The sequence below is a fragment of the Shinella sedimenti genome (assembly GCF_022601905.1).
In the GTDB taxonomy this organism is placed as follows: Bacteria; Pseudomonadota; Alphaproteobacteria; order Rhizobiales; family Rhizobiaceae; genus Shinella; species Shinella sedimenti.
Window position 1 is genome coordinate 1 of the sequence record NZ_JAKVIN010000011.1, and the last position, 55,556, is coordinate 55,556.

General features: G+C 56.7%; 58 protein-coding genes and 4 pseudogenes. 26 read left to right on the plus strand and 36 right to left on the minus strand.

Annotated elements, in window-relative coordinates; all coding sequences use genetic code 11:
* The coding region (locus MKI86_RS21660; RefSeq protein WP_241605015.1) for a transposase domain-containing protein at positions 1–141 on the plus strand (141 nt) is incomplete at its 5' end.
* Between the two features lie 115 nt (positions 142–256).
* On the opposite strand, the gene MKI86_RS21665 is transcribed toward MKI86_RS21660, so the two are convergent.
* Positions 257–721 carry a hypothetical protein gene (locus MKI86_RS21665; RefSeq protein WP_241605237.1) on the minus strand — a complete coding sequence of 155 codons (465 nt, stop codon included), beginning with the start codon at positions 719–721 and terminating at the stop codon, positions 257–259.
* A 149-nt stretch (positions 722–870) separates the two neighbouring features.
* Positions 871–1,668, minus strand: coding sequence for a hypothetical protein (locus MKI86_RS21670; protein WP_241605239.1), 798 nt, complete (start codon positions 1,666–1,668; stop codon positions 871–873).
* A gap of 455 nt (positions 1,669–2,123) precedes the next feature.
* On the opposite strand from MKI86_RS21670, the gene MKI86_RS21675 reads away from it, so the two are divergent.
* Both MKI86_RS21675 and MKI86_RS21680 read left to right on the plus strand, forming a co-directional pair.
* On the plus strand, positions 2,124–2,504 hold the full coding sequence (locus tag MKI86_RS21675) for a hypothetical protein (RefSeq protein WP_241605241.1): 381 nt from the start codon (positions 2,124–2,126) through the stop codon (positions 2,502–2,504).
* Entirely contained in the window at positions 2,426–3,337 is a 912-nt protein-coding gene (locus tag MKI86_RS21680; RefSeq protein ID WP_241605243.1) for a hypothetical protein, read from the plus strand. The genes MKI86_RS21675 and MKI86_RS21680 overlap by 79 nt, the downstream gene beginning before the upstream one ends.
* 120 nt (positions 3,338–3,457) lie before the next feature.
* Here the strand turns inward: MKI86_RS21680 and MKI86_RS21685 are convergent, their stop codons facing one another.
* Complete coding sequence (locus MKI86_RS21685; protein ID WP_241605244.1) at positions 3,458–4,054, minus strand: DUF1176 domain-containing protein; 597 nt, start codon at positions 4,052–4,054, stop codon at positions 3,458–3,460.
* 280 nt (positions 4,055–4,334) lie between these two features.
* Between MKI86_RS21685 and MKI86_RS21690 the strand changes: the two genes are divergently transcribed.
* Positions 4,335–4,796: an HI_0983 family protein gene (locus MKI86_RS21690; RefSeq protein WP_241605246.1), complete on the plus strand. Its 462-nt coding sequence runs from the start codon at positions 4,335–4,337 to the stop codon at positions 4,794–4,796.
* Positions 4,797–4,921: 125 nt separating this feature from the next.
* On the plus strand, positions 4,922–5,656 hold the full coding sequence (locus MKI86_RS21695) for a DUF4431 domain-containing protein (RefSeq protein ID WP_241605248.1): 735 nt from the start codon (positions 4,922–4,924) through the stop codon (positions 5,654–5,656).
* Positions 5,657–5,727: 71 nt separating this feature from the next.
* Here MKI86_RS21695 and MKI86_RS21700 read toward each other — a convergent pair whose 3' ends face one another.
* Complete coding sequence (locus tag MKI86_RS21700) at positions 5,728–6,603, minus strand: hypothetical protein (protein ID WP_241605250.1); 876 nt, start codon at positions 6,601–6,603, stop codon at positions 5,728–5,730.
* On the minus strand, positions 6,600–7,583 hold the full coding sequence (locus tag MKI86_RS21705; RefSeq protein ID WP_241605252.1) for a WD40 repeat domain-containing protein: 984 nt from the start codon (positions 7,581–7,583) through the stop codon (positions 6,600–6,602). Before MKI86_RS21705 ends, MKI86_RS21700 begins: the two co-directional genes overlap by 4 nt.
* A 665-nt stretch (positions 7,584–8,248) precedes the next feature.
* Here MKI86_RS21705 and MKI86_RS21710 point away from each other — a divergent pair.
* From MKI86_RS21710 to MKI86_RS21725, 4 genes are all read left to right on the plus strand, one after another.
* Positions 8,249–9,859, plus strand: coding sequence for a hypothetical protein (locus tag MKI86_RS21710; protein ID WP_241605254.1), 1,611 nt, complete (start codon positions 8,249–8,251; stop codon positions 9,857–9,859).
* Between the two features lie 49 nt (positions 9,860–9,908).
* Positions 9,909–10,496 carry an RNA polymerase sigma factor gene (locus MKI86_RS21715; RefSeq protein ID WP_241605256.1) on the plus strand — a complete coding sequence of 196 codons (588 nt, stop codon included), beginning with the start codon at positions 9,909–9,911 and terminating at the stop codon, positions 10,494–10,496.
* Entirely contained in the window at positions 10,493–11,206 is a 714-nt protein-coding gene (locus MKI86_RS21720) for a hypothetical protein (protein ID WP_241605258.1), read from the plus strand. Before MKI86_RS21715 ends, MKI86_RS21720 begins: the two co-directional genes overlap by 4 nt.
* Before the next feature lie 62 nt (positions 11,207–11,268).
* Positions 11,269–11,757 carry a hypothetical protein gene (locus tag MKI86_RS21725; RefSeq protein ID WP_241605260.1) on the plus strand — a complete coding sequence of 163 codons (489 nt, stop codon included), beginning with the start codon at positions 11,269–11,271 and terminating at the stop codon, positions 11,755–11,757.
* 2 nt (positions 11,758–11,759) lie between these two features.
* On the opposite strand, the gene MKI86_RS21730 is transcribed toward MKI86_RS21725, so the two are convergent.
* A complete protein-coding gene (locus MKI86_RS21730; protein ID WP_241605262.1) occupies positions 11,760–12,281 on the minus strand; it encodes a hypothetical protein in 522 nt (173 codons plus the stop codon).
* Between the two features lie 127 nt (positions 12,282–12,408).
* Between MKI86_RS21730 and MKI86_RS21735 the strand changes: the two genes are divergently transcribed.
* The 5 genes from MKI86_RS21735 (at position 12,409) to MKI86_RS21755 (ending at position 17,297) form a co-directional block, all read left to right on the plus strand.
* Positions 12,409–13,539 (plus strand): hypothetical protein, encoded by a 1,131-nt coding sequence (locus tag MKI86_RS21735; protein ID WP_241605264.1) that lies wholly within the window; start codon positions 12,409–12,411, stop codon positions 13,537–13,539.
* Between the two features lie 5 nt (positions 13,540–13,544).
* The gene (locus MKI86_RS21740) at positions 13,545–14,267 is read left to right on the plus strand and encodes an ankyrin repeat domain-containing protein (RefSeq protein WP_241605265.1); all 723 of its coding nucleotides are present in this window, start codon (positions 13,545–13,547) and stop codon (positions 14,265–14,267) included.
* A gap of 237 nt (positions 14,268–14,504) precedes the next feature.
* Complete coding sequence (locus tag MKI86_RS21745; RefSeq protein ID WP_241605267.1) at positions 14,505–14,918, plus strand: hypothetical protein; 414 nt, start codon at positions 14,505–14,507, stop codon at positions 14,916–14,918.
* 408 nt (positions 14,919–15,326) lie between these two features.
* A complete protein-coding gene (locus MKI86_RS21750) occupies positions 15,327–15,698 on the plus strand; it encodes a hypothetical protein (RefSeq protein WP_241605269.1) in 372 nt (123 codons plus the stop codon).
* Between the two features lie 672 nt (positions 15,699–16,370).
* Complete coding sequence (locus MKI86_RS21755; protein ID WP_241605271.1) at positions 16,371–17,297, plus strand: hypothetical protein; 927 nt, start codon at positions 16,371–16,373, stop codon at positions 17,295–17,297.
* A 472-nt stretch (positions 17,298–17,769) separates the two neighbouring features.
* Here the strand turns inward: MKI86_RS21755 and MKI86_RS21760 are convergent, their stop codons facing one another.
* Positions 17,770–19,287, minus strand: a complete 1,518-nt coding sequence (locus MKI86_RS21760; RefSeq protein WP_241605273.1) for a putative bifunctional diguanylate cyclase/phosphodiesterase — start codon at positions 19,285–19,287, stop codon at positions 17,770–17,772.
* A gap of 170 nt (positions 19,288–19,457) precedes the next feature.
* Between MKI86_RS21760 and MKI86_RS21765 the strand changes: the two genes are divergently transcribed.
* Both MKI86_RS21765 and MKI86_RS21770 read left to right on the plus strand, forming a co-directional pair.
* Complete coding sequence (locus tag MKI86_RS21765) at positions 19,458–21,248, plus strand: sensor domain-containing phosphodiesterase (protein WP_241605275.1); 1,791 nt, start codon at positions 19,458–19,460, stop codon at positions 21,246–21,248.
* A gap of 21 nt (positions 21,249–21,269) precedes the next feature.
* Positions 21,270–21,476 (plus strand): annotated as a pseudogene (locus tag MKI86_RS21770) (IS3 family transposase); the annotation flags it as partial.
* A 390-nt stretch (positions 21,477–21,866) separates the two neighbouring features.
* On the opposite strand, the gene MKI86_RS21775 reads toward MKI86_RS21770, so the two are convergent.
* On the minus strand, positions 21,867–24,026 hold the full coding sequence (locus MKI86_RS21775; RefSeq protein ID WP_241605277.1) for a sensor domain-containing phosphodiesterase: 2,160 nt from the start codon (positions 24,024–24,026) through the stop codon (positions 21,867–21,869).
* A gap of 290 nt (positions 24,027–24,316) precedes the next feature.
* On the opposite strand from MKI86_RS21775, the gene MKI86_RS21780 reads away from it, so the two are divergent.
* On the plus strand, positions 24,317–25,951 hold the full coding sequence (locus MKI86_RS21780) for a GGDEF and EAL domain-containing protein (RefSeq protein WP_241605279.1): 1,635 nt from the start codon (positions 24,317–24,319) through the stop codon (positions 25,949–25,951).
* A gap of 63 nt (positions 25,952–26,014) precedes the next feature.
* Here MKI86_RS21780 and MKI86_RS21785 read toward each other — a convergent pair.
* The 3 genes and pseudogenes from MKI86_RS21785 to MKI86_RS21795 form a co-directional block, all read right to left on the minus strand.
* A pseudogene (locus tag MKI86_RS21785) lies at positions 26,015–26,768 on the minus strand (IS5 family transposase).
* A 176-nt stretch (positions 26,769–26,944) separates the two neighbouring features.
* The gene (locus MKI86_RS21790; RefSeq protein WP_241605281.1) at positions 26,945–27,466 is read right to left on the minus strand and encodes a hypothetical protein; all 522 of its coding nucleotides are present in this window, start codon (positions 27,464–27,466) and stop codon (positions 26,945–26,947) included.
* A gap of 475 nt (positions 27,467–27,941) precedes the next feature.
* Positions 27,942–28,289, minus strand: coding sequence for a LysR family transcriptional regulator (locus MKI86_RS21795; protein WP_241605283.1), 348 nt, complete (start codon positions 28,287–28,289; stop codon positions 27,942–27,944).
* Between the two features lie 258 nt (positions 28,290–28,547).
* Between MKI86_RS21795 and MKI86_RS21800 the strand changes: the two genes are divergently transcribed.
* The 3 genes and pseudogenes from MKI86_RS21800 (at position 28,548) to MKI86_RS21810 (ending at position 30,159) form a co-directional block, all read left to right on the plus strand.
* The gene (locus MKI86_RS21800; RefSeq protein ID WP_241605285.1) at positions 28,548–29,177 is read left to right on the plus strand and encodes an NAD(P)-dependent oxidoreductase; all 630 of its coding nucleotides are present in this window, start codon (positions 28,548–28,550) and stop codon (positions 29,175–29,177) included.
* 66 nt (positions 29,178–29,243) lie between these two features.
* Positions 29,244–29,594: pseudogene (locus MKI86_RS21805) on the plus strand (transposase); the annotation flags it as partial.
* Positions 29,595–29,877: 283 nt separating this feature from the next.
* Positions 29,878–30,159: a hypothetical protein gene (locus tag MKI86_RS21810; protein WP_241605287.1), complete on the plus strand. Its 282-nt coding sequence runs from the start codon at positions 29,878–29,880 to the stop codon at positions 30,157–30,159.
* A gap of 209 nt (positions 30,160–30,368) precedes the next feature.
* On the opposite strand, the gene MKI86_RS21815 is transcribed toward MKI86_RS21810, so the two are convergent.
* The gene (locus MKI86_RS21815) at positions 30,369–30,521 is read right to left on the minus strand and encodes a hypothetical protein (protein ID WP_241605288.1); all 153 of its coding nucleotides are present in this window, start codon (positions 30,519–30,521) and stop codon (positions 30,369–30,371) included.
* Positions 30,522–31,027: 506 nt separating this feature from the next.
* Here MKI86_RS21815 and MKI86_RS21820 point away from each other — a divergent pair.
* Entirely contained in the window at positions 31,028–31,564 is a 537-nt protein-coding gene (locus MKI86_RS21820; RefSeq protein WP_241605291.1) for an acyloxyacyl hydrolase, read from the plus strand.
* Between the two features lie 12 nt (positions 31,565–31,576).
* Here the strand turns inward: MKI86_RS21820 and MKI86_RS21825 are convergent, their stop codons facing one another.
* From MKI86_RS21825 to MKI86_RS21835, 3 genes are all read right to left on the minus strand, one after another.
* Positions 31,577–31,780, minus strand: a complete 204-nt coding sequence (locus MKI86_RS21825) for a hypothetical protein (protein WP_241605293.1) — start codon at positions 31,778–31,780, stop codon at positions 31,577–31,579.
* Positions 31,781–31,809: 29 nt separating this feature from the next.
* Positions 31,810–32,034 (minus strand): hypothetical protein, encoded by a 225-nt coding sequence (locus tag MKI86_RS21830; RefSeq protein ID WP_241605295.1) that lies wholly within the window; start codon positions 32,032–32,034, stop codon positions 31,810–31,812.
* Positions 32,035–33,665: 1,631 nt separating this feature from the next.
* On the minus strand, positions 33,666–33,971 hold the full coding sequence (locus tag MKI86_RS21835; RefSeq protein ID WP_241605296.1) for a hypothetical protein: 306 nt from the start codon (positions 33,969–33,971) through the stop codon (positions 33,666–33,668).
* 144 nt (positions 33,972–34,115) lie between these two features.
* Here MKI86_RS21835 and MKI86_RS21840 point away from each other — a divergent pair, with 144 nt between their 5' ends.
* The gene (locus tag MKI86_RS21840) at positions 34,116–34,667 is read left to right on the plus strand and encodes a putative metallopeptidase (protein ID WP_241605299.1); all 552 of its coding nucleotides are present in this window, start codon (positions 34,116–34,118) and stop codon (positions 34,665–34,667) included.
* Here the strand turns inward: MKI86_RS21840 and MKI86_RS21845 are convergent.
* Positions 34,660–34,905, minus strand: coding sequence for a hypothetical protein (locus tag MKI86_RS21845; protein ID WP_241605300.1), 246 nt, complete (start codon positions 34,903–34,905; stop codon positions 34,660–34,662). The genes MKI86_RS21840 and MKI86_RS21845 overlap by 8 nt on opposite strands.
* A gap of 35 nt (positions 34,906–34,940) precedes the next feature.
* Between MKI86_RS21845 and MKI86_RS21850 the strand changes: the two are divergent.
* Positions 34,941–35,105, plus strand: a pseudogene (locus MKI86_RS21850) (DUF2280 domain-containing protein); the annotation flags it as partial.
* A 75-nt stretch (positions 35,106–35,180) separates the two neighbouring features.
* Here the strand turns inward: MKI86_RS21850 and MKI86_RS23825 are convergent.
* The 3 genes from MKI86_RS23825 to MKI86_RS21860 all read right to left on the minus strand — a co-directional run bounded on the left by MKI86_RS23825 (position 35,181) and on the right by MKI86_RS21860 (position 36,362).
* Entirely contained in the window at positions 35,181–35,348 is a 168-nt protein-coding gene (locus MKI86_RS23825) for a Thivi_2564 family membrane protein (protein ID WP_304951167.1), read from the minus strand.
* A gap of 145 nt (positions 35,349–35,493) precedes the next feature.
* The gene (locus MKI86_RS21855; RefSeq protein ID WP_241605426.1) at positions 35,494–35,682 is read right to left on the minus strand and encodes a hypothetical protein; all 189 of its coding nucleotides are present in this window, start codon (positions 35,680–35,682) and stop codon (positions 35,494–35,496) included.
* Positions 35,683–35,894: 212 nt separating this feature from the next.
* Positions 35,895–36,362: an Lrp/AsnC family transcriptional regulator gene (locus MKI86_RS21860; protein WP_241605302.1), complete on the minus strand. Its 468-nt coding sequence runs from the start codon at positions 36,360–36,362 to the stop codon at positions 35,895–35,897.
* A gap of 104 nt (positions 36,363–36,466) precedes the next feature.
* On the opposite strand from MKI86_RS21860, the gene ocd reads away from it, so the two are divergent.
* Both ocd and ctlX read left to right on the plus strand, forming a co-directional pair.
* Entirely contained in the window at positions 36,467–37,516 is a 1,050-nt protein-coding gene (gene ocd / locus MKI86_RS21865) for an ornithine cyclodeaminase (protein WP_241605305.1), read from the plus strand.
* An 8-nt stretch (positions 37,517–37,524) separates the two neighbouring features.
* Positions 37,525–38,445: a citrulline utilization hydrolase CtlX gene (ctlX, locus tag MKI86_RS21870; protein ID WP_241605306.1), complete on the plus strand. Its 921-nt coding sequence runs from the start codon at positions 37,525–37,527 to the stop codon at positions 38,443–38,445.
* A gap of 57 nt (positions 38,446–38,502) precedes the next feature.
* Here ctlX and MKI86_RS21875 read toward each other — a convergent pair whose 3' ends face one another.
* From MKI86_RS21875 to MKI86_RS23935, 7 genes are all read right to left on the minus strand, one after another.
* The gene (locus MKI86_RS21875) at positions 38,503–39,465 is read right to left on the minus strand and encodes an arginase family protein (RefSeq protein WP_241605308.1); all 963 of its coding nucleotides are present in this window, start codon (positions 39,463–39,465) and stop codon (positions 38,503–38,505) included.
* Between the two features lie 55 nt (positions 39,466–39,520).
* Positions 39,521–40,213: an ABC transporter permease gene (locus tag MKI86_RS21880; RefSeq protein ID WP_241605310.1), complete on the minus strand. Its 693-nt coding sequence runs from the start codon at positions 40,211–40,213 to the stop codon at positions 39,521–39,523.
* Positions 40,210–40,899, minus strand: a complete 690-nt coding sequence (locus MKI86_RS21885) for an ABC transporter permease (RefSeq protein ID WP_241605312.1) — start codon at positions 40,897–40,899, stop codon at positions 40,210–40,212. Before MKI86_RS21885 ends, MKI86_RS21880 begins: the two co-directional genes overlap by 4 nt.
* Before the next feature lie 4 nt (positions 40,900–40,903).
* A complete protein-coding gene (locus MKI86_RS21890; protein WP_241605314.1) occupies positions 40,904–41,668 on the minus strand; it encodes a transporter substrate-binding domain-containing protein in 765 nt (254 codons plus the stop codon).
* Between the two features lie 69 nt (positions 41,669–41,737).
* Positions 41,738–42,508 (minus strand): ABC transporter ATP-binding protein, encoded by a 771-nt coding sequence (locus MKI86_RS21895; RefSeq protein WP_370880044.1) that lies wholly within the window; start codon positions 42,506–42,508, stop codon positions 41,738–41,740.
* Positions 42,509–42,698: 190 nt separating this feature from the next.
* Positions 42,699–43,619, minus strand: a complete 921-nt coding sequence (locus MKI86_RS21900) for a LysR substrate-binding domain-containing protein (RefSeq protein ID WP_241605318.1) — start codon at positions 43,617–43,619, stop codon at positions 42,699–42,701.
* Positions 43,620–44,199: 580 nt separating this feature from the next.
* Positions 44,200–44,466, minus strand: coding sequence for a helix-turn-helix domain-containing protein (locus tag MKI86_RS23935; protein ID WP_370880045.1), 267 nt, complete (start codon positions 44,464–44,466; stop codon positions 44,200–44,202).
* Positions 44,467–44,647: 181 nt separating this feature from the next.
* On the opposite strand from MKI86_RS23935, the gene MKI86_RS21905 reads away from it, so the two are divergent.
* On the plus strand, positions 44,648–45,292 hold the full coding sequence (locus MKI86_RS21905) for an aminotransferase class I/II-fold pyridoxal phosphate-dependent enzyme (RefSeq protein ID WP_241605412.1): 645 nt from the start codon (positions 44,648–44,650) through the stop codon (positions 45,290–45,292).
* A 92-nt stretch (positions 45,293–45,384) separates the two neighbouring features.
* Here MKI86_RS21905 and MKI86_RS21910 read toward each other — a convergent pair whose 3' ends face one another.
* The 10 genes from MKI86_RS21910 to MKI86_RS21955 all read right to left on the minus strand — a co-directional run bounded on the left by MKI86_RS21910 (position 45,385) and on the right by MKI86_RS21955 (position 55,263).
* A complete protein-coding gene (locus MKI86_RS21910) occupies positions 45,385–45,543 on the minus strand; it encodes a hypothetical protein (RefSeq protein WP_241605428.1) in 159 nt (52 codons plus the stop codon).
* A 65-nt stretch (positions 45,544–45,608) separates the two neighbouring features.
* Positions 45,609–46,517: a 5-dehydro-4-deoxyglucarate dehydratase gene (kdgD, locus tag MKI86_RS21915; protein WP_241605320.1), complete on the minus strand. Its 909-nt coding sequence runs from the start codon at positions 46,515–46,517 to the stop codon at positions 45,609–45,611.
* Positions 46,518–46,584: 67 nt separating this feature from the next.
* Positions 46,585–47,790, minus strand: coding sequence for a pyridoxal phosphate-dependent aminotransferase (locus tag MKI86_RS21920; RefSeq protein WP_241605322.1), 1,206 nt, complete (start codon positions 47,788–47,790; stop codon positions 46,585–46,587).
* 75 nt (positions 47,791–47,865) lie between these two features.
* A complete protein-coding gene (locus MKI86_RS21925; RefSeq protein ID WP_241605324.1) occupies positions 47,866–49,503 on the minus strand; it encodes a hydantoinase B/oxoprolinase family protein in 1,638 nt (545 codons plus the stop codon).
* Positions 49,504–49,517: 14 nt separating this feature from the next.
* Positions 49,518–51,608 carry a hydantoinase/oxoprolinase family protein gene (locus MKI86_RS21930; protein ID WP_241605326.1) on the minus strand — a complete coding sequence of 697 codons (2,091 nt, stop codon included), beginning with the start codon at positions 51,606–51,608 and terminating at the stop codon, positions 49,518–49,520.
* A gap of 180 nt (positions 51,609–51,788) precedes the next feature.
* Positions 51,789–52,634, minus strand: coding sequence for a transporter substrate-binding domain-containing protein (locus MKI86_RS21935; protein ID WP_241605328.1), 846 nt, complete (start codon positions 52,632–52,634; stop codon positions 51,789–51,791).
* A gap of 40 nt (positions 52,635–52,674) precedes the next feature.
* The gene (locus MKI86_RS21940; RefSeq protein ID WP_241605330.1) at positions 52,675–53,325 is read right to left on the minus strand and encodes an amino acid ABC transporter permease; all 651 of its coding nucleotides are present in this window, start codon (positions 53,323–53,325) and stop codon (positions 52,675–52,677) included.
* Between the two features lie 9 nt (positions 53,326–53,334).
* On the minus strand, positions 53,335–54,003 hold the full coding sequence (locus tag MKI86_RS21945; protein WP_241605331.1) for an amino acid ABC transporter permease: 669 nt from the start codon (positions 54,001–54,003) through the stop codon (positions 53,335–53,337).
* Between the two features lie 9 nt (positions 54,004–54,012).
* Positions 54,013–54,765, minus strand: coding sequence for an amino acid ABC transporter ATP-binding protein (locus tag MKI86_RS21950; RefSeq protein ID WP_241605333.1), 753 nt, complete (start codon positions 54,763–54,765; stop codon positions 54,013–54,015).
* A 24-nt stretch (positions 54,766–54,789) separates the two neighbouring features.
* The gene (locus MKI86_RS21955; RefSeq protein WP_241605335.1) at positions 54,790–55,263 is read right to left on the minus strand and encodes a RidA family protein; all 474 of its coding nucleotides are present in this window, start codon (positions 55,261–55,263) and stop codon (positions 54,790–54,792) included.
* Positions 55,264–55,556: the final 293 nt, after the last annotated feature.

The following is a 55,556-nucleotide window of genomic DNA, read 5'->3' on the forward strand; positions in this document are numbered from 1 at the left end:
ACGGCAAAGCTCAACGACATCGATCCGCAGGCGTGGCTCGCCGACGTTCTTGCCCGCATCGCTGACACGCCGATTATAAGGCTGGAGCAGTTGCTTCCGTGGAATTGGACGCCGCCGACCGTCAACGCTCAAGCTGCCTGACCTGTGGCCTTCACCGGAGGCTTACATCGCGGACGACGTGATGTTCACGAAAGAATACGAAGGCTCTGGTAATTTTGACTTGTTCCCTGTGCCACCGTTGTCCTCACCGTTCCACTCACTTTGCAGAATAAGACAGGTTGCATACGGTCGATCCGACCTTGGTGAGCTTGATCGCTTCCGCGCCGTGACTCCAGTCCGAAATGTTGATCTTGCCCGCCGACATGGCGTGCGGGACGCCGTAGCGACTTGTCAGCGCTTCAACCAAGGAGTCACATGAGCCTATTTCGGTCGGATTGAACATTACGTAGCGTAGCTTCCTATCCACATCGAATAGAAGCAATGTTTGACCTGAAACGCCCTCTACCGCGTGCGAAAGCTTGATTAAAGGCGCGTACTTCTTGCCCGCGTGCTCATGAATTTCTTTGCTTTGAGGTGGATATTGGACAGCGCCATCGAGCACGGCCATGGCCTCATTCGGCGACATGCCCCATTGCGTGGCTTCCCACCCCGCATCAGCCGGCGCAGCGAGAACAAGCGCGAATATGATAGCCGCGAAACTGGAGCGCATTCTCATCACCATGGCATCATCCTTTCATTCACTTCAATCTAGGTCGAACCTCAAGCAATAGACGTTGTTCGACGTAATTTTAAAGAGTTGAGACAAAACATTTTTCTTTGCCCGTATCGGGACGTTACTGACAAATCTGACCATTCCCGCATATTAAATCTTTAACGATCTTGAACAAACTTTGCGAAATTAATCGCCAGCTTCCGAACAGCTCGCCTGAACACTCTGCCCTCACCTGTCGACTTTGCTACGAGAAAAGCCGACCCCTCTTCCGTTCTAAAATGCTCGATCAAAAGACTCAACTCAATGTCAGACAATGTTCCGTATCTAGCCGCGGTCGTTTCTAGCACTCGCTCAGAAAGCCGACTTTCGCGGAGTCTATTCTTCAGTTGTGACAGTGCCGCTTCAACAGAAGTCTTCGGCAAGACTGGCACTAACAGGGCTTCCACCAGCAAGAGGAGATTGCCGTTGACATCTCGTGGGGTGGTCAGCGTCGCCAGCTCACGGTAAAGCCTGCGGCGGTTCTCTGAGAGAGTTGCTATTTCGCTCGCTGCTGCCCTATAGCGCTTGTCGCGTTCATCACCGCGCGCCACGACCACTTCAGCTGCGGTGACTTTCAACCCGAGTTCGGACGTCCTGAAGGCCAAAATCTCCGGAATTGCAGTCGGCGCAATTTCCTTTGAAAACTCTAGCCGGAAGGCTTGGGTCAATCGAGCAGGCGAAAGTTCGTCGTTTGCCGCAGTTTCCCATGCCGTCATAACGCTTTCGTCAGCGCCAAGTTGTCGCGCAACCTCTGATGCTGTTTCCGGCGCACCAGCAAACGAACTAGCTAACCCACTTAACTCGAAAACCTTGTCACCATCGCTTTCGGCGAGGGCGGCCGGCCCTACCAATAGCGTCATGGCGACCAGGACAGCGTGTGCCGCCAAACGTTTTATCGCTTCGTAGTGTTGGGACATGAGTGTCTCCTCCTGCGCATCGGCTGCGTTCAAGCTAATTCTCGGAACCCGGGGGCACATACGGACACCGACCCAGAAACGTTTTGCGGGTCGGCACGTGGGATGTGGAGATGATGCTCTCCATAATTTCACCGGGAGAAGTCTCATAGGCATAAGGGGTGTCACTGGACCTGCCTTCGTTAGAGCGGTTTTCGATTGGACGTATCCGCATCGACCAACCTTGGTCAGGAACGCTTCTCGTTGTCACGAATTACGAATGGCTTGATCTTTATGCCAGCATCCAAAGCTCCATTGTCTTCTTGAAACGCTGAAAGTTGCTCACTTCGCGTGGCCTGAAAAAAGGAAGAGACGACCCAGGATTGGCTCGACGCTTGTGAAGTTCCAGAAAACTTTTTTGGCGCGCGCCAAGGCCTCTCCACGGTCAGCCGTCTAACCTTTGGTTAGAGGAGAACATCATGCTCAGACAACTAACGCTGATTTCGATTGTAGCGGGAATTTGGTCGCTCCCGTTGGGTGGTGTGGCGCAAGAAATCTCTGTCCCTTCTGTGACAACTGCGAGCCCCGGCTACCTGTTTCCCAATGATCAGTACCAGCGCAAACGGCAGCAGCAGGTGCGCAAAGCGCGAAAAGCAGACGTCCCTGCGAGCCAACTCAAACTGGATAAGGCAGCGCATCGAAGGATACAGGCTTCCATAAAGGCACTTGTGCCGGAATATCAGCGGCGAGCCAAGCGGGATGGAGAGGTCAAGGCGAACGCATGGATCCGACAGCAGGCATTCCTGCTCGGGCAGCGCGAAGCCGAGAAGATGAAGCGCCGATTACGACAGAATCAATAAGCGCTTTCGGCACGGCCATCCTCATTTGCCCTCGATGTTCAGCTCAAGCGAACCCTTATCTGCGCAGTGACCGCGACCATCGCTTGATCAGTCTGACATCACCCCGTCTTGAAATCGTTTTGAAAGAAGGATCGATGTCTCGATTTTCCAAACCCATTATAGCGCTTATCCTCGCACTGGCGCCGTTCTTTTTATTCTTTGGTACAACCAACACAGTCACCGTCAACGGTGAGATCGTTCAAGACAGTCAGTTCAACCTTGGTGGACTCCTGATGGGACTGATTGGCCTCGGGTTAGCGTTTTCTGTCCTTCGGGCGCCTGCTCCGAAACACAAGGCACCAAAAGTCCTTGCTGTTATCGCCGGCCTTGCTTGCATCGTGCAGATGGCTAACGCTGTCGAACTCGTCAAATTAAACCCGCTCGACTGGATCTTTCCTGATCGCAATCTGCCGGAGCTTGTCTACTCAGGCCTCGCCGACAATGACAACATATTTCTGTCCGTTAAGACGCCGGACTCCTACAGGCGGGCTTTGATGGTGGAAAAATCGAAAATCGCCGGAAAGGCGATGGCTCATAAGACCTACGCCGATCTTTGCCATGGCAGCCGTTACCGCGTCGAGCTTGAACGCGCCAGCAACATTCCCGATTACCTCAACCCCGACGAAATCGCCTATCTGAACAAGGAAGCCAACCGCCATGCTAAAGCGGGCCCGACGGAATGCAGCCAAGCCAACTCCAAAAGGGTGATGGGACGCGAAACCGATGAAGTGAATCGAGCCATGGACCTTTTTGACCGCCTGGAGAAGGAGTATTTGGCCTCAACGACCCAATAAAGATACCGGTCGATTATGTTGAACCCCGCCGCAACGCGCAGGCGTGAAGTCAGCGGTTCACATCATTGCCAGCGCATCTTTGCGTTTGAGCTTCGCCAACCACGTTCTTGTCGTTGGCGACTATTTGCTTTTCTCATCGATCATGATTTGAGGGTCGTCACGACCGTCAAAACTCGCGTCAACAGCGAAGTAGACTAGCTCGAACCTCGCATTTCGGAATGACCATTTTGCGAGAGTATATGTATCCCCTACTCCGCGCCATTTTGCTTTCGCCGTCAGGGTCAAAGTTTCAGTGTCGAACAACGGATTGGCGACTTCACGAACCATCTCCGTTGCAGTGATGGCGACGTTCTTGACTGGCGCATTTTCTCCCTCGCCGACGTAAGTCACATCAATCTTTGGCATCGGAAATTCTACGTTGGAGAGACCTCCGTCCCGGTTCGAGAGCAAATAGACCTTGGTTTGATTATAGGCTCCTGCCTGGCAAGGAAACTCTATCAACAATTCTCCCCGCGCCGACGCGCCGTTACCAGTGGGCAGATTGTAACTGATGGGTTGGCTGGGAGAACTCTCTAAGGCGTTACAAGTTTTCGGTGGGTTCATAGCATGAAATGCAACAGCCTTTGCCAACGCATCTCGGTGCCAATCCGTCTCTGCGGCAGCAGAAGACAGCGCGAACGGGGCGGCACACACAAGCAGTAAATGTCGATACACCATCAACGCCTCCTAAACTCCGACTAAGGAGTAAGACGGTGCTTGTCGTATGAACCTTAGCCCCAGAAAGACGATGCGCTTCACCAAGGCTGGTGACTTTCGACACGTCTTACAAACGATCAGTTATGGATCCGACTAGGAGATTAGCCATGTTCCGCTCTATCCTGTCCGTCCTGGTTATCTACGCTGTTAGTTTTGCCTCACCTGCGGCGGCGAAGGACGTAAAGGACTTTCTGGGAGTTCCTGGCCCCGTCACGCTCGGCGAGCAGGTCTACACACTGTCGTGGTCGTCAAATCCTCAATCCGGCTATTTCAAGCAGGAATACTTGCCAAAAATGGCGACGACGACCGCTATAACAGTATGGTCATCCTGGAGTTTTTTGAAACAGAGCAACAACTTAGTGATGTAGTTGCCGCGCAGACGGCGATGATAGACAGGCGAAAGACCAGCGATCTCGTCGCCAATTTTTCTGTTCTCAAAAACCCAAAAACGAACGAGATCAGTCTCGATTTTCTTATGTCGTCCAAAGACAAAAGCGGAGAATACATCGTCGAATGGAATGGCTACCGCTATGCTGAAGGCAACTTCAAGGGACGTCGAGGCGTAAAACTGTTTGCTCTCAGCGAGAGAGCGTACGGCAATAAAGCATCCATGAAATTTCTTCAAGGCCTGAAAAACTTCAAAGCAAAACGGATAGCCGAACTCACACGGGCGCCAATGCCTGAATTTGTACCATCGGACTGATCCTAATGATGGATGCAGATCGCACCACCATCAGCGGAGCGTACCCGACCTTTCAAACTTTCCTAGGTTTTTTGTATGTTAGCTGAGGCGCAAATCATTTTACTTCTCGATGAGGTGATAGCGATATGCACCTGAACCGAAGGAAAACCTTTGAGAATCTTGCTGCGGCTTCTCTCTTTCTAAGCGCGTTTACCTTGTCCGCCTCGGCCGAATGCCTGCGATACGGTCCGCAGCACGCTTTAGACGGCGTTCTGAGTTTAGAAGCCGTCATACGGGCAGAGAGCGAAGCGCCTATCGAGTATCCTGTGCTGACGCTCTATGCACCAATCTGCGCCTTCCCAGACCCGGTCGAAATTGAGAACGGTGCCCTTTCGAACATCGCTCGCGTGCAGGTCATACCGCCCTTGGAGCAGAACTTTATGCCACTTGTAGGCCAGCATGTAACGGTTCGAGGCACTGTTTTTGCCGCAATCAGCCGCCAGCACGTTCTGCCAATGGTGATCGATGCAAAAGATATAAAAGCCATTAGCCCAGCCACCGAAGCTTTTCGAGCCTTCTGGTCTGAGTTCCACCAAGCCACATTGGAAAAGCGATGTGAGCAAATTGCAGCGATGGCTGCATTGCCTCTTGCCGTCTACGGTTCGCTCGACACTGACCCCGTTCAAGCACTCAGCGCGATCGAGCTTATGAAACTGTGCGGCGCAATCAGTGACGATCAAGACCACGCGATCCGGAGGATGGGCAAACAGTTGCCAGTGGATTGGCGTAGCGCACCACCTTTCGACGACCACGCGCGCCTGGGACAGTTCGAGTTCCGCTACATTGACGATACGTGGCGGTGGACAAGCTATTATCGATAGCTTTCTTCACTACAATGTGCACCTCTCAGGACGGTTTTCCGTCGACCAAACGCGCAGCTGGCAGCTGGCCTTCAAAAACTCGGCAACGCGAAGCGATCGATGTACGTGTCGTTGGCCACCCTACGGAAAGAGAAAAGGCCTGACTCGTCGGCCGACCAAACGAGATTGCCCTGACTTCGATAGTTGGTGGGCATCTCTAGTGTTGCACGGAGAACACCATCCCGAACGTCCCAGATCTGGAATTTTTGATGATTATCCTCTTTCGTCGCGTCTTCCACCAGCGCGATGTATCGACCGCTTGGCGATACGGAGAGCTTAGGCCTTGTCCAGCGACTGGAGGTAATTTCAGCAACCGCTTGCCCGCTCGTTGTGTAGATCCGAAGCGCATCGTTGTCTCGGCTCACGATTCTCTTGCCGGCGTCTGCAAATATTGCATCGAAAGGGAAAGGCGGACCGGGCTCGGGATCGCCTAGCGCAGGGCGGGGAGACTGGCGCCACGCATCTGCGGTTTCGATCTCCGCACCGTCATGCAAGGAAACAATTGAGACGCTTTCTCCCGTCTCTGCGCAATACCTGGTCGTCACGCAGTCCAGACCAGCGCGTTCACCATCCGCGGCAAGTGTAACCCGTTTAAGGCTCCCTTGCAGTCTCAAAGGGTAGCGCGCCGCCTCGCTACCGGTCTCAGGGTCCAGCCTGATCATGGCTGGAGCGTCACCATCTTCGATAACCACAGTCCCAAACAAGCTGGAGACACCATCGGCGTCGGGTGCGGACATGGTAACGCCCTCGAGCGACAGGAAATTGGCAACGACCACACTTCCGAGGCAACCGGACAGCCCCAGTAGACGATCAAGCAGTCGACAAGTGCCCAGGGACCAGTGGATGGCACCTGCAACGATGACGACAAGAACAGGCAGCAATATTGCGGCAGCGCGACGTTCCTTCATTGCGCGAGCCCCGTCCGGTATGCACGAATTTGCGTCGAGGCGTCCTCGGCGACTGGAGACGCCGTCGCGACGAAAACCAGGCTGCCATCTGGATGCCATGCCAAAGCCGGTGCCAGATCGGACACGATCTCATGCCGCGTGACGAGTTCACCACGCGCAATATCCCATATCTGCAGAACGCTGCGGATTGCCCCTTCACCGGAAAAGCGGCGCGACAAGGTTGCCAAACTTTTGCCGTCACGAGACGTCGCGGTTTGCAAGCGCGTGAAGGGCACAAATCCAGCCGGCAAGCCCAGGGACCGTCTTTGCCCCGCCAGCTCGAAATCATAGCTGGCGAGGAGGGTAGCATGAGAGGTTATGCTCACCTGCGCGCTCCCCGATCCGCGGGCGCCGTCTGCCACGGAGAAGACGACGGGGCCGGCGACAAGCGAACGCCCATCAGCGGAGAATGCCAGATCGAATGCGCGACCTTCTACACTCGGCGGCGCCTCTTCTCGCATGACCGCGCCAACCCAGTTGATCGAACCATCCTCGTCCAGCAGCGCAAGTTGGGTCGCACCAAAAGCGTCTTGGCCGGATGGTAGATCGGCCAGGTCGCAAGCGTAGAAACTGCGGCAGGTGATTGCCATGCCCTCGTTCGTTGCCGAAAGTATCAGTTGGTCCGGTCTGCCGGAAAAATCCGGCTCGATGCGGCGCACTTCTTTGCCTGCTTGCCAGTCTATGATCGCAATCTGGGCACGAACGTCAAAATCACCCTCTCGATTTGTCGCCGTGTAACGATTGCCAAGCACAACGACGTCGCCATCGGAATTCACCGCGACGGTGCTGCGCACGCTCGCGATATTATCCAGGGTGACGGAGCCAGCACAAGAACCAGATCCAAACGCGGTCTCCAGCCAACCGCAGTCGCGAAAGCCGCTAAAGGTGACAATCGCTGATCCGGAGATAATCGCTAAAACAACCAGAACCCTGCGCACCATCGCTGCCTTTCACACACAGAAGCACTGGCATTGAGACGCTCCGAGGGGCGTTGACCTTGGTCGTCCGCAACTATTTTTCGTGTGGCTGCAGCTCTTTTCGACGGCGTAAAGGATGACAGCCTCAGAAGGGTATTGATGGTCGAATCGCTCCTTCCTCTTCATACTAAGCGTTCGACTTCTCAGTGAAGCAACTGGTTGGTGGGCGTGTGCTGCCTACCAAGCCAGCGAAGAGCTGCCACCAAGGATAGGCCGATCTCAACCGTCTTACGGGTAATCCAACGGGAAAAGTCCTTATGACGAAGCGTCTGATGTCAATTTGCCGCAAGATCACTCGATCAGTGACTTTCTGCACGGTAGCTTATGCGACGGCCCTGGCAGGTCCAGCCATTTCCGGTGTTTACGAAACTGGACGCTTGGCGATCGGAAGAACCTCCGTCAACTGTGTAAAATCGCCATGCCCATGGCGTGGGATCGTGGATATTGGAAACAGTTCACGAAATCCGCTTGATCCTCTTTGGACAGGGGGACGCCTTGCCAGTGCTGAACGCATCAGATGGAGATGCCAACCGCATACGGGCCGCATGGGAGAAGCGAGAATGTCTGGTTGTCGATGGGACTTTCGATAGCCAGAAATTAATGGTCAACAGGATCCCGGGAGGTTGCCTGTGAGAACGTTCCTTCTCGCGCTAGCTGTCGCGGCTTGCATGCCGTTGGCAGCGTACGCGGACGATTCTGAAGAGTTCACGAAGGATCTTGGAAGGGTCGTCGGCGCTTTCACAGCCGCCGAGCTCTACGTCGATAAATGCAACAGTCATGACCCCGATGGGGCGTCGAGCCGCCGGGATATTCTTGCTGGCTGGGCCCATGCCAATGGGCGGCCGAGCTATGAACGCCTCATGGAAGGTCTCACCGCCCGCGCTCCTGAACTGGCCACCCAATTGGAGCCACAGAGGAGAAAGCTCGCCGCCGCCATAGAGGAGGAGATTCAAAAAGCCCCAAATGACTGCTCCGACGTCGCAAAGATTTTCAAACAAGACAGCCAATTCTCGGTAGAGAGACAGGTCCGTAAACTCATGCGCACCGCAGCGAGTATGGGTATCGACATACCGGCTGAGCCCGTGGTCGTGCCACAAGTGAAAAAAATTGAAGATATAGAGATCCTTCGTTTGGCTGCACTCTCCGCTCGTCTTGAGGCAAAGATGGCAGAGATAGGCAGCAAGCAAGGCGCACGCCGTAATCGTGATCTTAGCAGCGCACGCGAAGACCATGCCGAGCGTTGGTTAAAGTCGGATGGTGTACAAGTTTTGTTCGGACGCGTTGTCAGTGATGACGAACTCCGGGAATGGCGGGATGACCGGCAGTCGTCCTTCAGTGTGCAATGCAAGAGTTTCGCTGACACGGCCCATGAGGCAAACGCCGCGCGGGCGGTTGGACAGGACCGCGTTGTCGTTGGAATGGTCCGCTCGGTTATTGACATCAGTTCAGGCGGAAAACTGACGCTTAACAAATGCAGGCTTTTCACTGCCGAGGAGATCGGCAGACCTTTTGTCGAGGAGGACGACTCAGCCGGTCTAATGCTCCGGCCGCTGGAGGAGAGCGAAGCCTATGCTGGACCTGATAATGGTATCCAGATGAGCAGTGTCGACCGCGTTCTTTATGAAGCCAGTTTCGATAATCGCATGGACGGGTTCGGGAATGGGTATGTCGACCGGGACGAAGCGATCTACGTCCTGCTGAAGGACGGAACTGCGTACCGGCACGATTGGAGTTTTCCTTTCACAGATCTCGCGGTTGAACGCTCCAGGCAACGAGAACCCCAGCGTTGGTTTCAGTGGACCGAACGCGACGAGAAGGTTGTGCTTACTCACCAAGCTGGCGATGATATTGGTCAGGAGATCGAACTGCAGCAGCCGCAACGGCTTGAACCAATGTCTCCTACACATCTCCACGCTCGCTATTACTACCTTCAGGTGGGAATTGGAGGCACCAGGCAGGATCGCAGTTACGTATTCGACAACAATGGAACGGTTAAATATCAGCGCAGTGGCTTCGTAGCTGGCAATGTTGGAACGAGTTATATCATCGTCAACGGGAAGAAAGAGGAAGCTGAAATTGCGAGCTATCGATTTGAGGACTTCGCCCTTGTCCTTGATCGTGCCGGTCAAACGGAGCGGCATTTCTTCGCCGTTCCGGCAGGTGCACAAGTTCCTTTGCCTGAAACCGTTATCATCCGCGGTGAAGCTTACTGGCTTGATACGAAGCGATTTCCCCAATAGGTTGCCACCGAAATTACATAGTTGTGCAAGTGCAACGCCAAACTTCACGATGCTGCTTGAAGGAGCGACGGAGGACGATATCGGGGTGCAAAGGAGCGTGGATGAGGATCATTGTCGAGGTGAGGAAAGCAAAACTGTGGTCAAACGAGCGCAGAACGGAGATGTTGCTGCGTTTGAGTACCTCGTAACGCAACATTATCGCTTTATCTACAAGACAGCGTTCCGATGGCTTGGCGACCAGACCGATGCGGAAGACGTAACGCAAACAATCTGCATGCGCCTTGCGAAGATCCTTTCTTCATTTGACGGACGGGCCAGCTTCACGAGTTGGCTCTATCGTGTAACATTGAATGCTGTTCGTGATCTGCAACGAAGCAAAGTGAGGGCGGAACGCCGCGCAGCCGAACTTTCTCTTACAGCGCAAGAGGAAACGAGTGGCGGGCAGGAGGATGCAGTGCATGTCGCCGACATCTGGAAACAGGTGCGGCAACTGCCCGACAAGCAGCGCGACGCCGTTCTTCTTGTTTACGGCGAAGAGATGAGCCATGCGGATGCGGCTCAGATCATGCAGTGCAAAGAGGTTACCGTTTCCTGGCACATTCATAATGCGCGTAAGGCGCTGAAGGGTCGCCTATGAACCAGTTTGGAAACGATCCATTCGAGCATCTTTCCCACGGACCTGTTCCGGTGCCGGATCCTGCACGCATGCGCGCGACGATCAAGGCTAGTACCGAACTCTTCGCTCAGAATGGCATTCAGGCTCGGCAAGGAAAGTTCACGGGAGGCCTCTGGCAAGGAATGACATCGTGGTTGGGCCGGTCGGGCCGATGGGCTATTCCGCTTGCCGCCGTCAGTTGTTCGGTGGTCGCAGTGGTCGTGATTATACCTGGCCATTTTTTAGTCCCGGCCCAAAAGCCATCAGATCAGCTATCGGAAGCCAGTCCGGGGTCAATGCGCCGAATGGGCGCCCAACAAACTGCCAGAGCCCCGCAGCAGAGCGCTGCGTCTCTCGAGCGATACGACTTTGATGGAATTGCCCTAGCTGTTCGCAATATGCCCGAAGCTGCCGAAATCCTCCTGAATGAACACGGAGAACAGTATCGTATCGATTTCACGATCAAAGCCCGGTCAGAGCACATAACTTTGTTCGATGCTTCTCGCTTTATAACTGGGAACGGCGAGGAAGTTCTTGCCGTCCGTTCAGGCGTCGGGTCGAAACAGCGTTGGGACGCCTTCGTTCAGAAAGATGGCCGCTATCAACGTTCAACCCAGTACACGCAACAGATCTTTGAGGCGTCGACACGCGAAGAGGTCATGCGTCGCTTATCCTACTCGTCGCCACGTTAAGCCCGCAATCGGAAAACCGCGCCGCGTGGCAGAAGTTGGGAGAAACACCCAAAGGGGAATAAATGGTTATCAAGCGACTATTTTCCGCCTTTCGCAAGAGACCGGCTACTATACGGGCGGAGGCACCTTCAGCAACCGAGCTACAAGACGCCGTGGTCCGCAGCATTGTGGATGATCGCATTAATCTGCATGACTTTGAGTGGGAGGATCGGGACTGGGTTTATATCGCAGTCAATCATGAGCTTCTCATCGAGGACGGCCGACGATCGAGCACGCAGACGGCGGTTCTGGCACATAAACCCGGCGGCAGCCTCGAAGACCTGAGTTTTCGGTTGAGCCCGACCTCAAAGCAAAAGCTCATAGCCTTGCAGGAGGCTATGCGTCAGGTCGATGAGAAACCCTGGGCGATCGTTGATATCGCAATTGAACGAGATGGACGCTACCAGTTTCATTTCAGCTACGGTGAACCTCCACGGATCAGTGGTGACCTATTGCATAGTCCTCTTACGGGACTTCTTGATCGTTACAAGTCGGAGAGAGGCCTAAAGTGACCTCACGATAGTTCCTGCCGCGTCCCCTCCCCCGCACGCCGCATCACTTCAAGTGTGTTTATCATGGTGCCATCGTCGAAATACCAAAGCGGTACCCGGCGCAAAGATGCGTCTGCCAAGCGCGCGCGCCATGGGAAGAGTGCTTCTGTGACCGGGAACATCCACGCCATCCATGAGGAAAGGGACACTTCCGGATCTCTCAAAGTGACGTCCAAGCGTGGGCCCGCGCCGGGCGCCACGTTCGTCCACGGCGCCGAAACGGTGTAGCCCAGTCCGCGAAACCGCAGACCAGAGCTGTCTAACGAGAGCTTCATGTTACTTAGCCCAACCGCAAAGAGGATCGCGACAATCGCTGGTGGGGTAATAATCCAGAAACTCCACCACCAGATTTCAGAGCCGGAAAGGATAAAGAAGATCAATGCAGCGCAAAACAGAATGGCTGCGACCGGAACGAGCGCCACAAGTCGCCATTGTGCGTTCAATCGATACTCGCGCGTCAGAGATACTGGCTGATTAGAGTGCAAAGGTGACCTCCAAAAATGCTTTTTGTTAAGACGCCCAAGGTCGAGCAAACCTTGGTGAGTGGGACAGTTCTCACCAAGGTTGTGCAGACAGGAGGCGTCTTATGTGCAGTGAATAGCGGAGACACGAATGCGCAAAATAGCACTTGCAATCGGCCTCATGGCAGTATTTTCCAACCAGGCACTCGCAAAGGACAGCACCCAATCCCTTCGTGAGGCGCTGTCGGCAATCCCTGAAAGCGGTGGTACGACACTGGCACCAATGCTGGCCTACTTCTTCGACGTACAGGCCTGGCGGGACAACGGGAAAGAAGTGCCATCTCTCGCTTCCCTGAACCGCCTCGCGCTCGCCGTGCAGATCGAGCCGTTGCAACGGTTAGATCTGAACATGCTCTCCAACTGGACGCAAAAAGCCGGGGTGCGCTTTGCTGATATCGAGTACTTCGTGGGCTTCGGAGAGCAGCCCAGGCTCGTTACCCTGTGGGGTTTAAAAGATGAGACCGCAGCCGACGGCTTGTTGACGAAACTCAAGAAAATGGATTTTGCCGAAGTACCCGGTGGTATTCCCGGTCTTCTCGGAAACGGAGGCATCGAAGGGAAGATGGACCTTCGCAAAGCCGACCCGTTTAACCCCTGGCGCGGATTTCAGGGTAAAGCATATTATGTCAAGCCGTTCGGCTCAAAACTGGTTCAGGCTTCCTCACCCGAAACCATGATCGCGTTGTCCGCGCCGAAGCAAACCATGGCCGACGCCCCGTACGTGGCGCCTGCGCTTGATGGATTGAAAGGCGCCCTGACGGGTAGCGAGGATAAGATCATTCAAGCTGTCGTCATATCACCGTCGATTGGGTTATCCGCAAGGGCCCCGGCCGGGCTCGTGACGCAGCAACCAGCCACTGCGGATGAGTTGAGAGACGGACCAACAACCAAAAGTGACGGGCTACCTCACTATCTTGGAGGGCTCATGGCAGATGTGCAACGCAAGCGGCCCGGCATGGTCGTTTCCCTGACCTATTCCAATTGTGAAATGGCCGAGCAAGCGATTAAATACCTGAAAGCGAGCGCGGTTGCTTTCGAAGCGAGCGGAATCGACGCGGAAATTGCAGGCGCGTTAGTCACTGCGTCCAAACCGTTCTGCGCGGCCACTGTCACTTTTGACACCACGGCAGATGGACAGTCGGCTAATCCCCTGTTGAGTCGTGTTATGGAGAGTTACATGAGACGAGATCTCCAGCTCCTCCGCATTGCTGAAGAGGAATAAGTCTGATGAAACAAAAATCGAAAAGAAGCTCGACTAGAAGAAAAGCGATGATTGCGACGATTGCGACAACGGTCGCAATCCTTCCCACGGTTAAACACAGCATGACTGCGGCGGCGCCTCGACTGGCGATTGAGGGAGAGACGCTGCATGGCTCGACCAAGCATTTACCAACAATGGTCCAATCGACACAGGCCACGCCGCTTGAGCAGGCAATTATCGACAATGACTACGGTCAGTTTATGAAACTCCTGAGGGCAGGAGAGAATCCCAATGTTCAAGGCTGGTATGGCTCTACCGCTATGCATCTTGCCGCTCAGCATCAAAACATTCATTACCTTGAGCAGCTCCTTGAGAATGGGGGCGATCCTAATGCCCTTGCCTCCAGACTGAAGAGGCCACCACTGTTTAATGCTCTAGACACTCGGCGGCCGAAGAATCGCGACCTGCTGATTAAGCATGGAGCGAACATCGAGCAGGAGGATAGCTCTGGAAACCGACCACTCAAGCACGCGGCTGACATCAACGATTCAGGAAGCGTTTTGCGCTTTCTTGAACTCGGAGCGGACCCCACAGCCGAGAACGACATCGGCGCGACGTTTCAATCATCGTTCTTCCGAGGGAACCCCGAGGTTATGACATGGGAAGCGTTAAGGCACCGACGCAAAGTCATCGCGATCCTGGAGGAACGCGATATCGCGCTTGATCCGAAGGCAGACCGCTACCGATAGCGGGAATCATTGACGCGTCGAACCGATTCCAGCTCCGTGGAGAACGACGCTTGCGGGCTCATCCGAAAGACCTGCTTCTGGAGCTCTTTCAGCTGATCTGTTTGACGGCACAGCCCGGATTTTGAGAAACTTGCTAGGGTTTCCCGTTGGTTGAGTTCGGAGACGAGGCCCAGGACCAAGGACTATCGCACTTCACACGTCCCATATTTGATAACGCTGATTTTGAAGGAGGAACAGGTGTCACCTTTTAACCTAATGGCGGTCATTGGTTGTTTTGCGATCGCCCTCCCATCACCATCCTATGCGATAGATTGGCTTGGTAACAGGATTGATTCCAATCTGGAAAACAACCTGCGGACCCATCAGCAGCAGGGAGCCCGGCAATATCACGGCCGTTCAAAGAAAAATCTCAACGCTCGACGGCCACTGATGCAGCACAACAATCGAAAAATGTCGGCGCAGGCCGAAAGACAAGCGCGGGCGGAAGGTCAAAGGATAATGGAAAGCCATCGTCCTCGTCTGGAGCGCGAGCATCGTCGCCGAGTGGCCCAAGATGGCAAGGCCTCAGCAGATCGATGGCTGAAGCAAGAAGCTTACGCCATCGGCGTACAGGTGGGTCGACAGATGACAAGAAAATACGCTGGCAAATAGGCTTTGGCGCGGCCTCAACGCTGACTGGTAAATGGTACCATCTGGCGACGATGGAGTGGTGCTCAGGCCCATGGCGAGATTGTCGCTCAGCTCCGAGCGAAATTTGCCAATGTATCCGACAACGAAGCCGTTGACCGCATCGAGAACAAACGGCGTCTGCCAAACGAATCCAACCAAAGGGCCGACATCCGCTCTCCGCAGCAGGCTATGAGCCCGCCTGCTCCAACGTCTTCGCAGCCAGCGGACTGAGAGGCAGGGCAGCCAATTTCCTGTCCGTCGCTACTCCTGACAATAGGCCTAACCCCAATCGAGCATGATGCTTGCCTTCCGCCAAGGGATTCGACGGGGCAAACGTCTTATCGATGAAGAGTGGTGCAAATCTTGCTGCCATCATATCGGGAGTCAGAAATGTCTGGTGTTCGTTTCCTGTTAACCGGCTTGATCATGCTCTGTATCGCCGCCCCATTACGAGCGACGGAGATCGAGCCGATCAACGGCCGATTCTCGGTTGGTAGAACAGGGATTATGTGCACCACCCAGCCTTGCCCATGGCTGGGGATCGTAGAGCTGGATAATCCTGGGCACGACCCTCTGCGACCTTTATGGGCGAACGTCGAAATGCCCAAACTGAGGGCCAGCCATGAGGATGCAGCACGCATTGCTGCGGCATGGGAGGCACATGAATGCCTGGTAGTGGACGGTTCCTTTTACACCGATGCCGCTGATATTGAAGGGTTGCCGGTTCTTCGTGTCCGTTCGATCATCGGAAACTGCCCGTAATCTGGCTCTCCCAAGTCCGAAGCATAGCCCGGGCGTGGACGGGTTTCGGCAAGCATCCAATCTTGGAAAGAGGGGCATAATGTCGCTAAGAAGATTTCTCTACGGGGGTGCAGTGTTATCTGTTGGGCTTACCTGCACCTTGGGGCTCTGGCTTGTTGTGCGGCAGGATTTTTGCGACAACGTCATCCTCCAGGTAACAAATAATCTGGGCGGTGAGTGGCAAGCTGTCGCATTCAAGCGCAACTGCGGCGCTACCACTTCGGAGTCTATAAACATTTCTCTCTTAGCTGACCACGATGTCCCTCACGGGTCCGGGAACATTTTTGTTTCTGAGGCCAGTGATGTGACGCTCACTTGGCACAGCCCGTCATTACTGGAAGTTGATTATAATCCTGCTGACCGCGTATTTCGTCAGCTCACGGACTACTCGGGCATAAAGATCCACTACTCTCCACGACCGCTCTGATCAGTTGCTGGCGCTTTGCGGTGCGAGGATGAACCGTTTTTTTAAATGTTAGCTGACGCCGCTTTCGAGCCGGGTCTAAAGTGCTGGCTCGTTGGCGCGAGTTCCGACCTTGCCAGTTTACCACGAGCAAAAAAGCGAATTACGAACCCAAGCTTCATGGCTTTAAGCACGTCATATCAACGATGAACAAAGTTTCGAGACTTCTTATGCTCAAGCGCGCGCTCCTACTTTCTGCTCTTCTGTTGACACCGCCTGTGGCTCAGGCTTCCGATCTGGGTTTCGCCGCAGAAGCGAATACCATCTGCCGAGCCATCATTGATGGCCGTAATCACCAGACGTTCAAGGCAGCCAGGGACCAAACCCTGGAACTGACGGCGGCCCATTTGCGCGGAGAAGCTCCACCAACCCCTGCCGAGGCCAAAACGCTCTCTAAGCTGCTGCAAGCCGTGAACGTTGATTTAGCCGCTGCCATCGCGCGACTACAGAGCCTGCCTCCCTCCCCCAAACTGGAAGCGTTTCTTGGCTATGGACAGTCAAGAATTGATATCAACAAGGCCCGCATCGGCTTTCTTGCCGATCTTGACAACTGGCAATGGCCACCCGCTGATGGTCTGGCTTCCAGCCGATATGATTTTAAGGCAAGTACCGCAGATCTGGGTTTCACCGATCGCGACTGCACCTTCGTTTTTGACTCGCTCGGCAATCCTCCAGCGATCGCAAATTTCATTGCCGCCGTGGCACCCGTTTGCTCCGCGGAATACGACCGCTTGATAAAGACGGATATCAATCAGTGGCGGAGGCACAATATCCACATCGTGGCCGCTCTTCGGCAAAATAAGTTGTGGGATCCCGAGGCAATTGCCGCGCTGCACCAGCTTGCTGTCGCATGGCGGGATACTACGAACTCCTTCCGACAGGCCGCCAACGCTATCAATAGTCGGCCGCCTCAGTGGGTTGACGTCCTCTCCAACATGGAACGACAGGCAGCCATATTTCAGAACCGTGCTGGCGCGACGGCTTCTGGCGACGCTGAGGCGATCGCGCAGGCCTTTGCTGTCCGTCTTAGCGTACCTGACTTCAGGGAACTGGGCTTGCAGGAAACCTCTTGCATCGCGCTGGGCACGCTGATGTAGTTTCGCTCAGCGATACCACTCAACGCGAGCAAAGCAACAATCGCGACATCAGGGGCGGCGATGAAAATTTCACGGCAAGCCCGAGAGTGCCGTCTGTTGGGAGCGACCCAGAGTATCTCGAGTCATAGGAACCTACAAATTCGAAATGGAGAAGCGCCCCGCCTTCGGGTACAATACCGCGTTCGAACGCGGGCGCTTCGAGCCCTTTTGCATCGGATGTGAGAATGCGCGAGGAAGGAAGCGGCTTCGTTGATGTCAGCTCCTGTGACCGCCTGACCAGTGACGGGTGCTACGGTCTTGATGCTTGCACCGCTCCGGAGGGGTAAGGGCCGCAGCTGTGACGCCCACTCTGAGCGATATCTTCGCGTCTGGTGAATAAAAAATGTGCTTGCATCTAATCAACGGTATAGAGGATCCATTTTATGGGCGGTGAAATTGATGTCGCGAAGCATTGGGATCACCAACGCGACATCTATCCCTGAACAAGACTTGCAGCGTCGTCCGCTGAGATTGAGTCTTGGTTCGATTGACTTTGCTCGACACCAGACTCCAGCAGCGCCGCCTGATGGCCCAGCCCTGGTTGGCCGTCAGCGCTCACAACGAGGCCAAGCCCGTGCCCAAGTCCAGCAAGCGCCTTGATGACGCGGTCGGCCTCGACTTCACCCAGCCTATCGGTGAACCGCCTGTCGATTTTGACTTTGTCGAAATGAAACTCCTGCATGTGGTAGAGGTTCGAATAGCCCGTCCCGAAATTATCCAGGGTGACCTTGACCCCAGCCGCCCTGAGAGGCGCCAGCGCCGCCTTGGCGCCATCGAGATCATTTACGATGATGTTCTCGGCCACCTCCAATTCAAGCCGCTCAGGGGAAAACTCGGAGGAAGAAAGTAGCGCGAGTATTGCTTCGCCCAGCTTTGGATCCTTGATCTGCCCGGGCATCAGATCAATGGCAACGCGAATGTGGGATGGCCATCGCGTTGCGGCTTCACATGCCTTCGCCAGTAGGCGCATGCCTATGACGTGGATATGTCCCGTCTCCTCGGCAATTGCCATAAAGCGGGCCGGGTCAATCTCCTCGCCATCATCTTCAAGCCATGAGGGCGAGACTTCGAAGGCTACGACGTTGCCCGTGCGCAAATCCAGTGTCGGTCGGAAGCGGGGGACGATCAGATCCTCTTCGACCGCCAATACCAGTGCCCTTTCCAGCCGTGCCCTCTCGCGCACCCGCTGATCCATTTCCGCCTCGAAGAACCGGATGGCTGAACGATGTTCCGCCTTGGCTCGGTAAAGCGCGACATCGGCCTTGCGCAGTGCCTCGCCTGTCGTTTCCGCGTCTGCAGGAAGCAGCGCAACGCCAATCCCTGTCCCGATCGTATGCTCAATGCCATCAATGACGATTGGGGCCTTCAGACCATGGATAATCCTCGACGCAATCGCGCCGGCGCCCTCTGCCCCCAAGACATGTGACGCCAGCACGACAAATTCGTCCCCACCCAGTCGCGCGACAAGGTCCTGCGCTCGAACTGCTCCGAGTAGCCGTTGGGCGACGACGATGAGCGCCTGGTCGCCGCTGCTGTGTCCATAGCTGTCGTTGATCTTCTTGAAGCCATTGAGGTCGAGCATGAGGACGGCATGAGACGAGCCGGCTGCCGGTGGGGAAGCAGCCGCAATTTTGAGCGCATCCTCGAAATGTCGGCGGTTGGCAAGGCCGGTCAACGGGTCTTGGAAGGCCAGTTCCCGAACATGGCGTTCAGCAGCCTGCCGGCGATGCATTTCTCTCTTTTGCTCGAAGTAGCGGCGTACTGCAAAAATGAGCAAGCCGATAGCCAACGCGACGCCAAGAAGAAGCATCTCATCAAGCTCAACTGCCTGTTCCGCAGACGACACCTGCCCTTGCGTAACAAAGATGTCGAGGGAGATACACAAGTAAGCCAGCACGGCCACCGCCGCGAGGATGATGCCAAGATCGTTGATGGAGACCCGATGGCGCATGTAAAATCTCCTCAATGCAGCTAGGTGAGATGCCGGCCTAAAGCTCGAACTTTGCTCATGGATCATTGTTTCACCTCCCGCTAACGAACTATTACGCCGCACTTGGATTAGAGGTGTTGCTAATCGTAAAGCTGGCAGAAGCCGTAACGCCTGATGTGGAGGACAGTTCGATGCACGAGCAACTTGTCGCCGAAGCCTATGAAAAACGACGAGCTGGATTGGTTCAAGAGCTCGGCCTGATGGACGATGACAGTAGCCAAGAGGCATACGATCGTATCGCCCGGCTCGCGAAGCGGATATTTGGCACGAAGATTGTCCTGATCACATTTATAGACACCGATCGGCAATGGTTCAAATCGCATCTCGGCACTGACATGACTGAGAATCCTCGCGACCAGACCTTCTGCACCCACACAATCGAGCAGAACAAGACACTCGTGGTCGAAGACGCTGCGACCGATCCTCGGTTCAGCGCCCACCCTCTTGTTCTGGGCGAACCTCGGATACGCTTTTATGCGGGCGAACCCCTATTAACTCACGACGGCCATCCGGTCGGCACCCTCTGTCTTGTCGATCACCGGCCCAAGCGGTTCTCGCAGGACGATCAGGATACTCTACGCGATCTCGCCGATCTGGTAATGACTCAGGTCCGCGTCGATCGTGACCTGACTTACCGCGATGCGGCGACCAAAATGCCAAACCGCATTCAGTTCTTTGCGGATCTGAAAGACACTTCCAGGCTTCACGATGCTGAAACTCAGTGGGTCGTCGTTATAGAACTCATAGGCCTCCAGGAATCCAATGAAGCTGTTCGTGCACTCGGGCTCGGCTATCTCTATGATCAGATTGCGCACGCTGTAAGCATTCTTCGATCAGGGCTCGGGAGCCGAACGATCTATCACGTCGGGCCAACGCACCTCGCTTTCTGTCTCGACGGCGAGAGCGACGCGCTTTCCATATTGGATGTGCTTTCTAGCGAACTTCGCAAACCGTTTGCGACGAGTTCCGGTATTCCGGCGAAGCTCGCGCCGGGGTGCGGGGCCCGCAAGATGACAAATGCGGAACTAAGCTCGCCTGATATCTTGCGCACATTGCTTCAGGCAGCGCGAGAAGCTCGAGACGACCATCGTGGGGTGGCCCTTTATGATCCAGTCGCCGACGCGGCCCAAAAGCGGTCCTACTCCCTGGCTTTAGAACTACCACGGGCCCTTGCTGAGAATGAGCTATTCCTCGTCTACCAGCCTCGCGTCGACGCGCGAACGGGACTCTGTAGTGGCGCAGAGGCGTTGCTACGCTGGAAACATCCGACACTGGGTGTTGTGTTCCCAGGTCAATTCCTGCCGTTAATTACAAAGACGCCGTTGATCCGCGATGTGACGGACTGGGTCCTGCGCAGCCTCTGCAAGCAAATTGCCGAATGGAATGCCGCCAATCTGGCCGTCCACTGTTCTTTTAACATCAGCGCCCGCAATCTCGAGGAAGTCGACTTCGTGGATCGGCTGGCAGCCGCCATCACAGAGACTGGTGTCACAAGCGCGCAGATTGAAATCGAGCTCGTGGAGGACGTATCTGTGATAGGAGATGAAAAGGTCCTTGCGAGATTGCATGCTGTACGGGATCTCGGGGTGGTTATCGCAATAGATGACTTTGGTAGCGGTTACAGTAACCTTGCTTATCTGCTTCAGCTTCCGGCCAAGGTGCTCAAGCTTGATCGCTCCATCATTGCTGGCATCCTGACCAAACCGACATACGCGACCGCGGTCGCTTCGATCATCGCGATGGGTCATCAACTCGGCTATCGGATCGTCGCAGAAGGCGTCGAGACCGATGAGATTAAGGATCGGTTGGCGGACTGGGGCTGCGATGAGTTACAGGGCTACCTGTTTTCGAAGCCCCTCGAGGTCACGGCCTTTGAAGACTGGGCACGCCGCTTCAGTGCTGAAATAAGTTCTAGGCCGTAGAACCGTCCCTGGAGGATGCTGCGGGTGAAGGCAAAAATTCGAGAAGAACGGCAAATGGCTGCCGGCCCGAATGATGCCTGGGCGATGGACTTCGTTCCCGACCCGTCAGACGCTGCGAGCCCTAACGGTTCTTTGCTTCAGATTGGCTATCCGGAGACGATCTGTGTCGATCAGGGAGCCGAATTTGTGTCGCGCGATCTTGATGGACGGGCCTACGTCAGGGCGTTGTTCCCGACTGTCAATCGGCGCGTAATGTTGACCCCTTAGCAGAGACGGCTCAACTGTGCTGCGCGTAGCACCGTCCGATCGTGCCGTTTCGAACTATCCCTCCGAGGCTGCAGCTTCAACGGCGTTGAGCGCCGCCGAGAAGGCATTATCACTTTATAAGCCTTCTCCGATTGTGATACGCGTTGACGTTTGCCCCTTTTCGACGCTGAAGAATGACTCCGGTCCGGTTAGATTAACATACTGATACGTTTGTGGTTTCTCCGGTGCGGCCGGGGTCGACCATCGGCGCCGATTGTGGGGTCAAACACATCGCGGAAACACCGCAGGCGGCGCCAACATCCGTGAAATGAACGCTGTTAGAGGACCTCTGTCAAGGACTAGCGGAAAGCTTCAGAGCGTGGGCTGAACGTGGGTTTGCCGGGCAAGGTTATGGAATTCAGCAGCGGTCATTGGCTTACCGTAGAGATAGCCCTGTGCGAACCGACATCCAAGTGACTTCAGTAGGTGCGCTTGCGCATTTGTCTCCATGCCCTCGGCGATCACTTCCAGTCCCAGACTTCGTCCAAGCTTCAGAACGGCTTCCACGATCGCTGTGTCCGCCGGCGTGGTGTCGATTGCCTTTACGAACTCACGGTCGATCTTAAGCCGCGTCAAGGGATACCTCTTTAGGAGGCTAAGGGACGCGTACCCCGTTCCGTAATCGTCGAATGCAATCCCGACGCCAAGCTCACGGATAAGGTTTAACTGCGTGAGGACATCTGCCTCTGCCCGCAGGACGGTCGTTTCAGTGATCTCCAGTTCGAGAAGGTTGGCCGACAAACCTGTTGCCCAAAGCGCGCTCTGAACGTGCTTAGCGATATCAGGATCACGTAACTGAACAGCAAACAGGTTCACGCCGACTCTGATCAAACAGCTATCTGAGGCAAGTTGAGCAGCGAAGCGGCAAGCGCTTTCCAGTATCCATTGACCGACACGAGTGGCGATGTTGCTGACTTCTAGGACAGGGATAAACTCACCTGGCGAGATCAGCCCACGCTGTGGGTGGCGCCATCTTAAAAGAGCTTCAGCGCCGACAATCTTGGAGTTCTCCAAATCGATCTGTGGCTGGAAGAAGAGCTCGAGCTCCCCAGCCTCGAAACCCCTCTTAAGGTCTTCCGCGAGACGCCGTTGCCCATCTGCCTTCACGCTCATCGCGTGACGATAAACCTCGACAGTTGCACCACCCTTGGCCTTGGCCTCATGCAGAGCCAGCAACGCTGCTTTCAAGACCGAGTTGGCGTCCTTGAAGGCTTCATTTGACGATACAGAAACAATCCCCACGCTTGCGCCGATTTGGGCAACCAGCCCGGAAACGAGCACCGGATCCTTAAAAGCTGCATGGATCGTCTCCGCGACAGCGCTGTAGTTCTTTCCCTCGATGAGCACTCCGAATTCGTCGCCGCTGAGACGTGCAACCGTGGTGTGCTCGCCAACCGACTGCCGAATACGGTCGGCGATCTGTTTCAGGACCCGGTCACCCGCTGCCATGCCGAGGCTTCCGTTGACTGTTCCAAATGCGTCGAGACCGATTTTCAGGACTGCGAACGGATCGTCAGAGCGCAGATGCTGGTCAATGACCTCCAGAAACCGGGAGCGATTTGGGAGATCGGTCAGCACGTCGTGGGAGATCAGATAGCGAAGATGATCGCGCATGCTGTTTTGCGCCGACAGATCGCGAACGATGAGGGCGATCTGCAGGCCGCCATCCTGCTCCCAGCTGGCCGGGACTACTTCAGCCATGAACTCTACGCCGGTGCGTTTTCGCATCAGTACCTCGACCGACAGCCGCGATGGGGCACGGCGGGTGCAGCTGTCTTTCAGGAAGCGCTTGAGCTCATGCCAGCCGCTCTTCGCCACCAAAGTTTCGAGCGGCTTGCCAAGTGCCTGCTGGCGAGTATAGCCAAAGATTGTCTCGGAAGCAGGGTTCCAGAAACTGATCTGGCCGGCTTCATCTGCACCGACCAGAGCCTCGGGCATCGCGGCAACGATGCTGAACGCTGCCTTGTTGAGTTCGTGGAGACGACGGCGCTCGAGATGATCCATTGTCACCTCTGCCAATCGCATCAACGTCCGCTGCTGATCCAGCGTCAGGGCCGGTCGTGGCTTGCTGTCGATAATGCAAAGCGAGCCGATATTGTGGCCGCTATCGGTGGTGAGCGGTGCGCCTGCATAAAACCGGATCGCTGGTTCTGCAGTAACAAGCGGGTTGTTCTTGAAACGAGCGTCGGCGGTTGCGTCTGGGACTACCATTACCTCCTTGCCTATGATGGTGTGGGCACAAAACGACTGATCGCGTGCTGTTTCGGAAGCGTCAAACCCGACCTTTGCCTTGAAGATCTGTCGATCTTTCTCGACAAATGAAATCAACGCTGTGGGTACGCCGAAGATTTCTGTCGCAAGCTTCGCGATATGATCGAACTCGACTTCTGGCGGTGTGCCAGCAATAGCGTAGTCGCGGAGCGCGTCGCGACGTCCGTCTTCGTTCTCAGGAAACGGGAAAGTGTCGGCCATTTCATAACTCATCAATTCCGCAGGCAGAGCCTAGAGATATTGCGTTTTAGAAACGCGAATGAACATGATTAATAGATGGCCTGCTCGGGTAATTTGAGCCCGAACCTGCCGTACATGAACAACTTAAAGGGGTTTGAGCCACGCCGGATGCGCTCCCCTTTCTTTCTTCGTACGGGTTGGAATGTTGTTGGTCTGCCTTACATGCCCGTGACGCGCGCCGCCAAGCCGCATTCGTTAAGATGTGCTGTTAACTACGGTATGACATACTGGCACACGATGGGAGGTGACTGATGGATCGGGTCTCGGAAAGCAGCGGAGCGCCGTCAGCGGACGTGATGTTGAACCTTCTGCCGGGAATGGTTTGTTACCTCAGCCCAGACCTGAGATTTCTAGCCGCCAACAAGACGTACGCGGAATGGCGCGGAACAACACTCGAAGCACTTGTTGGAAAAAGCGTTGATGAAGTCGTATCGCGGCCGAATCTCGATATCCTCAGACATCACCTGGAGGCCGCCCTCGAGGGCGAGACCGTCAGCTTTGCATACGATCTTTTGAACACACATCAAAGGCGCCACGTCAAGGTGACCTATGTCCCCCACAAGGATGGAAACGGAGATGTTCGAGGTATCCTGACAATGACGACTGATCTGAGTGATCAGCAAGATCTCAAAACCCGCGCCTCCGAAAGCCAGGCTCTCTTCGACAATGCATTTGAACATGCTCCGATTGGCATGGCGATCGTCGATCCGGCCGGTATTCTCCGCCGCGTTAATCGCAGCCTTGGTCGAATTCTTGGTTACAACGCTGTCAGATTGCTCGGCACCAATTTCCGCTCGATCACCCATCCGGATGACATCGATGCGGATGTTGCTCTCTTCGAGCAGGTTCTGGCCGGCAAGCGAAACGGTTACAAGATCGACAAGCGCTACATTACGGCCAAAGGTACCACCGTCGAAACAGTGCTTTCGGTGATTGCCATGCGTGATGGCGCCGGGGACATCATTCGGTTTGTTTCACAGGTCGAGGACGTGAGCGATCAGCGTGAGGCGTCGCGCCAGCTCGCGCAGACGAATGCGCAGCTGGCGATGGCTATCGACGCCCTTGAGGGCGGTTTCTGGCATATGGATATTCCAAAACAACATTTTGAGACATCAACAAAACTGGCGCGATTCATCGACGGATCCGGCGCGAGACCTCTCGGCGAAGAGGAGTATCTTGCAAAGATAAATCCTGAAGACAGGGAAAAGGCTGATCTTTCCGCGATTGTAGCCGGTGAACGGGATCGCTTTTCGGTCGAATACCGTCTGCAGACATCGCATGGCGAGCGCTGGATGCGCTGTGATCGCCACCTCCAGAGGGACGCCGAGGGCAGACCGGCTCAGATCATTGGCGTGGCCATCGATATCACCGATGAGCGCGAACGCGTAGCCCGCTGGGAACGCGAGGCAGACACTGACAGCTTGACAGGTCTTCTCAACCGTCGCGGCATGCAAAGAGAGATGGGACGCGATCACGCGCAGGCCTCGCTCGGGGTTCTGGCAATTGACCTCGATGGGTTCAAGAGGGTCAACGATACACTCGGCCATGCGGCCGGCGACACCGTACTTATCGAGACGGCACGCCGGATACGGTCCGTGATCCGTGAAGGCGATATCGTCGCTCGCCTGGGCGGAGACGAATTCATCGTCTTGCTGATTGGAACAGACCGTCGTTTTCTAGGGTCGGTGGCCGGGCGGATCGTAGAAGCGGTCAGAGAACCGTTTTTCGAACTGGTTCAGGACCAAAATGTCCCAGTCAGAGCAAGCGTCGGGGCCGCGTGGAGCAAGACATGGCCGAGTGACCCAAGCGTGATGTTTCAGAAGGCGGATGCGGTTCTGTATGCTGCCAAGGCCGCAGGGAAGGACACTTGGCGCATGGCAAGATAAGCGCTGGTCAAGCGGATCGCAGATCCACGTAGATCGAACCACTATCCTAGGGTTCAGACTCAATCATAGCCAAAAGGCGACGAGGGTAGCCAAGGCGACCGCAGATAGGAAGTTTCTGGCAAGCTTGTCGTAACGCGTTGCGATGCGCCGGAAGTCTTTCAGGCGGCAGAAGGCATTCTCGATGAGATGGCGGCTCTTGTAGCGCTTGGCGTCATACCGGATCGGCGCTTACGATTTGAGCGGCCTGGGATCACTGGGACGATTGCCGATTGGCGCAGCCGCTTTCGTAGACTGTTTGCGTCGTATCCCTTGTCTGCAAGGAGATATCTCGCGCCCTTCAGACCAGCCAGCAAGTGTGGCGCGACCGGACTGTCAGCGGCATTACCACCTGTCAGCATGAACGCAAACGGGCGGCCGATCACGTCCGTGAGAACGTGGATTTTCGTGGTTTGCCCGCCCCGCGAAGCCCCGATAGCTTGATTTTTCGCCCCCCTTTGCCGCCATGGGCCGAGCGGTGCGCCTTGACGTAGGTGCTGTCGATGGAGGTGCTTTTGGTGACCGCGCCGGACGTCGCAAGCGCCTCGACCAAGTCAGTCCAGAACCGTTTGCGAGACCAGCGGTTAAAGCGGTTGTAGACCGTGGTCGAAGGGCCATAGTCGGCCGGACAATCGCACCACCGGGACCCGACCTTGAGAACATGGATGATGCCGGAGATCACACGACGATCATCGACCCGGCGAGCACCGCCCTTGTTCCTCGGCAACAGCGGTTCAATGACCGCCCATTGCTGATCCGACAGCCAAAACAACCGACCCATCCAAGCCTCCAATCCGTTGATTGGAAACTTGAATCTGATTTTCTACGCCAAATCAACGCGATCAATGGGTTTTGACCCTAGCCCGCTCCTTTGCGGCATAACGCGCCTGACCGGCCCGTTGTTTCATGGAACGGCGCCGCAGCAAAAAGGACTTCAGGGTGGGCCGCGTCAAAGCATCAGTCACTCATCACGACGTGCGAAAAGCACGAAGCAATTTCCTTGTTTGCACCCAGCTTCCGAGCCCACTTAATCAAAACAGGCCCATCTCCGTCATCAGCCATACCACCCCAGACATCTTTGAACACCGGTGCGCCGGAGGAACTGTCAAAGAAGAAATACCCTGGGTCTCCAACAGGTGTTGATGCGTATATTACGGCCCAGGTTTCATAACGGAGGGCCGCATCAATTTCAACACTCGCAGGCTTCACCTTTCTATCCAGGCTCTTGGCGATGAGCATTGCGTATTCGGCCTTGTTCTGTTTCGTGAGGCTTCGATCGACACCAGCGCAAGGATCAGCAGCAGTAGCGAACTGGCTGAAGCCAAAAAATCCAAAAAGAACCACCGCATATGTTGGTACTCTGTACACGTTCACCCCTCGTCGCTGATAAATTCTAGCAAACTTATTTCGTTCTACAACCTCGATGCGTTCTCGACCCGCTAATGCGCTAGCAAGAAATTGTTTTTGAACAGGCTTCAAGCAACAGGAACTCAACGTTGTCGTCGCGCGAAAGTTTCGAAGATGTGCCGCCGCAGGTCGAATAATTATCCCCCTTTGGCACCAAGCTCGGCGGACACAGTGGCGGTTTGGCCGCATTGAGGCTTAGACGACATCGATGCATCGGCGAACTATCACCGCCTGCCGTGACCTTCGAGCAACATGGCCCCGTACAGCTTCTCGTCTTAGCTCTTATCCTTGCAATCGAAGCGCTCCACGTACCCTTGTTTCCAACTGGGCAGCGCACGAAGATTGGACCTCGGACACGAGTGGAACTTAAGCTCTCGATGGGAATCGAACCGTCGCCCCCCGCGCTAGCGTAATCACCCGCTTCGCGGCAGATGTTCTGGCCATTCCTGCGCGCCGTGGAGTACGTATACATATCGTATCAACTTGCCGCTCAAGACATTGTATTAATTGTAAATATACGTTAGCCTTCGGCTCCACGGTGTCCTATTCATTTTTTGAATGGGGCTTTTACGCCTGCGGCGAAGGATGAGTAGAGCCCGAGCCGTACCATGGAACGGCTACCGCCAACTACCGATGCCGCGGACTGCTCGATCAGATCGAATGCACTCTCGAGCGAAGAGGCGAGTTTTCGTCCGGCATCTGTCAAGCTGATACTTCGTCCGCGCCGCTCGATCAACTTTTCACCGGTCGCTTGCGAGAGCTTGCGCAATTGATGGCTCGCAGCGCTCTGTGTAACGCCCAGTTCGTCAGCCGCCGCAGTCACGGACTTATGACGGGCAACAGCTTCGAAGACCTGGTATCCTCTAAGATTAAGCTGAGTTCGGCGTTTCTTCATTCCCTCTGTCCAAACAAATGCTTGTCATTCGTGTAAGACTTGAATGTGCGATAGTTCTTTGCGAACCGCCAGCGCTTTTCCTTTGCCCTGACGATTGCTCCCTGCAGCTCAACAAACATGTTTACGCCCGATTTGCTACAGCAGCGGATCATCATAGATTGCTAAAGAAGAGTCATCTGTGAACTTTGTCGATGTTGGCGAGAGATCCAGTGGCCCATCAACTGAGAGTGAGTGCCACCTAAGCGAGGAGAAGAAGCTATGAGATTGCTCGTTCTTGGCGCCTCCGGAAATGTAGGAAAGATACTGATGGAGCAGGGCGTAGCGCGGGGACACCACATCACAGCGCAAACGCGTAATCCTGCGAACCTGCCCGAGATAGTCGGCATCAGCGTGATTACCGGTTCTCCAACGGACACAGGATTTTTGAACAAGCATGTCACAGGCCACGACGCCGTTATTCTGGCCATCGGAATAAATAACATCGGCAAAACGACTTTGTTCTCGGATAGCGCTAAGGCTGTGATCAGCGCAATGCATGCCGGCAACGTGAAACGCCTCATCACAATAACTGGAATTGGCGCTGGAGAAACGAAGGGGCATGGAGGATGGCTCTACAATCGGATCATCTTTCCACTCTTCACCCACAATCGCTACGCCGACAAGGACCTGCAGGAAACTCTTATCGAACACTCAGATTTAGACTGGACGATCGTACGGCCGGCCCCTTTCAGAAGACAGGTTCACAAAGGACCACTGCATATCGTCGGGGATGTTCCAAAGGGGCTGCAATTGCGCTCTATTACCCGCGCGGAAGTCGCCGCCTTCATTCTGGATTGCATTGAGGGGGAGCGATACGTTCGGCAAAAACCTTTCATTGGTCATTCTTGATGTTGAGCGCGCGGACGACAACTTGGACCACCAGAAGGTAGCTCATGCAGTCCCGGTGTGATCTGAATCCTTCAGCTTTCGGACGCCCATAAGGCGTTCATTCTGAAGCAAGGTGATGAAGGAGTGTCGGTGGCGGAGATCTGCCGGAAGGCAGGGATCAGCCAATCGACCTATTTCAATTGGAACAAAAATACGCGGGCATGCTGCCGCCGGAGATGAAGAAGCTCAAGCAGCTCGAGGACGAGAATGCGCGGTTGAAGAAGATCGTCGCGGACCTGACGCTGGACCGTGAGATTTTGCAGGATGTCATTCGGCGAAAGCTCTAACGCCTGCTCGGAAAAGCGAGATGGTGAAAGGCGTGTGCCGGGATTGGATGATCTCGATCCGGCGTGCCTGTGGGCACTGAACTACGATCGGTGGTACGGGGCCGGAAGGGCGCACCTGCCGCGAATACCGTTTCTGGTGCATCAAGAAGTGGCGGAACGTCGATGACGACGAATACGAGCAGTATTCCGCCCGTCCGGCTACCACTCCAATAGGCACAAGACCGCGCCTAACGAGCTGAGAGAAGCGAAGTGCAACCGGCCCATCCTGAACAAGGCGAACCGGCTCGTCCCGCATTGTGCAAAGGCGTGCCACCAATGCCTTCGTGCATCTACCGCCGCATGAGTTCGAGCGCGTGAGGGCAGTCGATGCTGCCATGTGCATGCTGGCGCCGACCAGAAGCGCCGGCCCGGTGCGTTTCCCCGAGAACGTGATTGCTCAATTCATGATGGACGAGTTCGAGGCAGGCGCACAGGCTGCAGGGATGGTCCGACATGGAGCGCCAGCGGTTCAACAACCAAACCATTTTCGCGGCCAGTTAAAGAAGGTACTGCCGAATGGCAGGAAAGCGAAGACATCCCTGCGCGAACACGCCGATATGGCGATCGACCGGCTGAGTAACGTGGTCCGCGCTCGGGTTCTCGCTATTACTGCATAACTTGATGCGCTGGAAGCAGCCGAGAGGCTTGGGGAATCGATGCTGTCGCTTAGAAACATTGAAATGTTTAGTGATTTGTGGCTGCCCAGATCGCGGACCTCGATTAACGAGGCAACACTCGCCGGGCCACGGGGCGGATTTCATCGCACCGCGAATCAAAGAGTATTGCTTGAAATCCAGGGGTAAGGCGCCGCGCCGCAAGCGCGAGCCTACTGGTCGGCGTACTTCTCTTTCATCTGCCGCCCAACGCGGGCGCCGATGGCAAAAGATTCATTCTTCAGCCACCGCTCGGCCGAGGCTTTTCCGTCGCGAGCCACGCGGCGTCGATATTCTCGCTCCAGGCGGGGGCGATGACTGTCCATTATACGCTGTCCCTCAGCTCGCGCCTGGCGCTCTGCCTTGGCAGACATGGTCCGATTTGACTTGCGGGATTTTCGCTTTTTTGCGTCTCAACTTTCGCTTCGACGCGCCCTTTACTCTCCGGCTTGCTATGCGGCTGAGTAGTCCCCGTTCTATTATCGATGTTGGGGCCCGTAGGGCTCTCAAGCCCCTCGATTGCTAGCGATGGCGAAGGAAGCGCGACAGCTAGGCTGATCAGGACCGCTGAGAGTGCAAAATGTGAAAAGTCATTTCTCCTTCTATGACCGAACATGGTCACAGTTGGGTCGATTTCGAGGTCGCGGGGATACTTTGTGCTTGAGGACAGGAAAATTGCAAGCTTGGACAGTGGTTCTAGCGCGCCGTTCCTCTCCCGACCCCATACGCTATCGATGCCGAAATGTGGAAGAATTGGCTACGCGCAGCGGGGCGGTGACAACTTACATCGACTAGGGAATACTCGGGTTAATTGATTCGGGGGCGCTGCACGATGAAACTGCTGAATGCTTCGTTGGTGATCGCTCCGCTGGCTTTGGCGCCAGCCTTTGCCCTAGCCGGTGATCTGGTCGATGAGATCAGGCTTGGTGGAAGCGGGATCATCGATAGCAAGTCATCGAAAGACAAGGGCTTCGTTGGATCCGCCGAGATTTACCTATCCCCGTTTGAAAGCTCACAAACCGGTGTTGCGAAGGTCCTACTCGAGCCGCGTGTTCAAATCGGTGCCTCGGCCGGCGCTTCTGGCACAGATCAGATTTACACTGGCCTAAATTGGCATTTACCGCTTGGCGAGACGTTTTTCGCAGAGGCGGGCATCGGCGGGACAGTGCATAACGGCAACCTTGACACCGGCAACGGCCCACGGCTCGGCTGCCGGTTTTTGTTCCGTGAGCATGTGGCGCTCGGGGTCAAGGTGACTGAGACCGTGAGTGTTATGGCGACTGCTGATCATTCGTCCAACGCCAACCTTTGCGACGGCCCCAACGATGGTATCACCCACGCTGGGCTTGCGATCGGCGTGAAGTTTTAGAGCTTCAGATGCTTAGTCACCGCTCTTTCCTAGACCGGACGGACCATCAAGGCGACTGGCAGTAGCGGCCAGAATTCGTACCGCCTCCATTACTGTCGCAACGCCTTGCATGAGCATCGCGGTATCCCGTGTCTCGGCGGCCTTATCAATCTCAAGCGCTCGGAGGCGCAGCCCAGCACTTTCAGATTCCAGGCGGGTTAGAAGGTCGTCATTCATGGCGCTCTCCTTCAGGATGCGTATGCAGCTTAATTCGAATGCTTTGGTGCTTCTAAATTGACGGCCGTCCGCCCCTCCTTCAGAGGAGGCTTCTGAGCAGTTCCCGAGATATGGTCTGAAGACCCGGCTCCCTTCGTGGCTTTGGGCTGCTTGTGTTCCCTTGCCGCAGGATGCGTGCCGTCAGAGATGCTGCCTGCGTGAGGGTCTTCAACGGCCGGCGTGGGCGTGGAGGCGGTGTTGTTATGCTTGGTCATGGGGTTCTCCTTTCCAAGAAGAATGCAGCCATGTCCCAAGCGGTTCCGTCAGCGTCTCGCCGCGTTCTAAAATTGGTTCCTCTCTGTATCCTAGGTGGAGGGTAGATACAGGGGCTTCAGTCGTAGGATTTTGCCGAACGTAGCCTTGGGGCTGCATATATTCGCTCGATAGGGCGCAAACTTCCATGTTGCGCGCTTGAGATAGCGCATGGTCGTAGATTCTCCGAGCGTGGCGGCAGAGTGGTAGTGCTGGCAACAGTAGAGACGTCTAGATGCCGCAGGAACGCGAAATTCGGCAGTACCCAGCCTGTGGCTGAGGAAGGCGGGCCCAACTCAAATCCTGCTTGCAGGTCGGCGGCCTGGCCTCCGCCGTCTGAATTCGCCTAAAGGCAAACGAGATCGGGAAGAGCTTGCGGGAAAAAACACAGTCCGGTGACGCGTTGGCGCGGTTCGGCTTCGGCTGGATAAACAAATTCGCGAGCAACCGGAGGCAGCGCACGGAGACGGGTGCCACCGAGCCTTCCGACCCTATAAGGAATAGCCGACAATCATGCGGATACGGCCCACCCGGCACAATGCCGCAGAGCCGGAGACCGGAGCTTAATGCTTCAAGGACGAATGGTCCTGCCCGCAGCGCGAGCATCGCTTGTTGGGCCAAGGGTGGTAGACGTATAGGAATAGTCCGCTATCGCTCTTGAACAGCGACAAACCGCATTTCGGGCAAGTTAGTACGAACACGAAAAATAGGGCGTGCACCGCGAAGACAGCGCTGGCTGCCGTGGAGCTGCTTATTCCCAACAGGCTGGCTAGGCCAGTTGTCCAATCCGGTGACGTGAGAATGAGAGCGACGGTCCAGATCATGAACAGCCATGCTTTATAATATCGGGTCATGTGACGATGCTATATCGCGTCATATCGAGCATCGAAAGATGCGCGATCACGCCGTCCGAAACGAGAGCCGGGCTTAGGTCCGGCTTCTCGGATGCTGTCAGGGGCACCGACGGTATTGGTGGCAGTCGCGTGATGTGCAATGACCGGTTGGCTCACGGCGGTTGTTTATGCACGTGTAGACCGTCGCTTGACCAATATAATCGATTGACCCGATACAGGAGTCTCCTTCGGGGAGAGAACCGCAGGATAGTGCTTGCAAGCTAATATCGGGTACGGACATTTTTTCGTTCCACCATGTCAGCGGAATGAGCGTTACATAACTGTAGAATCGAGAGTAGCGCGAAAGCGAGCACTGCCAGTTTTCTCATGATCCTCTCCATGGGCCGAAAACAGCAAAAGATTGCAACGCAAAATCGCAAGAATCGATAGGCCTATCAGGTGCTTCTCTCTGTATCCCCGGTGGAGGGTAGAGACAGCGGCTTCTAGTCATTACTCTGTCGTAGAACATGTTGCGCGCTCGCCATACGGCCCTTAGCTGTCTAGAGATATCATTCTCATCACGGTGTTTGTATTGCTGCCAGCTCTCTCGCGATCTCGCCAATGTTTTGGTTTGTCGGATAGCGCGAAAAGCGCTTTCGGCGTGAGCGTTGATCTCAGCCATCAATTCATCATCATCTTTCAATTCACCCTCCCATGGTCAGCCCATGCCAGTATTGAAAAATGCCCGGCTGGGAAATGCGTTACTTCGTCGGTCGGACTAGCGAAATCACCCTAGGCTTTGAAGGAGCATCGAGCCAATCGATCCACTTGTCGCGCTCTTCCGTAGTTTCGAAGAATCTCCAGAGTTTGTAACCCTCGTCAGTAGTCTCCAACATCTCGCCGAGGGATACGAGTTCCAGCGGTAGTGGTACCTCGTTTCCGTCGAAGCGCACCATGTAGACAGCCTGATCCGCGAGGCGGACCACCTGGCCAGTAGCATAGCTGCCATCCGGATCGTCGACGGTGAAGTACATACCGGTGAGGGTATCGAAGGTCTTCTCATTCATGGGTAAACAGAGCCAGTCTTCAAGAGTTCTAGAGAACCGAAACTCGCGTAGCATCGACCACAAAGCAAGCTCTTGATTGAGCGGCCACAACCTCCAGAAAGCATGTTCGGGATACACGGATCACCGTTCACGCCCGCGCCGGACATGCCCGAGTGGGTGCAGGCCAGGTTCCTTGATAAGGCATCTCCAGTCGCAAACCCGGAGCCCGCCCACCTGGCCGACGCCCAAATCGGCTATCTCTGGGCCGCGGTGAAGAACAAACGCAAAGGCAAGCGGGTTATAGGCCAGTGCGAGACCGGGACCCCTCAGGGCGCGATGAGCACGTGGGCGAAGGCTCGCGTCGAGCAGCAGATAACGGATCGGTTCGGCTCATTGCCGGACTTCATCATCACGCTCGATGCCAACTACTGCGCCGCCTGTGGTGTTGCCGAGTTCATGGCTCTGGTTGAGCACGAGCTCTATCACGCCGCCCAGGACGTCGACAGTTTTGGCGCCCCGAAGTTCAACAGCCAGACCGGCCGCCCGGTCTTCACCATCCGCTGGCATGACGTAGGGCAGTTCATTGGCGCGGTTCGCCGTTATGGGGCAGATGCCGCCGGCGTCCATGAACTGGTAGGCGCCGCCAGCCGGCCGCCCGAAATTGCCCGCGCTCACATCGAGCATGCGGCACATGCGATCTTCGCGTCGCCTAGGTGACGACAATCCAACCTTTTTGCACCTGTTCGGTGACATCGATGTCGAACCGCTTCACTGCTGCCGCAGCTCCGTTCATGCTCAGTGGTGCCAGGTGCAGGAAGTATGAGGCATTGCGGCTTTTGGTACGTTCAATGTCGGTCTCGGACAGCTTCTGCCCAACGTAGGTGCCACTGGCGATCTCGTGCCCATCAACCACAACCGTTTGCTTCACCATGAACTTCATTGGCTTGATGGTCATCGACTTCCTCCATTTGAATGGACTTTGACACGGCCATGGCGAAAGCGAAACTCTCCGATGAGGTGAAAACCTACATCGTGCAAGCCCTGGCATGTTTCGATGCCCCGTCGATCGTCGTCGCGGCAGTCAAGAAGGAGTTCGGGATCGAGTTCAGCCGGCAGCTTGTCGAGAGACACGACCCGAACACGAAGGCGACTTCAAGCTGGCGGAGAGGAGGCCAGTCAATGGGCGATGCCCTCGTGATTTCGATGGCATCGCCCGTGAGACGATGCGGCCTAGAATACCGCCAGATATTTCAGCAGCGAAATGACGCCGATGATGATGACGATAATGCGGGCAATCTGCTTCATCTTTGCATCAACCGGCAGCATACCGATGAGATAAAGCACCAGCACGATTACCAGGAAGGTGATCAAGATGCTGACCAAAACTGATGTTCCCAAAGCCCCAACTCCTAAAGCGAGCGCTGAATTGCGCCATAGGGGCGTAACTATGGCGTTGAAATCAGAAGGAAAGGGTCGGCTCGCGAAATCTTGACCGCACGTGACAGCAGTCGAGCATGCGTCTCAGGAGACGGTAAACGGCGGATTAGATTTCGCCCTTGGGAAGCTTGCGGCGGGCGTTCTTCAAGCCCTTTTCCGCATCCTTAAGAAGCTCGTCTCGATTTTCGTCGGCCTCTTTCCCAGTGCGAGCGCCGGCAGCCGCGCCTGAATCTCGTGTAAGATAACTTTCGCGCGAACGGATGACCCCATCGTCACCGCAACCGGCAAAGTCCATGTTCTGGTCAATTCGACGGTATTCTTTTCGTGTTTTGGCATGCCAACTACATGGTGGGCGCGATATCTAGGGTCAATGGACACAAGCCGGCACTCCATATGAAATGGATTCAGGAATGGCTTCCTTAATCTTCGTTCGCTGAAAGCACCTTATGCCAAAGCACATGCCGCGCGTTGGTGGACCTCGCTGCGGGGCGATCGAGGAAAGCACGCTCATACACTGCTTAAGAGCAGGCTCGTCTCGCTGTTGGCGACACCATCGATCATGCGGACCTCACGCAGAACGCGGTCGAAATCCGAAAGGCTTGCGGCACGGATGTTGGCGATGAGGTCCCAATTGCCGTTTGTCGTGTGCAGGGAATACACTTCGGGCAAGCCCCGCATCTTGCGGATGACTTGAGTGGTTGATTTCCCAACCACCTCGATCATCATGACGGCTTGCACAGTTTGCTCGTCATAGTCCTCACGGACGCGGACAGTGAAGCCGAGCAGCGTTCCTGTTTCCATCAAGCGATCGAGGCGGTTCTGAACGGTGCCGCGCGCGACGCCCAGCGCGTCTGCAAGCTTCGCGAGAGACGCACGACCGTCAGCACGCAAATGCGCGATGAGACGACGGTCGAGATCGTCGGGGATGTATTTTGCGATGCTCACGTGACGAGTGACCTTTTTAACAATTCCCATGGCTATTTTGCACAACGTCTTACATAAATTGACACTATTCTGCAATTTTCGCCAGCACGTTTGACAGCTATCCTGGAATTCGATCACCACTGAGAGGGTAGCCCATGACCGCACCGCAACCATCCGCCAAGGCATTCGTGCCCTTTGTCAGCGTCGAAACCATGATGCGACTTGTCCACCACATCGGCATCGAGACGATGCTCGTCGAACTCGCCGGTACCATTGAAGCGGACTTTCGGCGCTGGGACGTTTTCGACAAAACGCCCCGGATCGCCTCGCATTCCAATGACGGTGTCATTGAGTTGATGCCGACATCGGATGGCGAGATCTATGCGTTCAAGTATGTGAACGGACACCCCAAGAACATCGCGCAGGGCCTCCAGACGGTCACGGCCTTTGGGCTGCTCGCACAGGTCTCCACTGGTTATCCGCTCCTGCTGGCCGAAATGACACTCCTGACGGCGCTTCGCACCGCTGCGACGTCTGCCATGGCGGCACGTCACCTGGCGCCCAAGGGCGTGACGACCATGGCGATGATTGGCAACGGCGCTCAAGCCGAATTCCAGGCACTTGCGATGAAGGCCTTGCTCGGCATCAAGACCGTTCGTCTGTATGACATTGATCCGCAGGCCACCGAGAAAACGCGCCGCAACCTGACGAGAAGCGGGTTGGAGCTTATTACCTGCAACACCGCACAGGCCGCAATTGAAGGTGCGGGCATCATCACCACCTGTACCGCTGACAAGCAGTACGCCACGATCCTAACCGATAACATGGTCGGCGCGGGGGTACATATCAACGCGATCGGCGGTGACTGCCCGGGCAAGACGGAGCTGCATAAAGATATCCTTCTGCGAGCTGACACCTTCGTGGAGTACTCGCCGCAGACACGCATCGAAGGCGAGATACAGCAGATGGCCGAAGGCTATCCGGTAACCGAGCTATGGCAGGTGGTCTCCGGCGCGATGGCGGGCCGGCGTGATCAGAACCAGATCACACTCTTCGACAGCGTCGGCTTCGCCATCGAGGACTTCTCCGCACTGCGCTACGTCCACAAGAAACTCAGCGGCACCGGGTTCTCGCAGGATCTCGACATCATCGCCGATCCGGACGATCCGCGGGACCTCTTCGGCATGCTCCAGCGCGCGCAGTGAGCTACAGCATGCGCCATTCCATCCAAGCCCCCGCAGCCGTCGCCATGGTTCGTCCCCACCATTTCACCGTCAACACCGAAACGGCGGCAGACAACAGCTTCCAGACCATCTCCGATCACGGCGAGGATCTGGCCTCGAGAGCCTATGCCGAGATCACCGCTGCTGCGGCGACCCTGGAGAGCCATGGGGTCAAGGTTCATCTCTTCGAGGACGAAGGCACGTCAACGCCGGATTCCGTCTTTCCTAACAATTGGTTCTCCACCCATGCGGGCGGTCATGTCGCGATCTATCCGATGAAGGCTGAAAGCCGGCGGCGGGAGCGGCGATCCGATATTATCGAGATGCTGAAAACCGAGTACCGGGTACAGGATGTCATAGATTATTCCGGACTCGAGCCGGACGCCCTATTCCTCGAGGGCACCGGCGCCATGGTGCTCGATCACATCGACCGCGTCGCCTATGCCGTTCGCTCGGACCGAACCAATCCGATCGCGCTGGAGCGGTTCTCGACCCACTTCAACTTCGAACCCATGGCCTTCGAGGCCTGCGACAGCAATGGTATGCCGATCTATCATACCAATGTGCTGATGTGCATCGGCACGGATTTCGCTGTAATCGGAACCGGGATGATCAGCGATAGACGACGCCGCGAAGAGGTTGTGGGGCGCCTCGCACGCTTCGGTCGCCGGATCATCGATTTGAGCGAAGAGCAGATCAGTCGCTTCGCGGGCAATGCGCTGGAGTTGCAGGCAACAGACGGCCGCATTCTCGCCCTCTCCTCGACAGCACTCGATGCGCTCGACGCTGGCCAGCGCGCGGCCATCGAGGAAAGTGCCCGTCTTGTCGCGCTCGATATCCCGACTATCGAGCGGGCGGGCGGCTCTGTTCGCTGCACACTGGCGGGCATCCATCTGACGCCGCGGCACTGATCGCAAGAATAAAAAGGCCCGCCTCTTGCGGGCCTTTCGCTTATTACGCTTTTGAACTCAGTCGGCCTGGCGCACAAGGACACCCAGAGCCGTCGTGATCAGCCGTGCGAAGGTCAACGCACCGATACCATCGACGTCACGCTCGGGCATGAACTCGACGAAATCCATTGCCGCGATCCGGCCGCGCGCCGCCGCGCCCTTAATGAGGTCGACGGCCTGATAATAGCTGAGGCCACCTGGCGCCCGGCCGATGACACCCGGGAGGAGGGCCGGGTCGAGCGCATCCGCATCGATGCAGATAATGATGTTGCTGCCGTTGGGAATACGCTCAAGCACCGCTTCGACGCCGTTCTTGTGCACGTCATAGGCCGGGAAGAACTCGGCACCCCATGACACCGCGTCCTCGTAATCACTGGTCGCGGCCGAGCCGATGCCACGAGCGCCGACCTGAATGATACGCTCGATATGCGGCATTTCGGACGCGCGGCGCATCGTCGAGGAAAGGCCGAGCCGCTCACCCATATGAACCTCACGCCAGTCGATATGTGCATCGATCTGCAGGATGGTGAATTTCGCGCCGTTCGCCTGCGCACCGATCGCCTCAATCATCGGGATCGGGATGGAATCGTCGCCGCCGAGAAGCACCGGCACCGCCCCGCGTTTCAGGAAGGTCGAAACCGCGTCGGCGATCTTCTGCCGGTTTGCCGCGCTGTCCGCCTCATCGAAGGTGAGATTGCCGCAATCGACCGGCCGTAGCTTGGCGCTTGGGAAGACGGGGCCGCCGTGATCGAAATCGTGCCGATCCACATTGGCGGTCAACGAACCGGTCGCCTGGCGCAGGGCGTCCGGCCCGTTGCGGCAATAGGCGCCGACGGCGGCATAGGGCGTCGCGCAGGGCGCGCCGAGGATGGCGACCGGCGCGGTCATCGTCTCAAAATCGGCGCAGGCTTCCAGCCCCAGGAATGTCTTCGTTTCGGCCGCCGCGCCAAACAGCGCGCCGAGGTCTGCCTTATTGTCCATGAACGTCTCCTCTGCCCGGCCGAACCGGGTCTCTCACTTTCGGATGGGTGAAGGGTCAGCCGATGCGGCTTTCGAGATAACCGGCCCACCGCCGCTGCACGAGCTGGAAGGCGGACACGAGTGCGAACGTCAGCACGAGATAGATGGCAGCGGCCGTCACATAAGGCTCGAACTGAATGTAGTAGTTCAGCGTGATGTTGCGCGCCACGCCCGTGACTTCAAGGAGAGTGACCGTGCTTGCGAGCGATGTGGCATGCAACATCATGATCATCTCGTTGCCGTAGAGCGGCAGCGAACGGGTCAGCATGGCGGGAATGAGAATGCGGCGGGCTTGTACGAGGCCGGACATGCCATAGGCCCGCGCTGCTTCGATCTCGCCCACCGGGATGTGGCGTAGACCGCCTGCGAAGATTTCGGTGGAATAGGCTGTCGTATTGAGCACGAATGCCGCGATGACGCAGACCATCGGGCTGGAAAGCCATGGCCAGAGCACACTTTCGCGCACCAGACCGAACTGCGCCAGGCCAAAGTAGATCAGGAACAGCTGGACGAGAAGCGGTGTGCCGCGAAACACGAGGGTATAGGCCATAACTGTGTAGCGAAGAGCCGCGTTCTCGCTGTTTCGCAAGAAGGCGAGTGGAATAGCGAGAAAGAAGGAGATGCCGAGCGACGCGAAGGCAAGGATCAGCGTCAGCTTGGCGCCTTCGAGATAGAGCGGCAGGTTTTCGACTATAACATCCCAGTTCATGACAAGACCTTTCGGGTGCCGACGTCGAAGCGGCGCGCGACGAGGAAGAGCAGCAACATGGAGACAAGTGTCACGGCAAGATAGAAGCCAGCGGCGATAAGGTAGAAGGTGAACGGCATGGCCGTGGCTTCCGCCGCCCCCTTTGCGCGGAACATGACGTCCTGCAGGCCGATCAACGAGACCAGTGCCGTGCCTTTCGCCAGAACCAGCCAATTGTTTGTAAAGCCTGGCAGGGCGAGACGGACGAGCTGCGGCAGGATGATATGGGTGAACATGCGGCGGCGTGTCAGTCCATAGGCGATTGCCGCTTCGATTTGCCCGCGCGGAATGTTTTGCAATGCCGTCTTGAACGTCTCCGTCATGTAGGCGCCAAAGATGACACCGAGTGTCGCGATGCCTGCGGCGGTCGGAGAGAACTCGACGCGGAAATCCCAGCCAAGCATCTCTATCCACTGGTTCAAAAGCGCCGGCAGGCTATAGAAGATCAGCAGCATGATGACGAGATCCGGGATGCCGCGCACGACAAACGTATAGATGCCGGCGACCGCGCGAAGGCCGGCACTTGCCGAGAGTTTTGCAAAGGCGGCCGTGAGGCCGAGAAAGGTCGCCACCAGCAGCGACAGGACGGCAACCAGCAGGGTCGTGGACCCTGCTGACAGAATTGCCGCGGCGTAGTCGGCGACCATACGCTTATTCGCCGAAATACTTGGCGTTGAGCGCGTCGAGCTTGCCGCTTTCACGGACGGCCGCTAGACCCTTGTTGATCTCTTCAACAAGTGCAACATTCTTCTTGTTGATCGCGATCGCGACCCCCTCACCGAACTCCTTGGCGTCCTTGCCGGTCAGCTGTGGGCCAACGAGCTCGAAATCCTTGCCGGAATCGCTTTTCAGGAAGCTGTGAATGATCTGTGCTTGATAGCTGATATGCAGATCCGCGCGGCCTGCTGAGAGTTCGAGATAGGGCGCACTGCCGCTGTCATAGCGCTTGATGGTCGCCTGGCGGAAGTGGGCCGTGACATAGGCGTCCATCGGAGTGCCGGTCTGCACTGCGATGACCTTGCCCGCGAGGCCCTCCGGTGTGATGTCGAGGCCCGCACCCTTCTTGGCGACGAAGCGGAAGGTCGGATGACTATAGATGTCGCTGAAGGCAATGACCTGGCGGCGTTTGTCCGTTACGGTCAACTGCGAGATCAACGCGTCATATTTGCCGTCGATGAGACCGGGGATCATCCCGTCCCATGCGGCGTTGAAAATGTTGCAATCGAGCTTTGCGGCTTCGCAGATCGCCTCCATCAGCTCGATGTCGTAGCCTACGACTTTGCCGCTGGCATCGACGGATTCAAATGGTGGAAACGTCGCGTCGGTGGCGATCTTGATCTGATCGGCATGGGCCGGATTCAGCATCGTGCCTGTGGCGATCAGGGTTGCGAATAGGGAAATGGCTGGCAGTCGCATGGTGGCTCCTCTGGAGTTGTTGTTGTTTGGCCAAGATTGAACGGGAGGGTGAAAGGGTGGGTGCGAAGGCTAGTGCTTGAGGCGCCCGGCAAGGAATTGCTGCAGTCGCGCGCTCTTCGCGTCCTTGAAAATTGCGTCCGGCGTCCCTTCCTCCTCGACACGACCCTCATGGAGAAAGAGCACGCGGCTTGACGCATGGCGCGCAAAGCCCATTTCGTGGGTCACGACGACCATCGTGCGCCCTTCGTCCGCGAGAACCTGCATGACCTTCAGCACTTCGCTGACAAGTTCGGGATCGAGCGCTGACGTCGGCTCGTCGAACAGCATAACGTCCGGGTTCATGCTAAGTGCACGGGCGATCGCGACACGCTGTTGTTGACCGCCAGACAGATGCGCCGGATACTTGTCGAAAACGGCTTGGCCGAGACCGACCTTTGCAAGATTTGCCTTCGCATGCTCGGCCGCTTGCGCCTTCGGAAGACCGAGCACGCTCATCGGGGCCTCCATGACGTTGGCGAGCACACTCATGTGGGACCATAGGCAGAAGTTCTGGAAGACCATGGCGAGCTTTGAGCGGACCCGCCGAAGTTGGTGGCGATCCGTCGGCCGCAAGGTACCGTCACGCTCCCTTACAGTGGCGAGAACCTCACCATCGATTGCGATGGTACCCGCGCTAGGACGCTCCAGAAAATTGATGCAGCGAAGGAAGGTGCTCTTACCGGAACCGCTCGCGCCGATCACGCTGATGACGTCGCCGGCATTGGCGCTGAGTGAAACACCCTTGAGCACCTCATGGCCGCTATACGACTTGTGAATGTCCGTGGCGGTCAACATCGGCATCTTTCCACTCTAGGCTTTGCGCGTCTGCATAATTATTCGGCTATTTACGCGCTTGATGCAATTTTGCACAATTGATGAATCCTCACGCCAAAGATGACCAGACATCATCTATGACGTCTGCGTAGCGGCTGATATCGCGGCACAGCCAACAGAAAATGTGAAATTCTTTCATTGGTTTGAAATCTGCTGGCTATGGAAGCGTCTCAAGCGCGATATCGCGGCCAAAAGCAGTCAAGAGCCAGCGGAGAAAAAGGCGTGCCCCGGCACGATGCATGCTCGCCGTGTTACACACGACGTGCCAGCCACCAAAGGCATCGATCGAAAACGGGAAAGGCTTGATAAGAATACCGCGCCTGAAATCACCGCCCGACAAAGTGTCGCTGACGAGGGCCACGCCGGTTCCATGGACGGCGAGATCGATCGCCATGCCCAGATCGCTGCAATAGAGATGGCGCGCCTCCTGGTCGGCGCCCGGAGCCCCCGCCTCGAAGAACCACCGCCGCCATTCCGATCCATCGTCCCAGTGCAGAAGGGTAACGCGGTGAAGATCCGAAGGATGGCTGAGGCTCCCACCGATGCTGTCGAAGAGGACAGGGCTGCAAACCGGAGTGATGTTGACATGCGCAAGGAGCGTCGACCAGCGATCCGCCCATCCCCCCGCGCCGAAGGAGACGCCGACGTCTATGTCGCTCAGCTCATGCACCCTCTGGTTTTCAACCAGTCGTATGTGACATTCTATTGCTGGGTGGTCGCGACAGAACTCATGAATATTTTTCGCAAGCCAAGTGTTAGCGAACATGGGTGGGCACGCGATATCGAGCCGCCCCTGAACCTGGCCCGCATCTGATAGCCGAAGAGCCGCGCCAATTATATCTTGCATTGCAGCCGAAACCACCTTCGCAAAAATCCGTCCGGCATCACTGAGCACGACGCTTCGCCCAGACTTTTCGAATAAGCTACACCCCAGCGCTTCTTCCAGCCTGCGGATCTGGTGGCTCACAGCGCTATCGGTCAAAGCGAGTTCTGAAGCAGCTTTCGTAAAGCTCTGGTGGCGGGCAGCAGCCTCGAACGTTTTCAACGTAGGAAGCGGAAGGTTGCGCAGACTATTCAACGGGGCTCCTTAGACTGGCGATCGTCCACTTGCTACTTTGCTACGCAGTCACGCCCTTGTGGCCTGCTGGAGACCGTGCAACAACTGTGAGCGGACATTTAACAGTTCGTAGTCGCGTGTTACCGCGCCTCAGTCTCTGCTTGCAAAAAGTTTCGGGCAACCCCCAAAATATCGACATGGCGTCGCGCCGTGCAAGACAGCTGTTGATGGGCGCTACCATCTGAGTGGAGCCCTTCCGCCCATATAACACGCCTATCACCGTCGAGAGGGAAGCCCGTTACCAGCCTCCGGTAACGAAACGCCGAGCTCGCGTTCGAAGGCGGTAAGAGCCTCTTCACTTGGCAGCTCGACTGCGGATTCCCCATCGAAAGATCGAAACTCGATCGGCCCCGACGCCCCTTCCACAACCTTGATCACCATGGAGTTCCTCTCTTTCCTTAGAAGAGGGGATCTGCTGCGATACTGTGCCCGCCATCGTGCGGAATGGTCACACCGTTGTTCCGCTGCGCTCCGTCCCCGTTATAAATTCTTTCAGAAAGTTGCGTCAATTAACGGCCAGATAATACCAGTAAGTTCGGACCTACTTAATGGTCGAAAGCTTGGCGGAAAATCGGAAGCCGAGAGCGTGAACAGCGTGCACCGGCAGCTCTGTATCCACAGCCCTCGCCTTTTGTCTCAACCGACGCAGGTCGGCATCGACACGGCGACTTTCAATGTCGATCTCCCGGTAGCCAAGCGCCAGGGTCAGCTCCTCTCGGGACGCTGTTTCCCCGCCCGCCTGAGCCAGCCGATCCACGAACGCCGCTTCCCTGCCTGAGAGCTTGATTGACACACCTGTCGGGGCCATAAGGCGTTGCCCAGCGCGATCGAATGTCCAAATGGCGTTTGATGTAGTCTCACCTTTCGCAACGACCTCGGCCCGACGAAGACGGCGCGCAAGGTTCCTGATGGCGAGAACGAGTTCCGCGCCATCCACGGGCTTGATAAAGAAGAGGTCCGCACCATCCTGGTATCCAACCACCGTGACGATGGGTGTCGCCCGGCGACTGCGCCTGCTCGATGTTGCGCGACGGTTTGGTCACGTCATCATCGAAGACGACTATGATAACGAGTATCGCTTTGACGGTCGCCCGATCCTGCCGCTTGCAGCGCGGGCCGAAGGCGATTTGCCGATCATCTATATCGGTTCGCTGTCCAAGCTGCTGGCTCCGGGCATACGCGTCGGCGATGCGGTCGCGCAACCGCAAATTCTCATGCAGATGACGGACCGGCGCGAGGCACTGGACCGTCAAGGCGATCTTCCGTTGGAACATGCGCTCGCCGAGCTCATCGAGGATGGAACGATCAAACGCCACGCCCGCAAGGCGCGACGGGTGTATCATGCGCGTCGCGACCTCATGGCGCGGCTGCTGAGGGAGCGGCTATCGGAAGATACGCAATTCTCGCTGCCGGCAGGCGGGTTGGCCATCTGGTTGCGCCTGAACGAAGGGCTGAGCGCCGAGACCTGGGCTGCGAGCGCGGCCGAGCTTGGACTATCCGTCATGCCGGGAATTCAATTCGATCTGGAGACCGTAAGGCCAGCGGAAGCTTTCCGGCTCGGTTTCGCCGGTCTTGACGAGAACGAGCTGGTACGTGCCATCGATATGTTCGAGCGATCGAAGCCGACCCGTTAGGAAGCTCGTCGTGTCGGGGTGGGTACGGCAACAACTATAACCGGCCCAGAACGTTTCTCCAATCCGCCCCTCCTTGGTGGTCTTCATCGTGACTAGACCCTGCAAACGCACAGGAGAGCGTCATGGTGACTGGTCACTGACGAGACGAGGTGGTATTCGCCCACCACGTCGTCGGTGTTCGAGGGATTGATGTTGCGGATCGCGTCCGTGCCGACCCACTCGCCGGCGATCAGGTTCTGGTGGATCGTCATGGCAAACTCCTCGCCCACACATTTCAGTTGGCGGCCGCCTTCGATCGAAAGCGGCCGATCTCTTTTCACGAGCGCTTGTGTTTGCCGATGAGCGCTTCCATCATCGCCATTTCCGCGTCGGTCAGGTCGTGTAGCGGCGAGCGGACAGGGCCGGCATCGAAGCCCTGGAGGCGCACACCCGCCTTTACCGCCGAGACCGCATAGCCCTTGGCACGGTTGCGGATGCCCATGAACGGGTAGAAGAAGTCGATAAGGATCTTGTCGCACTTTGCCCGCTCGCCGGCACGCAGCGCCTTGTAGAAATCGATCGCCAAACCCGGTACGAAATTGAAGACGGCGGAAGAATAGGTGGTGAAGCCGGCGCCGAGATAGGCTTCTGCGAACAGTTCGGCCGTCGGCATTCCACCGAGATAGGTCAGGCGGTCGCCCATCTTGGCGGTTATCTGGCGAACCAGCCCAATGTCCCCGGTGCCATCCTTGAAGCCGACAAGGTTCGAGCAAGCATCGCAGAGCCTTGCCAAGGTGTCCGCCTGAAGCACGGAGTTATCGCGATTATAGACCATGACGCCCATTCCGGTCGCATCGCAGACGGCCTTGATGTGACGGTAGAGACCCTCCTGCGGCGCATCGATCAGGTAGTGGGGCAAGAGCAGGATACCGTCCGCGCCGGCCTTCTCGACGGACCTGGCGATTGAGACTGCGATGTCGGTTCCGTATCCGCAGCCCGACACGATCGGCGTGCTGCCAGCGGCTTCCTTGGCGACGCGGACGATTTCGGGGATTTCGTCCGGGGTGAGCGAGAAGAATTCACCGGTACCGCCGGCGGCAAACAGCGTCGCCGCCTCGAAACCGGAAAGCCAGTTGACGTGTTCGGCATAGCTTTTCGCATTAAACTTCCCCTCAGCATCAAAATGCGTCACGGGGAAGGAAAGCAGTCCAGCACCAAGCACGTGTTTCAGGTCTTCAGTCTTCATGGGTGTAACCCTCCAGTTGGCGGAAGCCTCGTTACGGAAGAGACTTCCTCGATTGTGTTGAGGTCGCTTAGTTGGTGAGCGATGCGACCATGGCGGCCAGCCGATCACAGGCTGTTTCCAATTCGCGGTCAGAAGCCGCTATCGACAGACGGATAAAATCGGGAGCGCCGAACGCGGCACCCGGGACACTCGAAAGGCCGAATGTCTGCAACAGATGTGCCGCAAACGCGGTGTCGTCGCCCAGTATTTCTCCATCGGCAGTCCTGCGGCCAATCAGTCGCCCGACGCCGATGAAAGCGTAGAAGGCTCCATCGGGCGCGATGAAATCGATGCCCTCGATCTCGGCCAACCGGCCGGCCACGATCTTCGCCCGCCCGGCAAATATTCGAGCGCCCTCGCCGACAAAGGCCTGATCTCCGGTCAGGGCCGCGAGCGCTGCCGCCTGAGCCACGGGCGATACGCATGAGACGCTCTGAGACTGCATCTTGTTGAGCGCCGACATTAGCGCTCTCGGACCGGCAGCATAGCCTAGCCGCCAACCCGTCATGGCGTAAGCCTTCGAAACGCCGTTGACGATCAGCGTCCGGTCCCGCAGTTGCGGGCAAGCCTCGCCGAAGGAAATGAAGGGCGTGTCGCTCAAGAGCACATGTTCGTAGATCTCGTCGGAGACGACCAGCACACGCGGATGGCGCGCCAGCACCTCGGCGAGCTTGTGAAATTCGTCGGCGGAATAGATCGCCCCCGTTGGATTGGACGGAGAATTTAGCATCAGCCATCTGGTCTTCGGTGTGATGGCCGCTTCCAACTGCTCGGAGGATAGCTTGAAGCCCGCATCCGCGCCGCAATTTAGATAGACCGGTTCGCCCCCATGCAGTGAGACGATATCGCCATAAGATACCCAGCAGGGAGTGGGGATGATGACCTCATCGCCCGGTTCCAGCGTTGCGAGGAAAACGTCAAACAGGATCTGCTTGGCGCCATTGGCGACCATCACCTCGTCAGCGGAATAATCCAGTCTGTTTTCCGTCCTTAACTTCTTGACGATTGCCTGGCGAAGGTTTTCCATTCCCGCAGGCGCGCCGTAGCGGATTCCGCCCTTGCGGATCGCATCAACGGCGGCTTCCGCCACATGCGTAGGTGGCTCGAAATCCGGCTCACCCAGGGACAGGTCGATAATGTCGTGGCCTTCCGTTGCCAGCTTCTTTGCTGCCATGGCAATCGCCATGCTCGGCGACGACTTGATACCTGCAGCACGGCGGTTCTCGAAACTCATTTTTGGCTCCCTTGAAGAATGTTCTCTGACAGAAACCGGGCGAGGCCCTTGACTCGCCCGGCTCCCTTGGGAGGGCTATATCGAGGTGACGTAGTCGAAGGCCACATCGCGTTCAGCAGCTGCCGTATCGCGCTGGTCGACCGGACCGTAACCGCCGCCGCCGGGAAGCTGCAGGATCAGCCTGCGGCCGGACGGAACATGCTGACGCCCTTTGGTCGCGAGCTTTGTGCCGTCATCGAGCAGAACCGCGCCGGCCGCGCCATTCTCACCGCCTTCACGACCGCGCGGCGGATGCTCGACGCGGTCGAACATGGCATTGAAGTGCATCTCGTGGCCATCGGTTGGCGAGATCTCGACGACTTGGCCAAGCCCGCCCCGGAACTTGCCCGCGCCGCCGGAACCGTCACGCAATTCCTTGCGCCAGAAGATGACTGGGCCGACATGTTCCGTGGCTTCGATCGACATGGAATGCACGCCGCTTGGAAACGCCGTGGCGCTGAGGCCATCGAGCGTGGAGCGAGCGCCGGCGCCACCGCTGTTGAATAGCAGGACTTCGGCGCGATGGCCGCCATTGGCCGGGGCCCTCTCACCCTGCAGCGGTCGAACGCTGACATGCAAGTTCCAAAGGGCGCCTGCCCCTTCCGCCGGCACCTTGCCCGGCAGAATTTTGTGCACGGCACCAAGCACCGCATCGGGGACCAGGTGACCAAGCACGTGGCGCACAGATACCGGCGCCGGATGCTGGGCATTGAGAATGCAATCCTTCGGCGCCATGACCCGGAACGGCAGAAGTGAATAGTGGTTATTGGGAATATCGGGTGCAATCGCGACCTTCATGCCGTAGCAAGCGTAAGCCGCGGAGTAGATGATCGGGCAATTGATGCCTTTTGGGCTCGGCGGCGAAGTACCCTCGAAATCGGCGAGGATGTGATCGCGCTCAACATCAAGGCGCACCGCGATGTCGATCGGCGAACCGTAGCCATCAACGCGCATCGTGTTGGAATAGGAACCTTTCGGCAAAGCTGCGATGCGCTCGATCGTCGCATCATAGCTACGCTTGAAGATGAATTCGCCGAGCGTCTCCAGATCGTCGAGGTCGAACTCCTCCATCATGTCCATCAGGCGGCGATGGCCGATCTCGTTGCAGGCGGCGAGCGAATAGACGTCACCGACCACCTGATGGCTCTCTCGCACATTGTTGTGCAGGATGTTGACGAGATCCTTGTTGACCTTGCCGCGTTCCGCAAACTTCATGATCGGAACGAAGATGCCCTCCTCGTAGACCTCGTTTGCATCAGGACCAAAACCGCGACCGCCGACGTCCACCACATGCGCGGTGCAGGCGAAGTAACCGACCAGAGCGCCATTGCGGAAGCTCGGAGAAACGACGGTAAAGTCGTGCAGGTGGCCGGTGCCTTTCCAGGGGTCATTGGTGATGTAGACATCGCCTTCGAAAATGTTTTCAGGCCCGATATCGCGAATGAAATGGCCGACTGCCTCAGCCATGGCGTTGACGTGACCCGGCGTGCCGGTGACTGCCTGGGCAATCATCAGACCGCCACGGTTGAACACACCGGCGGAAAGATCTCCGGATTCACGCACGCTGGTGGAAAAGGCGGTGCGGATGAGGGTAACGGCCTGTTCTTCGACGACGGAGATCAGCCGGTTCCACATGATCTGCATGTGGACATCGGAAAGTGCGTTGGTTTTCATGTCAAATCCTCCGTTCAAGCGTTCTGCTTGACGCGTACGAGCAGGCATCCATCGGCCTGCATGATGACTTCGCGGCTGGCGGTGATGATGGTCGAGGTTTCGCGTTCGGTGATGACGGCAGGACCGGAGACGAAATCGCCGGTCTTCATGTCGGCGCGTGCAACGACCGAGGCCGTCTGGAAGCTGCCGACCTGGACGTCGAAGATCTCGCGTGTGCCCCTGACCTTGGCTTCGGTGCCCTTGGCCGTCTTGCCGATCCGTGCCGGCGGCGCGACGGTCGAAGTGGCACGCAGCGACCAGCTGACGATTTCGACATCGAGGCCATCGATGAGGCGACCGAAGAAGTGCTCATACTGCTCGTCGAAGAGTTTTCTGAACAGTTCACCGTCCGCATTCGCATAGTCGCGAACTTCAATGGTAACAGGCACTTCCCAGCCCTGCCCGACGTAACGCATATAGGCCGTGCATTCGAGATCGGGATTGGCTTCAGGTGAACCGGAGCGGACGAAGGAAATGGCCTCGGCGCTGAGGTCGGCGATGGTCAGGTTGATGGCGTCCGCATCGAAGCGGCTAAGGCGGCTATAGGCGCTGCGCACGCTTTCAAAACCGAAAGGCGCGCGCAGGAAGCCGATGGCGGAACCGACACCAGCGCCCGGCGGGATCAGGAGTTCGGCCATGCCGAGCTTTTCGCAGAGACGGCTGGCATGGATGGGAGCGGCACCGCCGAAGGCGATCATAGTGAACTCGGAGAGTTCCTTGCCGTTTTCCACCGCATGCATGCGGGCGGCATTGCTCATGTTTTCGTCGACCACTTCGCTCAGGCCGTAAGCGGCCGTTGCGATATCGGTCTCAAGCTTGGAAGCGAGATCCTTATCCATCGCCTTGTCGGAGGCCGGGCGGTCGAGCTTCATGGCGCCGCCGGCAAATTCGTCGGGGTCAAGACGGCCGAGGATCAGGTCGGCATCGGTGACCGTCGGATTGGCACCGCCGCGACCGTAGCAGGCCGGGCCCGGCTCGGAACCAGCGCTGTGCGGGCCGACGCGGATCTGGCGCATGCTGTCGATGGTGGCGATCGAGCCGCCACCGGCACCGATCTCAACCATTTCGATGACCGGAATGGAGATCGGCATACCGCTGCCCTTCTTGAAGCGCCAGGTGCGGGCGACTTCGAAGGTCTTGGATGTCTTGGGGGTCTGCTTCTCGATCAGGCAGATTTTGGCCGTCGTTCCGCCCATGTCATAGGAAAGAACCTGATCGAGACCGTAGCTGCTGGCGATATGGGCGGCGAAGATGGCGCCGCCGGCCGGGCCGGATTCGAGCAGACGCACCGGGAATTCTATGGCGCTTTCGACGCTGATGATGCCGCCGCCGGAATGGATCATGAAGACCGGGCAGCGCGTGCCTTCTTCGGTCAGGCGACCGACGAGGCGGTTGAGGTAGGAGGCCATCAGGGGTTTGACGAAGGCATTGGCGCAGACGGTGTTGAAACGTTGGAATTCGCGCATCTGTGGTGAGACTTCCGACGAGATCGACACAGAGATGTCGGCCTTCTTGGCGAGAAGCCGGTCGCGTACGACTTTTTCATGAGCGCCATTCAGATAGGAATGGATGAAGCCGATGGCGACGCTTTCGTAACCAGCGGCGATGATGCGGTCGCAGAGCGCATCGACTTCCGCGAGGTCCAGCGCCTTCAGCACCGAACCATCGGCACCGATACGCTCATCGATGACAAAGCGTTCGTTGCGGGGGACGAGCGGCGCGGGCAGCACGATATCGAGATCATACTGTTCGAAGCGGCTCTCGGTGCGCATCTCGATGACGTCGCGAAACCCCTTGGTGGTGATGAAGGCTGTGCGCGCGCCGCGGCGCTCGATCAGCGCATTGGTGGCAAGCGTCGTGCCATGGATGATTGTGTCGATGTCCGAAAGTTCGACACCAGCCACCTCGGCGACCTCGCGAATGCCCTTGACGATCGCGTTTTCGGGATAGGAATAATCGGTCAGCACTTTCATCGAATGGAGCGTGATGCCTACCTCCATCGCAACGTCGGTGAAGGTGCCACCGATATCGACACCAACCCTGATCTGCTTGCCATCTTTCGCCATTGTATGCCTCATGCTCCGTAAGCGAGCTGTTGTTGCGCCTTGCCCGAAAAGTTTAAATTTCGGCGTGCAGAGGCCTCTCCCCGCCCGCACTCACAGGCGGGGGCCAAAAGCTCTTCAGTTGTTGATGTTTGCGGTATCCGGCGCGGCGGCTCTCAGGCGGTCGCGCAGAGATCTCGAGTGTTACTGCTTTCCTGTGAAATCGACTCCCGGCAGTGTTGTCGGAAGTTTTGCGCGATCGACACCGATCCACTTCTTGTAGAGCGCGTCTAGCGTACCGTCAGCGGTGTGACGGGCCACGAAGTCGTTGAGGAAGTCGAGCATTTCCTGATCACCTTTACGAACGGCCATACCCTGGAAGTTATCGGAAACCTTGTATTTGCGCCCGAACGACGCCTCGTTGCCGGTCTGCTTGATAACGAGGCCGTAAGTGATGCTACCAACGATCGCATCGACCTGACCGGACAGAAGCGCCTGGACAGTCGTCGCGTCATCGTCGAAGCGTTTGATCTCCGTGCCTTGCGGCGCAACTTTGACAAGCAGAGGCTCGAATGCGCTACCGCGGTTGACGCCGATTACGTATTTCGAAAGGTCTTCGTTTGTCTCGATGTCCGCATCCGCCTTGCCCCAGACCGTGATGTCGTTCGACGCATAGGGGATGACGTACTGAATGACCTTGGCGCGCTCTTCGGTGATCGTCATCGACGGCACCAGGAAATCGACATTGCCATTGACCAGGAGCGGAATGCGGTTCTGGCCGGTGATGCGCTCGAACTTCAGCTGGACGCCGAGTTCCTTGGCGATAAGTTTGGCAACCTCGATATCATAACCGTCATTCTGGCCGTTCTGATCGATGAAACCCCATGGAAACTGGTCCATCTGCACGCCGATGGTTGCGGTCCCCTTGGCCTTGAGCTCTTCCGGCGTCACGGCAAGCGCCGTTGTGGCAAAAGAGGTCGCGGCCAGAAGAACGGCAGCGAAGCCGCCCAAAACTTTCGAACGCGAAAGGGTCGATGCTGTATTGAACATGTGGTCACCTCTGGTTGATTTTTTGGCATGCATTCTTGTTTTACCGAGCGGCGTTCAGGCGTCGTTCGATCCGTGCGCTGCAATAGGTCAGGGGGACGCAGATGATGAAGTAGATCAGTGCGACCGCGCCATAGACCTGCAGCGGCTGAAAGGTAATGTTGGCCATCAGCTGGCCTGAGCGGGTCAATTCCGTCAGACCGAGAAGAGCCGCCAGCGCGGTGCCCTTGATCAGATTGACGAGGAAGCTGATCGTGGCGGGAAGACCAATCCTGAATGCCTGCGGCAGCACGACGTCGACCGTGCGGGAAACGTAGCCGATACCGAGTGCACGTGCCGCCTCGCTCTGCCCATCCGGCACGGCCTGGATGCTGCCACGCCAGATTTCGCCAAGGAAGGCGCTGGTGTGCAGCGACAGGCCGATAGTCAGCGCCACCCAGACATCCACCTTGAAGCCCAGAAGCGGCAGGCCGAAATAAACGAAGAACAGTTGAATCAGCAGCGGCGTGCCCTGGAAGATCTGGATATAGGTGGCTGTCATAAGACGCAGCCAGCGGTATTTGCTGGTCCGGCCGAGCGCCACGCCAAGGCCGAGCGTACCGCCGACTGTGAAGGCAAGGAAAGACAGGACAACCGTCCAGCGCGCGCCTTCGAGCAAAAAGAGGAATTCACTCCAACCAAACTGACGGATCATGTCGCTGCCTCACTTTGCCGGATAGGAAAAATAGACCCGGCCGATCATGCCGAGAGCGATGGAGAAGAACTGTGACAGCGCCAGATAGATGACTCCGAGCGTGAGATAGATCTCGAAGCTGCGGAACGTTTGGGAATCGAGCGTCTGGGCGAAATAGGTCAGTTCTTCGGCCGAGACGGACGACATCAGGCTGGAGTTCAGCATCATCAGGATAAACTGGCTGCACAGCGCCGGGTAGACCGCCCGGATGGCCGGACGAAAGACGATGAAGCGATAGATATCTAGCGGATGCATTCCAAGCGCCCTGCCCGCCTCGATCTGGCCGGGCCGGATCGACTGCACGCCGCCACGCACTATCTCTGCCGCGTAAGCCGCGCAATTGAGCGTCATCGCAAGGATCGCAGCCTGTTCACCGCTCAGGCGGATACCGATCGCCGGCAGACCGAAGAAAACAAAGAACACTTGAACGAGTATCGGCGTGTTGCGGATCATCTCGATATAGCCGATGGCCAGCGCTTTGAGCGCAGGCTGCTTGCTCATCCGCATCAGCATGAACACGATGCCGAGGCTCAGGCCCATAACCATCGATAGCGACGACATTCTCAGAGTGCCGATGATGCCATCGACAAGCATCGGCCAGGCGGCGAAAACCGGGGTGAAGTCGAATATGTAGCTCATCGACGCACCTCAGTGATTGAGGATCTGGCTGAGGAACGCCTTGGTGCGTTCGTGGCTCGGATTGCTAAAGAACACATCCGGCTTGGCGCTTTCGATAATCTCCCCGCGATCCATGAAGATGACGCGGTGGGCAACGGCACGCGCAAAACCCATTTCATGGGTCACGCAAATCATGGTGATGCCGTCATCGGCCAGCGAGATCATTGTGTCGAGCACTTCCTTGACCATTTCCGGATCGAGCGCCGATGTCGGCTCATCGAACAGCATGATCTTCGGATCCATGCAGAGTGCCCGGGCGATCGCCACGCGCTGCTGCTGGCCGCCGGACAGCTGGGCCGGATATTTCAGCGCCTGTTCCGCAATATGCACCCGTTTCAGATGGCGCATGGCCTTGTCCTTGGCTTCAGCGGCGGAAGCCTTACGCACCCGGCGCTGCGCCAGCATGCAGTTTTCCAACACGGTCAGATGCGGAAAGAGATTGAACTGCTGGAAGACCATGCCGACATCACGGCGGATATGATCGGCATTGGTGCCCTTTTGGCTGAGTTCCGTGCCGTTGACGCAGATCCGTCCCTGCTGGACCTCTTCGAGATGGTTGATACAGCGGATCAGGGTGGACTTGCCCGATCCGGACGGGCCGCAGAGCACGATATGCTCGCCGCGCGCGACATTGAGATCAATGCCATTGAGGACCTGAAGCGGGCCATACCACTTGTTGACCCCAACCATCTCGATGGCTTTTTCGCTGATGTTTTCGCTCATGGCGCGTTCCCCTTCCTGTTATCTTCAGGATTTTGTTTCAACTTCGAACACTGCATCGACTTCGACGGACGAGCCGCGCGGAAGCGAGCCGGCGCCGAGCGCCGTACGGACATGGCGCCCCTTTTCTCCAAAAATCTCGACCAACAAATCCGATGCACCATCGATCACCGCCGGGTGCCCGGCGAAATCGGGTACCGCATTGACGAAGCCGCGCAACTGCACACAGGCAAGTATGCGATCGAGATTGCCATCCAGCGCAACCTCGGCGCGGGCAACCAAGTTGAGTGCACACAGACGCGCAGCGCGGTAACCATCTTCTGGGGAAATGTCGCGACCGACGACGCCAACATAATGCTCGACCCCATCAATTCGCGGGATCTGGCCGGAAAGAAAGAGCAGGCTGCCCACTAGCCGGTGCGAAATGTAGTTTCCGGAGGCCGGGGCAATCGAAGGCAATACGATGCCGAGCTCGGAGAGTCGTGCTGAGACGTCACCCATAGCGTTTTCCACTTGATGCGATTATGCGCCGGCAGGCGCAATTTGTTCGTGTTCCCGGAGCTTTTCCCGCTGCGTAGTGCGGCTTTTCCGCTGCGGCGGTGGCTCGCTTGTCTGGGCAAAAGATTACTGAAATAGTATCTCATGTCAACACAAAAACAGGAGGTACTATCTCTGCGCGCAAAGCGTGACTATTTCCAGGTTATCTATCTATAATCAGATACTTAGGCGACTTTTTTTGGCGTATATAAATGTCGCGTTAACTACGAGGCAGAAATAATTTCAGACTTTTCGTT

Bases quoted from the DNA above. Each gene is read 5' to 3' on its own strand.
- MKI86_RS21775 (WP_241605277.1), bottom strand. From the start codon at position 24,026: ATGGCCGACACTTTCCCGTTTCCTGAGAACGAAGACGGACGTCGCGAC.
- MKI86_RS21810 (WP_241605287.1), top strand. From the start codon at position 29,878: ATGTGCATGCTGGCGCCGACCAGAAGCGCCGGCCCGGTGCGTTTCCCC.
- MKI86_RS21880 (WP_241605310.1), bottom strand. From the start codon at position 40,213: ATGAACTGGGATGTTATAGTCGAAAACCTGCCGCTCTATCTCGAAGGC.
- MKI86_RS21830 (WP_241605295.1), bottom strand. From the start codon at position 32,034: ATGACCAAGCATAACAACACCGCCTCCACGCCCACGCCGGCCGTTGAA.
- MKI86_RS21720 (WP_241605258.1), top strand. From the start codon at position 10,493: ATGAACCAGTTTGGAAACGATCCATTCGAGCATCTTTCCCACGGACCT.
- MKI86_RS21725 (WP_241605260.1), top strand. From the start codon at position 11,269: ATGGTTATCAAGCGACTATTTTCCGCCTTTCGCAAGAGACCGGCTACT.
- MKI86_RS21700 (WP_241605250.1), bottom strand. From the start codon at position 6,603: ATGAAGGAACGTCGCGCTGCCGCAATATTGCTGCCTGTTCTTGTCGTC.
- MKI86_RS21800 (WP_241605285.1), top strand. From the start codon at position 28,548: ATGAGATTGCTCGTTCTTGGCGCCTCCGGAAATGTAGGAAAGATACTG.
- MKI86_RS21795 (WP_241605283.1), bottom strand. From the start codon at position 28,289: ATGAAGAAACGCCGAACTCAGCTTAATCTTAGAGGATACCAGGTCTTC.
- MKI86_RS21685 (WP_241605244.1), bottom strand. From the start codon at position 4,054: ATGGTGTATCGACATTTACTGCTTGTGTGTGCCGCCCCGTTCGCGCTG.
- MKI86_RS21955 (WP_241605335.1), bottom strand. From the start codon at position 55,263: ATGGGTGACGTCTCAGCACGACTCTCCGAGCTCGGCATCGTATTGCCT.
- MKI86_RS21665 (WP_241605237.1), bottom strand. From the start codon at position 721: ATGGTGATGAGAATGCGCTCCAGTTTCGCGGCTATCATATTCGCGCTT.
- MKI86_RS21860 (WP_241605302.1), bottom strand. From the start codon at position 36,362: ATGGGAATTGTTAAAAAGGTCACTCGTCACGTGAGCATCGCAAAATAC.
- MKI86_RS21765 (WP_241605275.1), top strand. From the start codon at position 19,458: ATGCACGAGCAACTTGTCGCCGAAGCCTATGAAAAACGACGAGCTGGA.
- MKI86_RS21670 (WP_241605239.1), bottom strand. From the start codon at position 1,668: ATGTCCCAACACTACGAAGCGATAAAACGTTTGGCGGCACACGCTGTC.
- MKI86_RS21680 (WP_241605243.1), top strand. From the start codon at position 2,426: ATGGATCCGACAGCAGGCATTCCTGCTCGGGCAGCGCGAAGCCGAGAA.
- MKI86_RS21885 (WP_241605312.1), bottom strand. From the start codon at position 40,899: ATGGTCGCCGACTACGCCGCGGCAATTCTGTCAGCAGGGTCCACGACC.
- kdgD (WP_241605320.1), bottom strand. From the start codon at position 46,517: ATGAAGACTGAAGACCTGAAACACGTGCTTGGTGCTGGACTGCTTTCC.
- ctlX (WP_241605306.1), top strand. From the start codon at position 37,525: ATGCGCCATTCCATCCAAGCCCCCGCAGCCGTCGCCATGGTTCGTCCC.
- MKI86_RS23935 (WP_370880045.1), bottom strand. From the start codon at position 44,466: ATGGCCCCGACAGGTGTGTCAATCAAGCTCTCAGGCAGGGAAGCGGCG.
- MKI86_RS21740 (WP_241605265.1), top strand. From the start codon at position 13,545: ATGAAACAAAAATCGAAAAGAAGCTCGACTAGAAGAAAAGCGATGATT.
- MKI86_RS21890 (WP_241605314.1), bottom strand. From the start codon at position 41,668: ATGCGACTGCCAGCCATTTCCCTATTCGCAACCCTGATCGCCACAGGC.
- MKI86_RS21715 (WP_241605256.1), top strand. From the start codon at position 9,909: ATGCTGCTTGAAGGAGCGACGGAGGACGATATCGGGGTGCAAAGGAGC.
- MKI86_RS21815 (WP_241605288.1), bottom strand. From the start codon at position 30,521: ATGGACAGTCATCGCCCCCGCCTGGAGCGAGAATATCGACGCCGCGTG.
- MKI86_RS21930 (WP_241605326.1), bottom strand. From the start codon at position 51,608: ATGGCGAAAGATGGCAAGCAGATCAGGGTTGGTGTCGATATCGGTGGC.
- MKI86_RS21825 (WP_241605293.1), bottom strand. From the start codon at position 31,780: ATGAATGACGACCTTCTAACCCGCCTGGAATCTGAAAGTGCTGGGCTG.
- MKI86_RS21845 (WP_241605300.1), bottom strand. From the start codon at position 34,905: ATGACCATCAAGCCAATGAAGTTCATGGTGAAGCAAACGGTTGTGGTT.
- ocd (WP_241605305.1), top strand. From the start codon at position 36,467: ATGACCGCACCGCAACCATCCGCCAAGGCATTCGTGCCCTTTGTCAGC.
- MKI86_RS21840 (WP_241605299.1), top strand. From the start codon at position 34,116: ATGCCCGAGTGGGTGCAGGCCAGGTTCCTTGATAAGGCATCTCCAGTC.
- MKI86_RS21920 (WP_241605322.1), bottom strand. From the start codon at position 47,790: ATGAGTTTCGAGAACCGCCGTGCTGCAGGTATCAAGTCGTCGCCGAGC.
- MKI86_RS21905 (WP_241605412.1), top strand. From the start codon at position 44,648: ATGGGTGTCGCCCGGCGACTGCGCCTGCTCGATGTTGCGCGACGGTTT.
- MKI86_RS21705 (WP_241605252.1), bottom strand. From the start codon at position 7,583: ATGGTGCGCAGGGTTCTGGTTGTTTTAGCGATTATCTCCGGATCAGCG.
- MKI86_RS21760 (WP_241605273.1), bottom strand. From the start codon at position 19,287: ATGCGCCATCGGGTCTCCATCAACGATCTTGGCATCATCCTCGCGGCG.
- MKI86_RS21945 (WP_241605331.1), bottom strand. From the start codon at position 54,003: ATGAGCTACATATTCGACTTCACCCCGGTTTTCGCCGCCTGGCCGATG.
- MKI86_RS21910 (WP_241605428.1), bottom strand. From the start codon at position 45,543: ATGACGATCCACCAGAACCTGATCGCCGGCGAGTGGGTCGGCACGGAC.
- MKI86_RS21835 (WP_241605296.1), bottom strand. From the start codon at position 33,971: ATGAATGAGAAGACCTTCGATACCCTCACCGGTATGTACTTCACCGTC.
- MKI86_RS21950 (WP_241605333.1), bottom strand. From the start codon at position 54,765: ATGAGCGAAAACATCAGCGAAAAAGCCATCGAGATGGTTGGGGTCAAC.
- MKI86_RS21735 (WP_241605264.1), top strand. From the start codon at position 12,409: ATGCGCAAAATAGCACTTGCAATCGGCCTCATGGCAGTATTTTCCAAC.
- MKI86_RS21940 (WP_241605330.1), bottom strand. From the start codon at position 53,325: ATGATCCGTCAGTTTGGTTGGAGTGAATTCCTCTTTTTGCTCGAAGGC.
- MKI86_RS21780 (WP_241605279.1), top strand. From the start codon at position 24,317: ATGGATCGGGTCTCGGAAAGCAGCGGAGCGCCGTCAGCGGACGTGATG.
- MKI86_RS21935 (WP_241605328.1), bottom strand. From the start codon at position 52,634: ATGTTCAATACAGCATCGACCCTTTCGCGTTCGAAAGTTTTGGGCGGC.
- MKI86_RS21855 (WP_241605426.1), bottom strand. From the start codon at position 35,682: ATGGACTTTGCCGGTTGCGGTGACGATGGGGTCATCCGTTCGCGCGAA.
- MKI86_RS21895 (WP_370880044.1), bottom strand. From the start codon at position 42,508: ATGCCGATGTTGACCGCCACGGACATTCACAAGTCGTATAGCGGCCAT.
- MKI86_RS21750 (WP_241605269.1), top strand. From the start codon at position 15,327: ATGTCTGGTGTTCGTTTCCTGTTAACCGGCTTGATCATGCTCTGTATC.
- MKI86_RS21755 (WP_241605271.1), top strand. From the start codon at position 16,371: ATGCTCAAGCGCGCGCTCCTACTTTCTGCTCTTCTGTTGACACCGCCT.
- MKI86_RS21675 (WP_241605241.1), top strand. From the start codon at position 2,124: ATGCTCAGACAACTAACGCTGATTTCGATTGTAGCGGGAATTTGGTCG.
- MKI86_RS21875 (WP_241605308.1), bottom strand. From the start codon at position 39,465: ATGGACAATAAGGCAGACCTCGGCGCGCTGTTTGGCGCGGCGGCCGAA.
- MKI86_RS21925 (WP_241605324.1), bottom strand. From the start codon at position 49,503: ATGAAAACCAACGCACTTTCCGATGTCCACATGCAGATCATGTGGAAC.
- MKI86_RS21820 (WP_241605291.1), top strand. From the start codon at position 31,028: ATGAAACTGCTGAATGCTTCGTTGGTGATCGCTCCGCTGGCTTTGGCG.
- MKI86_RS21695 (WP_241605248.1), top strand. From the start codon at position 4,922: ATGCACCTGAACCGAAGGAAAACCTTTGAGAATCTTGCTGCGGCTTCT.